The following is a 57,671-nucleotide window of genomic DNA, read 5'->3' on the forward strand; positions in this document are numbered from 1 at the left end:
TGGGGTCCCGCCGGGTCACTCGCTGAGGCTGTGTCGGAGGCGGTCGGACAGGCGGGTGAGGATGCGCAGCTCCTCGGGGTCCAGGCCGGCGCCCATGAGCTCGTGCACGTGGCGGTCGAAGTGCTCCGCGATCCGCTGCTGCAGGTCCTTCCCGTCCTCGGTGAGCCGGATGCGCAGGCCGCGCAGGTCCTGGGGGTCCTGCCAGCGGTGGACGAGGCCCTTGGCCTCGAGCCGCTCGAGCATGCGGGAAAGGCTGGACTGGGTGAGCAGGACGTACTCGTTGAGCTCATTCAGGCGGATGCCGCGGGCGTCGGAGCGGGCCAGGTTGAACAGGACGTCGTATTCGCGCATGGACAGATTCGCGAACTCCTCCTGTCGCTGGAGCTTGCGCATGACGGTGACCTGGGCTCGGTACAGGGCCTCCCAGGCCGTGGTGGAGGTCTCGATGGGGTCGTGGGCAGATTCTCTGGTGGGCACGGACCAGATCATATGTCATCCAAGTCGAATGCATGATTCTTCCGTGTCCACCGAAAGGCGCCTGTGTCCGGAGAAAAGGTGGGGAACGGTTCCGACGGCGGTCTCCGTCGGTGTCTGTGGCCTGCAACGTTGCGGAAGGACGGGCCGGGACGACGACGGCCTCCCATGCATATGCATGGGAGGCCGTCGTTGGGGCGTGCGTCATGAAAGCGCTCGCAGGCTATTTGCTCATCGGATTCCGAGGGTCCTTCCGGTGTGGCCCATGATCTCGTCGGCCAGCGCCGGGTTCTCATCGAGCTGCTGACCCAGCGAGGGGATCAGGTCGGTGAGGCGGGACTTCCAGGCCGCGGAGTGGTTCGGGAAGCAGCGTCCCAGCAGGTCGATCATGATCGGCACCGCGGTCGAGGCGCCCGGGGAAGCCCCCAGCAGGCCGGCGATCGAGCCGTCGTCGGCGGTGATCAGCTCCGTGCCGAACTGCAGGACGCCGCCCTTCTTCTTGTCCTTGCGCATGACCTGCACACGCTGTCCGGCGTGCACGAGCTCCCACTCCTCGGCCCGGGCCTCCGGGTAGAACTCGCGCAGCGCCTCCATGCGCTGGTCCTTGTTCTTGGCCAGCTCGGAGAGCAGGTACTTGACCAGGTCCAGGTTGGCCAGGCCGGCGCGGGCCATGGGGTAGATGTTGTCCGGGCGCACGGACTTGGGCAGGTCCAGCAGAGAGCCCTGCTTGAGGAAGTTCGGCTTGAACCCGCCGTAGGGGCCGAACAGCAGCGACTTCTTCCCGTTCTCGTAGCGGGTGTCCAGATGGGGCACGGACATGGGCGGGGCGCCCACGGCTGCCTGGCCGTAGACCTTGGCATCGTGGCGCTCGGCGGTGCTGGGGTTCGAATTGCGCAGCCACAGTCCGGAGACCGGGAAGCCGCCGAAGCCCTTGATCTCCGAGATCCCGGACTTCTGCAGCAGCGGCAGGGCGCCGCCGCCGGCGCCGACGAACACGAACTTGGCACGGATCTCGCGGGAGTCCTCGCTGTTCAATCGGTTCTCGGTGCGCACGATCCAGGTGCCGTCCGGCTGGCGGTCCAGGTCCTTGACCTGGACGCCCGTGCGGATCTGGGCGCCGTTGGCCTCCATGTGCCCGATCAGTTGGCGGGTCAGCTCGCCGAAGTTGACATCGGTGCCCTCCGGGGCGAAGGAGGCCGCCACGGGGCCGGCGCCGCGGCCCTCCTGGGTCAGCGGAGCCCACTGGGCGATCTGGTCGCGGTCCTCGGAGAGCTCCAGGCGCTCGAAGAGCTTGTGCTGCGTGAAGGACTCGTGGCGGGCCCGAAGGTACTGCACGTGGTCCTGGTTGAAGACCATGGAGATGTGCGGGACCGGGTTGATGAACGAGCCCGGCTGGCCGAGCTTGCCCTCGTTGACGAGCGAGGACCAGAACTGGCGCGAGACCTGGAACTGCTCGTTGATCTTCACGGCCTTGGCGGCGGAGACGGAGCCGTCAGCGGCGCGCGGGGCGTAGTTGAGCTCGCACAGCGCGGAGTGCCCGGTGCCGGCGTTGTTCCACACCGCCGAGCTCTCCTGACCCACGTGGTCGAGGCGCTCGAGCAGGGTGATGCTCCAGCTGGGCTCGAGCTCCGTGAGCATGGCGCCCAGGGTCGCGGACATGATGCCGCCGCCCACCAGGACGACGTCGGTGGATTCCATGGTCTTGGTCACGTGAAGAGGCCTCCGTCTGCTCGGGCGCGGAGATCAGCTGCCCTGGACCCGGGCCTCCGCGCGCGTGGTCGTCTCCTAAGGCTACTCCGTCCTCGGCGGTGCCCGGCGTCACGGCTGGGTGAGCTCGACCTCGCGGAAGGGCTCGAAGCCCGTGGAGGACAGGGGGAACGAGGCCGTGCGCTGGTTCACGGCCACCGCGGTGATGGGGAAGGCCAGGGGCAGCGCCGCGCGATGCTGGGCGACCTGGTCGCCGACCCTGCTGTAGAGCTCTTGGCGCTGCTCGCCGTCCGGCTCCTGGGCCGCCTCCTCGACGAGCTCGTGCAGGGACTCGGAATCCAGGTCGAGCTCCGGTGTCCTCGCGGAGAAGAGCACCGCGGAGAAGAAGTCCTGGTCGCGCAGCCCTCCGCTGAGGCCGCTGAGGAAGAGGTCGTGATCGGCGGAGCGGCTGCGCAGGGTCTGCGCGTAGATGCTCCAGGGGACCGGCACCGGCTCGATCCGGAATCCGCAGCGCACCAGCTGCGCCGAGATGTCGGCGTAGAGCCGTTCCGGCTCCAGCGCCCAGGAGCGCGAGGCTCCGGTGGGGTAGGCGAATCGCAGCGGCGTGCCGTCATAGCCGGAGTCCTCGAGGGCCCGCCGCGCGTCCTGCGGGTTGTAGCCGGGGTAGCCCGCGTCCCCGTCGGGAACGTCGAAGCGGGCGGGCATGAAGTCCTGGGCGACCCCGGTGCCCTCCGGGTAGTGCTCGCGCACCAGCGCCTGCCGGTCGATCGCGGACATCACCGCGCCCCGGACCTCGAGGGAGTCCAGCCACGCGGAGGAGGTGCGGATCCCCAGGTAGGACAGCGTGTAGGGGTCGCGCTGCAGGACCTGGACGCCGTCGCGGGCCAGTCTCGCGAAGTCCGAGAGCCCGACCAGGTCGTAGCCGTCCACTCGCCCTGACTCCAGAGCGATGTAGCGCATGCGCGGGTCGAGGATCGCCACGAAGGTGAGGCGCTCGATGTCCCCGGTGCCGTTCCAATGCTCGGGGAAGGCCTCGAGTTCGATGGGATTCTCCGGCAGCTGCCCGGCTCCGGCCTCCAGCCCGCGCACCACCCGGAAGGGACCAGTGCCCACGGGGGCTGTGCCCACGGTGTCCTCTTCGATCGAGGCCGTGGAGGCGATCCCGAAGGCCGGGTGCGTCAATGAGGTGACCAGGGCGGGGTAGCGTCGGGTCAGCAGCAGGCGGAAGGTGTGCTCATCGACCGCCACGCACCCGTCGTAGAGGCTGCCCTGAGCGGTGCCGCGGCGGAAGATCGCATCGAACAGGCTGTGCCTGCCGGTCGTGGTGTCGCGCACGGAGGCCGAGGCCCAGCGCTCGAAGTTGCGGCACACGGCCTGGGCGGTGAGCTGCTCGCCGTCGTGGAAGACCACATCGCGGCGCAGCTCGAAGTCGAGCGTGAGTCCGTCCTCGGAGGCGGTCCAGCCCACGGCGAGAGAGGGCACCGGCTCGCCGGTCAGGGAGTCCGGAGCCACCAGGCCATCGAGCACCTGGCGGGCCACGCGGTTGGTCTCCACGTTGTCGGTGAGCGTGGGGTCCAGGGTGGGTGCCGTGGCCGCATTGGCGAAGACGTACTCGGAGTCCGCAGGACTGCGCTGCCCGGAAGGGGCCTGGGGCTGCGAGCGCTCGGAGCAGCCGACCAGCGCCAGGGCGGAGGCGCCGAGCAGCAGCGCGCGGCGAGTGGGCTGGGCGCTCACGTCTCCTCCTGGGGGCGGTCTCGGTCGGGAAGGCTGGACAGGGTCCGCGGGCATCAGCGGGCGCGGTCGGCGGGTGCGCGAGGCGGGACTCGAACCCGCACGCCGGAGCACAGGAACCTAAATCCTGCGTGTCTGCCAGTTCCACCACTCGCGCTGGCCCCGCACTGCGGGGGCCGCCCGATCATACCGTCGCCGAAGCCGGCGAGGAGGCCTGTTCGGGACAGGCGCCCGGGTGCGCGCCGGCCTCAGTCCTCCAGGCCCAGGTCCCGGCGCAGCTTGGCCACGTGGCCCTTGGCGCGCACGTTGTACTGGGCGAGCTCGACGCTGCCGTCGGCGGCCACCACGACTGTGGAGCGGATCAGGCCCTCGTAGACCTTGCCGTAGTTCTTCTTCTCGCCCCAAGCGCCCCAGCGCTCGGCCACCTCATGATCGGGGTCCGAGAGCAGGGGGAAGCTCAGCGACTGGTTCTGCGCGAAGCGCTCAAGGGCGGCCGGCGCGTCCGGGGAGATGCCCAGGACCTCGAAGCCGTCGGCCCGGAAGCGCTCCAGCGAGTCCTGGAAGTCGCAGGCCTGGGTGGTGCAGCCCGGGGTCGAGGCCTTCGGATAGAAGTAGACGATCACTCTGGTGCCGCGCAGGTCGGACAGGGTGACCTCCCTGCCCTGGGCATCGGGCAGGGTGAAGTCCGGGGCCTGCTGAGCTGGGCCAGTCGCTGGGACATCTTCTGGGCTCCTTCGTCGTCGCGCGGTGGCTGGCGGCGCACCGCCTGCCGAGGTGCGTGCGGTGCGCTGCTGGGGCCATGGTCGCAGATCTGCGCGGCTCGGCAGGCCGGGGCCGGCCCGCGAGACGGTGGGGTATTGCTTGCCCCGTCATGGTTACAATCGGTCCATGTCCGATAACTCCGAGTGGTCGACCAATCGCCTTCTGTCAACCGCGGCCCGGCTCGTCGAGCACGCGTGGAACGAGCGGCTGGCGGCGCTGGGCGTGACCCATGCCGGATACATGGCCCTGGATGTGCTCCACGACCGCGGCACGCTGAGCCAGGCTCGTCTGGCGCAGGAGATCAGGGTCCAGGCGCAGACCATGGGCAAGACCCTGCATCGGCTCGAGAGCCACGGCCACATCAGCCGCAGCCCCAACCTCCGGGATCGCCGCAGTCATCTGGTCTCGATCACCGAGACCGGGCGCGGCGTCCTGAGCGAGGCCGCTCGGCTGGAGGGCGAGCTGATCGAGGAAGGCACGCTGGATGATGAGCAGCTGCGCCGCAGCCTGGCTCACATCATCTCCACCCTCGGCGCCTCGCGTTGGGAGCTCGAGGTCGACGCGCAGGGTGCGGTCCACGAGGTCTCGCAGACCCAGGCTGCCGCCGCCTCTGGGACAGCTTCATCGCAGGCAGGGGAGCCCGGGGCGGGCTGAAGTCCTCCTGCCGCTTCAGCGGCTGCACCGCCGCGAGGCTGCGTCAGGCCGATCGTTCTTGCGCGCCGTCTGTCATGCAGCAGGGGCCCGGTTCCATGGAACCGGGGCCCCTGCTGCATTCTGTGTGCGCCCCCTCGGACTCGAACCGAGAACCCGCTGATTAAGAGTCAGCTGCTCTGCCAATTGAGCTAGAGGCGCGGGTGCGATCTGGGAATCAGGACGATCTCGATTCCTTCGATCGGCGCCGTAGGACGTTACCACAGGCCGGATCCCGGCTCATCCGGCACCCATGCCGGGTGCGGGGAGTCGGTTCCGCGAAGCGGTGCTCCGCCCAACGACGAAGGAAGAATGTACCCGAGGGTCCGTGTGCTGTCCACTCGAGGCTCCGCGATGTGGGTTGTCTCACGATGCGGGACAGCTGTCCCGCGGATTGACACTCCCATGCCGCTGGGCGGAGCATGGTCGACATGCAGTGGATCACAGCGCGCCGTCACTCGGTCATCGTGACCGGGCTGGTCGTCCCCGTCGGGCGACCGGCCTGACGCGCGCTGAGCATCCCGCGAGCTGAAGGCCCCGTCGCCCATCCGCACCAGGATGGACCGGGGCCTTCGCCCGTTCAGCCCGCCCGCATGATCGCCTTGACACCCGAGGCGTCGGCGAGCGGCCGCATCCGGGGGAGCCGCCCGAACCCGTCCGGCGCCGACGTGCGTCGGGACGGCGGGGGGCTCGCCGGGTCGGGGACAATGTCTGCAACGGCCGCTGGGCCGAGGACCGCAGCGCCGAGGATTCGGCACGAAGGACGATGACATGAGCAGTGGAACAGAGATCAGCCCCGCGCTGATGGCCAGTCGGCGCACGGGTGCAGGGCACCAGAAGGCAGCTTCCGACTCGGGTGTCGTCATGCCGCGGGTCATGGGGCCGAACCGCACGGTCGCCCCGAAGGAGACCACCGGGTCGGGGGCGGTCATCAAGTCCCTGCAGGCGCTGGGCGTCACGGACGTCTTCGGCCTGCCGGGCGGTGCCATCCTGCCCACCTACGACCCCCTGATGGATGCCGAGGGCATCAACCACATCCTGGTCCGCCATGAGCAGGGCGCCGGCCACGCGGCCGAGGGCTACGCCATGGCCTCCGGGCGCGTGGGCGTGTGCATCGCGACCTCCGGGCCCGGTGCCACCAACCTGGTCACCGCCCTGGCCGATGCCAACATGGACTCCATCCCCATGGTCGCGATCACCGGTCAGGTCGCCTCGAGCCTGATCGGCTCGGACGCCTTCCAGGAGGCGGACATCGTGGGCATGACCATGCCGGTGACCAAGCACTCCTACCTGGTCACCGACGCCGATGACATCCCGCGCATCCTGGCCGAGGCCTTCCATCTGGCCTCGACCGGGCGCCCCGGTCCCGTCCTGGTGGATATCGCCAAGGATGCCCAGGTCTCGCCCACCACCTTCTCGTGGCCGCCGACCCTCGACCTGGTGGGCTATCGCCCGATCGCCCGCGGCCATGCCAGGCAGATCCGCGAGGCCGCCCGTCTGATCCGCGAGTCGCGACGACCCGTGATCTACGCCGGCGGCGGGACGATCAAGGCCGAGGCCTCCGAGCACCTGGCCGAGCTGGCCGAGCTGACCGGCGCGCCGGTGGTCACGACCCTCACCGCCCGCGGCGTCTTCCCGGACTCCCACCGCCAGAACCTCGGCATGCCGGGCATGCACGGCACCGTGCCTGCCGTCTACGCCATGCAGCAGGCGGATCTGCTGATCACCCTGGGCGCGCGCTTCGACGACCGCGTGACCGGTGTGCTCTCCTCCTTCGCCCCGGGCGCCAAGGTCATCCACGCCGACGTCGACCCCGCGGAGATCTCCAAGAACCGCACCGCCGACGTCCCGATCGTGGGCGATCTGGCCACAGTGATCCCGGACCTCTCAGAGGCGCTGCGCACCGGCCCGGAGCAGCTGCCGGATCTCTCGGACTGGTGGTCCCTGCTCGATGGCGTGCGCGAGACGTACCCCTTGGGCTGGACGCCCACCGAGGACGGCCACCTCAGCCCGCAGCACGTGATCCAGAAGATCTCCGAGATCAGCGGGCCGGAGGCCGTCTACGCCGCGGGCGTGGGGCAGCACCAGATGTGGTCCTCGCAGTTCATCCGCCACGACCGGCCCCGCCAGTGGCTGAACTCGGCGGGCCTGGGCACCATGGGCTTCGCCGTGCCGGCGGCCATGGGCGCCAAGGTCGCCGAGCCCGAGCGCACGGTGTGGGCCATCGACGGCGACGGCTGCTTCCAGATGACCAATCAGGAGCTGGCCACGTGCACGCTCAACGGGATCAACATCAAGGTCGCGGTCATCAACAACGGCTCGCTGGGCATGGTGCGGCAGTGGCAGACCCTCTTCTACGACGGCCGCTACTCGAACACCCACCTGAACACGGGCCATGACTCCCGGCGGGTCCCGGACTTCCTCAAGCTCGGCGAGGCCTACGGCTGCGCCGTCTTCCGCTGCGAGCGGGAGGAGGACGTCGAGGACACGATCCGCGCGGCCATGGAGGTCGACGACCGCCCGGTCGTGATCGACTTCGTGGTCTCCGCGGACGCCATGGTGTGGCCGATGGTCCCCTCCGGCGTGCCGAACGATCTGATCCAGATCGCCCAGAACATGACGCCAGAATGGAGCCAGGAAGATGTCTGAGCAGTCCCGACACACCCTCTCCGTCCTCGTGGAGGACAAGCCGGGCGTCCTGACCCGTGTGGCCGCCCTGTTCGCTCGCCGTGCGTTCAACATCGACCAGCTCGCCGTGGGCGGCACGGACCAGGAGGGCCTGTCGCGCATCACGGTCGTCGTGAACGCGGACGCGCACTCCCTCGAGCAGGTCACCAAGCAGCTGAACAAGCTCGTGAACGTGATCAAGATCGTGGAGCTGGCCCCGGAGGCCTCGGTCTCCCGCGAGCACGTCATGATCAAGGTCCGGGCAGATGCGGCCACGCGGCTGCAGGTCACCCAGGCCGCCGACCTCTTCCGCGCCTCGATCATCGACGTCTCCCCGGATTCGGTCGTCATCGAGGCCACCGGATCCTCGAACAAGCTCGAAGCGCTGCTCGAGGTCCTCCAGCCCTTCGGAATCCGCGAGATCGCCCGTGCCGGTACGCTGGCGCTCGGGCGCGGATCGAAGTCCATCACCGATCGCGCGCTGCGCCACTGAGACGGCCCGCCCCGGGTCCGTGGAGCACGGAACGGGGCGTCGTCGCAGGCACAGCGCCGGCACCGAAACGCCCGCACCCGCTGCGGGTCACCCACCCAAGGAGATGCACACGAACATGGCAGCAGAGATCTTCTACGAGGACGACGCAGACCTCTCGATCATCCAGGGCCGCAGGGTCGCGGTCATCGGCTACGGCTCCCAGGGCCACGCCCACGCGCTGAATCTGCGCGACTCGGGCGTCGACGTCCGCATCGGCCTGGCCGAGGGCTCCCGCTCGCGCGCCAAGGCCGAGGCCGAGGGCCTCAAGGTCATGACCGTGGCCGAGGCCGCCGCCGAGGCGGACGTCATCATGATCCTGACCCCGGACCAGGTCCAGCGCACCGTGTACGCCGAGTCGATCCAGCCGAACCTCGCCGACGGCGACGCGATCTTCTTCGCGCACGGCTTCAACATCCGCTTCGGCTACATCGAGGCCCCGCAGGGCGTCGACGTCGCCATGGTCGCGCCCAAGGGCCCGGGCCACACCGTGCGCCGCGAGTTCGAGGCCGGGCGCGGCGTGCCGGACCTGGTCGCCGTGGAGGTCGACGCCTCTGGCAAGGCGCTGGAGCTCGCCCTGTCCTACGCGAAGGCCATCGGCGGCGCTCGCGCCGGCGTGATCAAGACGACCTTCACCGAGGAGACCGAGTCGGATCTGTTCGGCGAGCAGGCCGTGCTGTGCGGAGGCATGTCCCAGCTGGTCCAGTACGGCTTCGAGACGCTGACCGAGGCCGGCTACCAGCCGGAGATCGCCTACTTCGAGGTCCTGCACGAGCTCAAGCTCATCGTCGACCTCATGGTCGAGGGCGGCATCTCCAAGCAGCGCTGGTCGATCTCGGACACCGCCGAGTACGGCGACTACGTCTCCGGGCCGCGCGTGATCGATCCGTCGGTCAAGGAGAACATGAAGGCCGTGCTCGCCGACATCCAGGACGGCACTTTCGCCCGCCGGTTCATCGAGGACCAGGACAACGGCGCCCAGGAGTTCCAGCAGCTGCGCGAGAAGGGCCAGGGCCACGAGATCGAGTCCGTCGGTCGCGAGCTGCGCAAGCTGTTCGTCTGGTCGGACTCGGACGCCGACTACAACGAGGGCTCCGCCGCTCGCTGATCCGCACGGCGCCCCAGCACGATGGCGGCCTCCCCTCCACCAGGAGGGGAGGCCGCCATCGTGGGCGGGCAGCCGATCAGCTGCCGGAGGTGATCACCGGAACGCCCTCGGAGGGCTGGACGACCACGAAGCCGGGGCCGTGGAAGGCGAGCTGGAAGGCCTCGCCGGAGCCGCCGCGGAACATGCCCGAGAAGTTGAAGTCGTTCTTGATGGACGGCGCCAGGTTCGTGGACCAGCACACCGCCGCCTGAGGATCCACGAAGGTCGGCTGCGTGGAGGCGTCCAGGACCATGGGCTCGCCGTCGCAGCACACGGCGATGAAGCCGTGGCCGGAGAGCTCGAGGTTGAACAGGCCGCCGGCCATGAAGCCTGCGCCCTGGATGCGCTTGATGTCCCAGTTCAGCGAGCCGTCGAAGGCCAGCAGGGAGTCGGAGTCGACCGTGATGGCCTCGCCCTCGAGCTGGATCAGGAAGATGTTGCGCGCCTGGCGCGCGAAGAAGACCTCGCCCTGGCCGGAGACGCGCATCATGACCCCGCCCTCGCTGGTCATGGCCTTCTTGAGGAACTTGCCCAGGGAGCCCGAGCCCTCGTGGGTGAACGTCATCTGCCCCTGATAGGCCACCATGGCGCCCTTGGTGGCGATGATGTCCTGGGACATGTTGACCCGGAGCATCTTGGTGGACTGCAGGGCCCACTGATCCTGCGTCTCGCGCTCCATGTGATCCGGGGCGAACAGTTCGCTGCGCATCGCGTGCCTTTCGTGCTGGGAGACGCCCGACGGTCGCGGGCAGGATCAGGGTCTCACATGGAATTGCTTAAGTGAATACTTGTCCTGCTCGTGTCGGGACGGGGCCGACGTCGGCGGTGGGGCGGGCGCCGTCGTCGCCGCTACGATGGTCCGCGTGACTTCTGAGCAGACTGCCGACGTGAGCGCCGAGACCTCCGAGCCCGAGACCGTGACCAGCGGGCGTCCCGCGTTCTATCTGACGACCGCCATCTCCTACCCCAACGGGGCGCCGCACATCGGGCACGCCTACGAGGCCATCGCCGCCGACGTCCTGGCCCGGTTCAAGCGCCTGGACGGCTTCGACGTCCGCTTCCTGACCGGCACCGACGAGCACGGCCAGAAGATGCAGCAGACGGCCGACCGCGAGGACATCTCGCCCAAGCAGCTCGCCGATCGCAACGCGGCGGCCTTCCGGTCCATGGACGACATGCTCGGGGTCTCCTACGACCGCTTCATCCGCACCACGGATCCGGATCACTACGAGGCCTCGCAGGAGATCTGGCGGCGGATGGAGGCCAACGGGGACATCTACCTGGACTCGTACTCGGGCTGGTACTCGGTGCGCGATGAGGCCTACTACGCCGAGGACGAGACCGAGGTCGTGGATGGGGTCCGCGTGTCCAAGGGCACCGGTACGGAGCTGACCTGGACCGAGGAGTCCTCCTACTTCTTCCGCCTCTCGGCCTACCAGGACCGCCTGCTGGCCCTGTACGAGGACGGACTCGTGGGGCCGCAGTCGCGCAGCAATGAGGTCGTGGAGTTCGTGCGCGGGGGTCTGCGCGACCTGTCGATCTCTCGGACCACGTTCGACTGGGGGGTCCCCGTACCCGGGGACCCGGATCACGTCATGTACGTGTGGGTGGACGCCCTGACCAACTACCTGACGGGTGTGGGCTACCCGGGTGTCGACGGCGAGCTCTTCCAGAAGTTCTGGCCGGCGGACGTCCACGTCATCGGCAAGGACATCATCCGCTTCCACTCGGTCTACTGGCCGGCCTTCCTGATGTCGGCCGGGCTGGAGATCCCGCGGAAGGTCTTCGGGCACGGCTTCCTGTTCAACCAGGGCGAGAAGATGTCCAAGTCCGTGGGCAACGTGATCGACCCGCAGTCGCTGGTCAGCGCCTACGGCCTCGACGCCCTGCGCTTCTTCCTCATGCGCGAGGTCCCCTTCGGGCAGGACGGCTCGTACTCGCACGAGGCGATCGTCTCGCGCATCGACTCGGACCTGTCGAACGACCTCGGCAACCTGGCCCAGCGCTCGCTGTCCATGGTGGCCAAGAACCTCGAGGGCCTCGCCCCGAGTCCCGGCGAGCTGACGGCCGAGGACCGTCAGATCCTTGACGATGCCCGCGCCCTGCTGCCCCAGGTCCGCGAGGCATTCGACGCCCTGCAGTTCCACCGCGGGCTGGAGCAGATCTGGAAGGTCGTCGCGCAGTGCAACCGCTACTTCAGCGCCCAGGAGCCGTGGGTGCTGCGCAAGACCGATCCGGAGCGCATGGCCACGGTGCTGTGGACCACGCTCGAGGTCGTGCGCAGGGTGGCCGTGCTCGTCCAGCCGGTCATGCCCGGATCGGCCGGTCGCCTGCTCGACGCGCTGGGCCAGGAGGCGCAGGACCGCGAGTTCTCCGCGCTGTCGCGAGAGCTCGTCCCCGGCACGCAGCTGCCCAAGCCCACGCCGGTCTTCCCGCGCTACGAGGAGCCCGCCTTGGGCTGAGCCTCTCGTCTGATCGCAACGTGGACGGGCGTCTCACATCATGAGATGACGGTGCGGGCCGGGGACGTCCGGCCCGCACCGTCGTATCGTGAGGGGCATGACCGCGCAGAACACCGCCATCGCATCCGCCTCCCACCGCATCGCCGTGATCCCCGGGGACGGGATCGGCCCGGAGGTCGTCGCCCAGTCGCAGAAGGTGCTGGCGGCGGTGTGCGCCCCGGCAGGGATCGAGCTGCAGGAGACCAGCTTCCCACTGGGCGCCGAGCACTGGCTGGCCACGGGGGAGACCCTTCCGGATGAGACGCTCGAGCAGCTGCGCGGCTATGACGCCATCCTCTTCGGCGCTGTGGGCGCGGCTCCTGGCGACAAGCGGATACCGTCGGGGATCATCGAGCGCGAGATGCTGCTGAAGATGCGCTTCAGCCTGGACCACTACATCAACCTGCGCCCGTCGGAGCTGTTCCCCGGCGCGGTCTCTCCGCTGAGCGACCCCGGGAACATCGACTTCGTCGTGGTCCGCGAGGGCACCGAGGGCCCGTACACCGGCAACGGCGGTGCGCTGCGCGAGGGCACCGATCAGGAGATCGCCACGGAGGTCTCGATCAACACCGCCCACGGCGTGCAGCGCCTGGTGCGCTACGCCTTCGAGCTGGCGGCCGAGCGGCCCCGGCACAAGCTGACGCTCGTGCACAAGCACAACGTCCTGGTCCACTCCGGACGGCTCTACCAGCGCACGGTGGATGCCATCGCCCAGCAGTTCCCGCAGATCGAGGTCGACTACATGCATATCGACGCCGCGACCATCCACGTGACCGTGGATCCGGCTCGATTCGACGTGATCGTCACAGACAACCTCTTCGGCGACATCATCACCGATCTGGCCGGCGCCGTCTCCGGCGGCATCGGCCTGGCGCCCTGCGGCAACATCAACGCCGCTCGCACCGCGCCGTCCATGTTCGAGCCCGTCCACGGCTCCGCCCCGGACATCGCCGGGCAGGGCATCGCCGACCCCACGGCCTCGATCCTGGCGGGGGCCATGATGCTGGATCACCTGGGCCACCCCCAGCAGGCCCAGCAGATCCGGGACGCGGTGCGCGCCGACCTCGCCGCGGCCGGATCCCAGCGCCGCAGCACCGAGCAGATCGGCGATGCTGTCGTCGCCGCGCTGGCCTGATCAGGCCAGCGCCACCCGAACCACCCGCACACTGTTCTTCCGGCTCCCGCGCCGGGCGCAGGCCGCGCGCGCAGCCGCGGCAGAATCGACGGAACCGACATGAGCATCGACTTCCAGCGCACCCCGAACCCGCATCCGGCCACCGCGCAGCAGCGCGAGCAGATCCTGGCCACCCCGGGCTTCGGGCAGCACTTCACCGATCACATGGTCACGATCGAGTGGACGGGCGATGTCGAATCGGGCGAGGGCTCCTGGGGCACCCCGCACCTGCAGCCCTACGGGCCGCTCCAGCTCGACCCCGCGGCCGCCGTGCTGCACTACGGGCAGGAGATCTTCGAAGGACTGAAGGCCTACCGGCACGACGACGGCTCCGTGTGGACCTTCCGGCCCGAGCGCAATGCGAGCCGACTGCGCGCCTCGGCCCAGCGCCTGGTCATGCCCGAGCTGCCCGAGGAGCTCTTCCTGGCCTCCCTGCGCGAGCTCGTGAGCGCGGATCGGGACTGGGTGCCTTCGGGGGAGGGGCAGTCGCTGTACCTGCGCCCGTTCATGATCGCCACGGAGGCCTACCTGGGTGTGCGGCCTGCGCGGCGCTACCTGTTCTGCGTGATCGCCTCCCCGGCCGGCTCCTACTTCGGCACGGTCGACACCGTCGACATCTGGCTGTCCCAGGACTACGCCCGCGCCGGCGTCGGCGGGACCGGCTCCGCCAAGTGCGGCGGCAACTACGCCGCCTCCCTGATCGCCCAGATGGAGGGCGAGGCCCACGGCTGCGCCCAGGTGCTGTTCACCGACCCGAACCGCGATCACGCGGTCGAGGAGCTCGGCGGCATGAACGTGTTCTTCGTCTTCGACGACGGCCGCCTGGTGACCCCCGAGCTGACCGGCACCATCCTGGAGGGCGTGACCCGCTCCTCGATCATCGAGCTGGCCCAGGCCCGCGGGCTGACGGTAGAGCAGCGTCGCTTCACCCTCGATGAATGGCGCGAGGGAGTGGACAGCGGACACCTCACCGAGGTCTTCGCCTGCGGCACCGCCGCGGTCATCTCCCCGGTGGGCCGACTGATCTCGCCCCAGGAGACGATCGGCCCGGAGGATGCTCAGCCCGGGGAGGTCACCATGGCCCTGCGCGAGCAGCTGCTCGGCATCCAGACCGGCGCCGTGGAAGACACCCGCGGCTGGACCTCTCGGCTGGCTTGAGCCTGCGCCGGTCGCAGCGCCCCGGCGCCCCCGCACGAGCGGGCGGTCCCGGGGCGCTGCGGCGTCGGGGGCGGGGCATAGGCTGGGTGCATGCGCATCAGCCGATTCACTGTCGAGAACGAGATCCACTACGGCGTCGTCCAGGGCGAGGGGGAGGACCAGGTCGTGGTCCCCATTGCCGGTGACCCCTTCTACAACGGCATCCAGCCGATCGAGGGAGCCTCGTGGAAGGTCCAGGACGTCCGCCTGCTGGCACCGGTGATCCCGCGCTCCAAGATCGTGTGCGTGGGGCGCAACTACGCTGATCACGCCGCGGAGATGGGCAATGAGCTGCCCGCCAGCCCCATGCTGTTCTTCAAGCCGAACACCTCCGTGGTGGGCCCCGGCGACCCCGTCACGCTGCCGTCGTGGACCGAGCGGGTGTCCTATGAGGCCGAGCTGGCCGTGGTCATCGGACGGATCTGCAAGGACGTCCCGGCCGAGAAGGCGGATGAGGTGATCTTCGGCTACACCGCCGCCAACGATCTCACTGCCCGCGACGCCCAAGAGACCGATGGCCAGTGGGCCCGTGCCAAGGGTTTCGACGGCTCCTGCCCCCTCGGCCCGTGGATCGAGACTGAGCTGGACCCCTCTGACCTGCATATCGCCTCGCGCGTGGATGGGCAGACCAAGCAGGACTCCTCGACCGCCCAGATGGTCTTCTCGGTCGCGGAGATCATCGCCTACGCCTCGGCGGCGTTCACGCTGCTTCCCGGCGACGTCATCCTCACGGGGACTCCGGCCGGTGTGGGCCAGGTCGATGAGGGCGATCGGATCGAGGTCGAGGTCGAGGGCATCGGCACGCTGGCCACCGTGCTGCGTCGCTGAGCTCGGGCTGATCGGTCCTGCGGGCGTCGTCCAGCAGCGACGCCCGCAGCCGGTCTCGAGCTGTCGCGGCCTCGTGGTCGGCGTCGCGACAGCGGCGTGCCGGCTGCCGTCGTGGGGACGGGTTCGAGCCCACGGGCCACGACGGCGCCTAGACTGGCGTCATCATGACTGACGCATCCACGGACGCCCCCCAGGGCGAAGCACAGATCACCCCCAGCGCACCCGCAACCGGCTCGGACATCCGCGTCCGGTTCTGCCCCTCGCCCACGGGCACACCGCACGTCGGACTGGTGCGCACCGCCCTGTTCAACTGGGCATGGGCCCGGCACACCGGCGGCAAGCTGATCTTCCGCATCGAGGACACCGACGCCAGCCGCGACTCCCAGGAGTCCCTGGATCAGCTCGTCGAGGCCCTGCAGTGGCTGGGCATCGATTGGGACGAGGGCTACGGCGCGGGCGGGCCCCATGAGCCGTACCGCCAGTCGCAGCGCGGACAGCTGTACCAGGACGTGATCGCCAAGCTGAAGGAGGCCGGCGCGATCTACGAGTCCTTCTCCACCCCGGAGGAGGTCGAGGCCCGCCATCGCGAGGCCGGGCGCGATCCCAAGCTCGGCTACGACGGCTTCGACCGCGACCTGTCAGACGAGCAGATCGCCGCCTTCCGTGCCGAGGGCCGCGAGCCCGTGCTGCGGCTGCGCATGCCGGATGAGGACATCACCTTCACCGATCTGGTGCGCGGAGAGATCACGTTCGCTGCCGGCTCCGTGCCGGACTTCGTGGTCGTGCGCGCCAACGGCCAGCCGCTGTACACCCTGGTGAACCCCGTCGACGACGCCCTCATGGGCATCACCCACGTCCTGCGCGGTGAGGATCTGCTCTCCTCCACGCCGCGTCAGATCGCTCTCTACGACGCACTGGTCCGTGCGGGCGTCGCCGAGCGGATCCCCGAGTTCGGCCACCTCCCCTATGTGATGGGGGAGGGCAACAAGAAGCTGTCCAAGCGCGATCCGGAGTCGAATCTCTTCCACCACCGCGACACCGGGTTCATCCCCGAGGGGCTGCTGAATTACCTGGGGCTGCTGGGCTGGTCGCTGTCGGCGGACGAGGACGTCTTCACCACGCAGCAGTTCATCGAGGCCTTCGACATCCACGACGTCCTGGCCAATCCCGCGCGCTTCGACGTCAAGAAGGCCACGGCGATCAACGCCGATCACATCCGCATGCTCGCCCCGCAGGATTTCCGCGACCGTCTGGTGCCCTACCTGCAGGCCGGGGGAGTGCTCGGCGAGCAGCTGACTGCGCGCCAGGAGCAGATCCTGGACGAGGCCGCCCCGCTCGTGCAGACCCGCATGGACCTGCTGGGCGAATCGGTGGCCCTGCTCGGCTTCCTGTTCGCCGAGGACGCCGAGCTCGTCCATGACGAGACCGCCGTGTCCAAGCTCAAGGAGTCGGCGCCGCAGGTGCTGGCCGCTGCGCGCACGGCGCTGGCCGATCTGGAGGACTTCACGGCCGAGCCGATCGAGGCTGCTCTGCGCGAGGCCATCGTGGACGGGCTCGAGATCAAGCCCCGGCTGGCCTTCGGCCCGGTGCGCGTGGCCGTCTCCGGACGCCAGGTCTCCCCGCCGCTGTTCGAGTCGCTGGAGATCCTGGGTCGCGAGTCCGCGCTGACGCGCATCGATGCGCTGGCCGCTCGACTGGGCTGAGATCGCCTGCGGGCCGGCCGCCGGGTGGATTTGCTGAGGCGGTCGGCCTTGGGTATAGTTTCAGCCTGTTGCGCGCAGGAATGCGGCACTGACGACCGGACAGCGTCCGATCGACAAGCCGAGGACTTGCGCTGACAGTGGGGTATGGTGTAATCGGCAACACTACGGTTTCTGGTACCGTCATTCTAGGTTCGAGTCCTGGTACCCCAGCGGCCCCATCGTATAGCGGCCTAGTACTCCGCCCTCTCACGGCGGCAACACCGGTTCGAATCCGGTTGGGGTCACTTCCGCTGACAGCTGCGCTGCACTCACGAGTGCGGCGCAGCTGTTCACGAGAGCACCGGCGCACGTCGCCGGTTGCACAGCCCGATCCACGGATCGGTGAACCGCTCGCACTGCGAGCACCTCGGCCCCATCGTATAGCGGCCTAGTACTCCGCCCTCTCACGGCGGCAACACCGGTTCGAATCCGGTTGGGGTCACACCGAGGCGAAGCCCCGGACCATCTGGTCCGGGGCTTCTTCCATGTGAAGCAGCGCATCGGCATCGAGTGGCCTCGCCGGGTGGGCTCGCCCATCGAGTGGTCCTGTGGTGTGCCTCCAGGGCTCCAGACGCACACCGCCGCGCCACTCGGCGGGGAGCTCGTCGCAATCCACTCCACGGGGCCGCTCGAGGGGTGGCGCGCCGCCTGCATCGCCATATCCTGCGCTGCCGCAGGCCGCTGAGCCTTCCGCGGACCGGTTGGTGACAGGTGCGCACCACGTCAGCGCTGAGTACATGCGCACCTGTCACCGATCCGCTGCGCCCCTGCGCCGAGGCCGGGCTCGCGCGGGGCGCACGCGCTGGCGGGGGAGGGTGCGGCATGATGGACCACCGTGAGCACCGACCCAGATCCCGCCGCGAACGGCCGCACCCCCGCTGAGGCTGTCGATGAGCTGCGCTCGGTCCTGTCCCAGGTCAGCCTGCTGCTGGACACCCCGGAGGCCCAGCCCGGACGCGAGTCAGCCCGACGCAGCCTCGACCAGATCGACGACTACGTCCTGCCCCGCGTGCGCCATCTCGACGCCCCGCTGTTGGCCGTGGTGGGCGGTTCGACCGGTGCCGGGAAGTCGACCATTGTCAACGCCCTGATCGGCCGCCCGGTCACGCGGGCGGGGGTGGTGCGACCGACGACGCGTCAGCCCATGCTGATCCACCACCCCGACGACGCCGCGGTCTTCGAGGGCACGCGGGTTCTCCCTCACCTGGCCAGGGTGCGGGGCCGGCTGGCGGGCGTCGAGGGCACCGGCGGCGAGTTCGGCGCGCCCGAGACCGCCGCTGCCGGCACGAGCCTGGTGCTGCTGGCCGATGACGGCGCGGATCGCGGCATCGCCCTGCTCGACGCCCCGGACATCGACTCGGTCTCCGAAGCGAACCGGAAGCTCGCAGGACAGCTTCTGGCGGCGGCCGACCTCTGGCTGTTCACCACCACCGCGAATCGGTACGCAGATGCAGCGGCCTGGGACCTGCTCGTCGAGGCAGGCCGCCGTCGGATCACCGTCGCCGTCATCCTGGACCGGGTGCCGGCGGGAGCCGCCGAGGAGATCGAGCCGGACCTGCGCCGGATGCTCACCGAGAAGGGCCTGGGCCAGGCCCCGATCTTCGTGATCCCGGAATCCCCGCTCAATGCGGCCCAGATGCTGCCGGCCGCGGCCGTCGACCCGCTGCGGATATGGCTCAGCGATCTGGCCGCCGATGCGCAGGCCCGCTCCGAGGTCGCCCGTCGCACGCTCGGCGGTGCGCTCGGGCAGCTGGCCGAGCGCACGGACGACGTCGCCGCCGCGGCCGCCGCCCAGCGGGAGGTCGCCGATCAGCTGCGCTCGGATGTCGAGGAGGCCCACCGCCGGGCCCTCGAGGCGATCGACGAGGCCACCCGCGACGGCTCCCTGCTGCGCGACGAAGTGCTCTCGCGCTGGCAGGACTACGTGGGCACCGGCGAGTTCTTCCGCTCCCTGGAGACCACGATCGGACGCTGGCGCGATCGTGCCGGTGCGGCCCTGCGCGGGAAGCCTGCGCCGGAGGTCCAGGTCGAGCAGGCTCTGGAGACCGGGCTGCAGGCCGTGATCGTCGAGGAGCTGGCCAAAGCCGGTGAGCAGTCCCAGCGCCGTTGGCGCGCCGATGCCGCCGGGCGCGGACTGCTCGACGGCGATGACCTGGGGCGTCTGCCGGACGACGTCCCCGAGCGCTCGGCCGAGGTGATCCGGTCCTGGCAGAGCGAGATCATGGCGCTGATCCAGCGCGAGGGCGCGGGCAAGCGCACGCAGGCCCGGCTGATGTCGATCGGGCTGAACATCGTGACGGTCGGACTGATGGTCGTCGTGTTCTCCATGTCGGCAGGTCTCACAGGCGCGGAGGTCGGCATCGCCGGTGCCTCGGGAGTGGTCGGCACCAAGCTGCTGGAGGCGGTGTTCGGCGAGGACGCCGTGCGCCGGATGGCTCAGCAGGCCCGCGAGGACCTGGAGCACAGGATGGAGGAGTTCGTGGAGCAGCTGAAGCAGCCATGGCTGCAGCGCCTCGAGACGGTGGCAGACCCCGAACCCGCGCGGCTGCGGGAAGCAGCCGCCGCCGTGCGCACGGCCGGGGAGGCGCTGTGAGGCTCCCGGGGCGGCGCCCCCGCCGCGATCCGCACGCCGATCTGGATCAGCGCCTGCATGGACTGCGCGAGGCCGTCGACCTCGGCCGGGGGCGCCTGGACGAGTCGGCCCTGCAGCTCGGCGAGGACGTGCTGACCCGGGCGGCAGGCCGCAGAGCCCTGTCGGCCGAGCACACCGTGGTGGGCTTCTTCGGAGCCACGGGCTCGGGGAAGTCGTCGCTGCTGAACACCCTGCTCGGCCGCCAGGTGGCCCGGGCAGCACTCCAGCGGCCCACGACCTCCGAGCCGCTGGCCGTGCTGGACGGCCTGCCCGGTGCCGATCCGCTGCTGGACTGGCTCGAGGTCCGCGATCGCCGCGTCCTCGAGGACCTGGCCGCCGAGCCGTGGTCCCAGGGGCCGGCCGGACTGTGGACTCCTGTGCCAGAAGGGCTGATCCTGCTCGATCTGCCGGATGTGGACTCGGTGGCTCGTGAGCACCGGCAGATCGCCTCGCGCCTGGCGGGGATGGTCGACGTCGTCGTGTGGGTCGTGGATCCGCAGAAGTACGCGGACGCGGTGCTGCACGACCACTTCATCGCCCCGCTGTCGCGCCATGCCTCCTCCACGCTCGTGGTGCTCAATCAGGCCGATCGCCTGCCCACGGGCGAGGTGCCCCGTGTGCTGGAGTCGCTGCGCCAGGTGCTGGCCGATGACGGTCTGCGCACCGACGGACGCTCGGCGCCCATCGCGGCCTCCGCGGCGCGGGGCACGGGCATCGGGCAGCTGCGGGAGGCGATCACCGAGGTCGTCGAGGCCAAGGCCGCGTCCTCGCAGCGCCTGTCGGGCGATGTCGACGCCGCTGTCGAGGCTCTGCAGGCCTCCCAGGGAACGGGCCGGCCCGAGGGGGTCTCGCCGTTCGCCCGCGAGTCCCTCATCGACGGACTGGCGGCCGCGGCGCAGGCTGACGGGATCGCCGAGGCGGCCTCGCGCAGCTACGTCCTGCACGCCTCCCGACGCACCGGATGGATGCCGGTGCGGTGGCTCGGGGCCTTCCGCAGGGACCCGCTCAAGCGGCTGCATCTGCAGGGCGCGCAGGAGGACGGCGCCTCCGATCCGTCGCTGCACCGCAGCTCCCTGCCGCCCATGGGTCCCGCTCAGCGCGCCGCGGGGGACACGGCGGTGCGCCGCTTCGCTCAGGAGGCGTCCCAGGGTGCTTCGCCCGCCTGGGAGCATTCCATCCGCGAGGCCGCCCGCTCGCGCGGCGAGCAGCTGCCCGATGCCCTGGATCAGGCCCTGGCGCGCAAGGATCTGCGCCGCGGCTCCCGGTCCTGGTGGTGGGTCCCCATGGACATCGTGCAGTGGCTGCTGATGCTGATGGCCGTGGCGGGGCTGCTGTGGCTCACGGGGCTGTTCGCCCTGGACTACCTGCAGATCCCGGTCCCGCCGACCCCTCAGGTGCAGGACACCGGTATCCCGATGCCCACGCTGCTGGTGGTCACGGGCCTGGTGGCCGGGCTGGTCTTCGGGGTGCTCTCGGCCGCCCTGGCGCGGTTGTCCGCCTCCCGACGACGCTCCCGCGTGCGCCGCCGCCTGCGCGAGCAGATCGCCGGGGCGGCTCAGACCCACGTGATCGATCCGGTCGAAGCGGAGCTGTCGCGGCAGGAGAGCCTGAGCGAAGCACTGGTGCGCGCCCGGGGCTGAGCACGCCGCCTCTGGGCTCGCCGCGGCTGTCGGGGCTCGCAGCCCGGGCGCCGAGTGCCGCCGGGCGCTCAGAGTCCCGGGCGGATGGCCTGGGTGAGCTGCCGCGCAGCCGCCACGACCGTCTCGGCGTGCAGACGCCCCGGCTGACGGGTCAGCCGCTCGATCGGACCCGAGATCGACACGGCGGCGATGACGCGCCCGGACGGGCCGCGCACCGGGGCGGAGACCGAGGCGATGCCCGCCTCGCGCTCGCCGATGGACTGCGACCAGCCGCGGCGTCGGACCCCGGAGAGCATGGTGGCCGTGAAGCGGGCGCCCTGCAGCCCCTCGAGCAGTCGGCCGTGGTCCTCCCACGCGGTGAGCACCTGGGCGGCGGAGCCTGCCTTCATGGATAGCTGGGTCCCGACGGGGATCGTGTCGCGCAGGCCGATCGGGCGCTCGGAGGAGGCCACGCAGACGCGCCACTCGCCCTGGCGCCGGAAGATCTGCGCTGACTCGCCGGTGGCATCGCGCAGCTGCACGAGCGTGGGCCCGGCTGCCGCGATCAGCCGGTCCTCGCCGGCGGCCGAGGAGAGCTCGACCAGGCGCGGTCCCAGCACGAACCGGCCCTGGATGTCCTTGCCGAGCAGCCGGTGATGCGCCAGCGCGGAGGCAAGCCGGTGGACCGTGGGCCGCGAGTAGCCGGTGGCCGATACCAGCTGGGCCAGGGAGGCGGGGCCGGCCTCGAGGGCATCGAGGATGCCGGAGGCCTTGTCGATCACGCCGACGCCGCTGGGGGAGAAGGAGGACTCCGCCTCGACGGAGGCGCTGTCGAGGGAAGCGGGGGGCCGCGAAGTGTCCATGTTGCGATACTACGTCTCAGGATTCGAGATGTCTGCACGGCGTGTGGCGGAATCCGCGCGGTCGACCGATCCTGGGAGCATGACTCCGGCGGCCTCGTGGCCGCCCTCTTCCGCCTCGCCCCGATCGGGCGGAGGCGGAGCTCTTCAGCGGAAGGATCACCATGTCGACTGAGACCCAGTCAGCGCCCCTCACCCTGGCCGAGAAGGTCTGGCAGCAGCACCTCGTGCGCCGCGGCGAGGACGGGCAGCCGGACCTGCTCTACATCGACCTCCACCTGATCCACGAGGTCACCTCGCCCCAGGCCTTCGAGGGCCTGCGCCTGGCGGATCGGCCGCTGCGGCGCACGGACCTCACCATCGGCACCGAGGATCACAACACGCCCACCGAGGACATCTTCTCGACGATCGCCGATCAGACCTCCCGCAAGCAGATCGAGGCCCTGCGCTCGAACACCGAGGAGTTCGGCGTCCGGCTGCACCCCCTGGGCGATGACGAGCAGGGCATCGTCCACGTGGTGGGCCCCCAGCTGGGACTGACCATGCCGGGCATGACGGTCGTGTGCGGCGACTCCCACACCTCGACCCACGGGGCCTTCGGCTCGCTGGCCATGGGCATCGGCACCTCCGAGGTCGAGCACGTCATGGCCACCCAGACCCTGCCGCTGGCGCCGTTCAAGACCATGTCCATCCGGGTCGACGGCCACCTGCGCCCGGGCGTCTCGTCCAAGGACATCATCCTGGCGGTCATCGCGCAGATCGGCACCGGCGGGGGCCAGGGATACGTCCTGGAGTACCGCGGCACGGCCATCGAGGAGCTGTCGATGGAGGCGCGCATGACGATCTGCAACATGTCGATCGAGGCGGGCGCGCGCGCCGGGATGATCGCCCCGGACGAGACCACGTTCGACTACGTCAAGGGCCGCCCGCATGCCCCCGAGGGCGAGCTGTGGGATCAGGCGGTGGAGCACTGGCGCAGCCTGCGCACCGACGACGACGCCGTCTTCGACGCCGAGGTCGTGATCGATGCCGACACCCTCGAGCCGTTCGTGACCTGGGGGACCAACCCGGGCCAGGGCGTCTCGCTGTCGGGGGAGGTCCCGGATCCCGAGGACTTCGCCGACGACAGCGCCAAGGCCGCAGCCCAGCGCGCCCTGACCTACATGGACCTCACCCCGGGCACCCCGCTCAAGGAGGTCCCGGTGGATGTGGTGTTCCTGGGCTCGTGCACGAACTCGCGCATCGAGGACCTGCGCCTGGCCGCCGAGATCGTCAGGGGCCGCACCAAGGCCCCGAATCTCGAGATGATGGTCGTCCCCGGCTCCCAGAAGGTCCGCCTGCAGGCCCAGGACGAAGGCCTCGACCAGATCTTCAAGGACTTCGGCGCGGACTGGCGCTTCGCCGGCTGCTCCATGTGCCTGGGCATGAACCCGGACCAGCTGGCGCCGGGTCAGCGCTGCGCCTCCACCTCCAACCGCAACTTCGAGGGGCGTCAGGGCAAGGGCGGTCGCACGCACCTGGTCTCGCCCGTCGTCGCCGCCGCCACGGCAGTGCGCGGCACGCTCTCGGCGCCGTCGGACCTCGAGCCCGTCTCGGTCTGAGCGGGCCCAGCGCCCGCCCCGCACCCGTCCAGCACCCGCCCGGGCCGAGCCCGGCAGCACTCCAGGAGGATCCCGTGGAGAAGTTCAGCACCCACACCGGCATCGCAGCGCCGCTGCGCCAGTCGAATGTCGACACCGACCAGATCATTCCCGCCGTCTATCTCAAGCGGATCACCAAGACGGGCTTCGAGGACGCCCTGTTCGCCCAGTGGCGCACCCAGGACGACTTCGTGCTCAACCAGGACGCCTATCGCGAGGCGAGCATCCTGGTGACAGGACCGGACTTCGGCACCGGCTCCTCCCGCGAGCACGCCGTGTGGGCGCTGCGCGACTACGGCTTCAAGGTCGTGATCTCACCGCGCTTCGCCGATATCTTCCGCGGCAATTCGGGCAAGCAGGGTCTGCTGGCCGCCCAGGTCGAGCAGTCGGACGTGGAGCTGCTGTGGAAGCAGATCGAGGCCGAGCCCGAGGTTCCCACCACGGTGGATCTCACCGCGCGCACCGTCTCGGTGGGCAACGTCACCGTGCCGTTCCAGATCGACAACTACACCGCGTGGCGGCTGGCCGAGGGGCTCGACGACATCGGGCTGACGCTGCAGCACGAGGACAGGATCCGAGAGTTCGAGGCAAAGCGCCCCGCCTGGCTGCCCACGACCCTTCCGGCGCGCACCTGAGGCGGCTGCGCGCCGGACGGAGGAACTTCCCACGACGCCAGTGCGGCCATGAGCCGCCGTCCTCTCGTAAGATGGTCTCTCGCAGCAGCGCGATCGCTGCTCGCATCGAGCAATTGCCGTGATCCCACGGCAGATCGGGAGACCATGTCCAGCGCACTGACCATCACGGGCGGGGTTCCGCTCCAGGGTACGATCAAGGTCCGGGGGGCCAAGAACCTCGTACCCAAGGCCATGGTGGCCGCGCTCCTGGGAGCCACCCCCTCGACCCTGCGCAACGTCCCGCACATCAAGGACGTCCAGGTCGTCACCGATCTGCTGTCCCTGCACGGCGTGGCGGTCGACAACGACGGCCAGGGCACCCTGCAGCTCGACCCGTCGAACGTCGTCCGAGCCCAGCACGCGGACATCGACGCCCACGCCGGCGACTCCCGCATCCCGATCCTGCTGTGCGGGCCTCTGCTGCACACCCTGGGCGAGGCCTTCATCCCCGACCTCGGCGGCTGCAAGATCGGCGATCGCCCCATCAACTACCACCTGGACGTCCTGCGCCACTTCGGCGCCAAGGTCGAGAAGCTCGGCTCCGGCATCCGCATGTCCGCCCCCAAGGGGCTGCACGGCGCCAAGGTCGAGCTTCCCTATCCGTCGGTGGGCGCCACCGAGCAGGTGCTGCTCTCGGCCACCCGAGCCCGCGGGCGCACTGAGCTGCGCGGTGCCGCCACCGAACCCGAGATCATGGATCTGATCGCGATCCTGCAGAAGATGGGCGCGATCATCACGGTGCAGACCGACCGGGTGATCCACATCGAGGGCGTCGAGTCGCTGTCCGGCTACAGCCATCAGGCCATGTCCGATCGCATCGAGGCGGCCTCCTGGGGCTCGGCGGCGCTGGCCACCGGCGGCGACATCTTCGTCGAGGGCGCCACGCAGTCGGACATGATGACCTTCCTGAACACCTTCCGGAAGGTCGGCGGCGATCTCGATATCCGCGAGGACGGCATCCGCTTCTCCCACCCGGGCACCGCGCTCAAGCCGATCGTTGTGGAGACCGACGTCCACCCGGGCTTCATGACCGACTGGCAGCAGCCGCTGGTCGTGGCCCTGACCCAGGCCGAGGGCGTGTCGATCGTGCACGAGACGGTCTACGAGAACCGCTTCGGCTTCACCCATGCGCTGCAGCGCATGGGCGCCAACATCCAGCTGCACCGCGACTGCCTGGGCTCCACGCCCTGCCGCTTCGGGCAGTCCAACTTCGTGCACTCGGCGATCATCTCGGGGCGCACCGAGCTGAGGGCCCAGGACATCCACGTCCCGGACCTGCGCGGGGGCTTCTCGCACCTGATCGCCGCCCTGTCCGCCGAGGGCGTCTCGAATGTGACCGGCGTCGAGCTGATCGAGCGCGGCTACGAGCACTTCACCCAGAAGCTCGAGGCACTGGGCGCCACGTTCGACGTCGCGAACTCCTGATCCGCCCGACCCGCAGGGAGCCGCACATGGCCCGCACCCGTCTGCCTGACCGCACGTCCGAGCTGAACCTCGAGCAGCAGCTGCTCCAGGGACTGGTACGACTGCCGTACACCCTGCTGGCCCGCCGCCGCGTCGAGCATCTGGAGCGGATCCCGGCCACGGGTCCATGCGTGATCGTGTCCAACCACGTCACCGAGATCGACCCGATCACGGTGGGGCTGAGCATCGTCGATGGCGGGCGCACCCCGCGGTTCCTGGCCAAGGAGTCGCTGTTCCGCATCCCGGTGCTCGGCTTCCTGCTGCACCGGATCGGACAGGTGCCCGTGCACCGGGGCACCCGCGACACCGCCCAGGCCCTCAGGGACGCGCAGGACCGTCTGGCCCGCGGCGGGGCCGTGGGGATCTATCCGGAGGGCACGCTGACCCGCGACCCGCTGCGCTGGCCCATGCATGCCTACCCCGGCGCGGCCCAGCTGGCGCTGGGCCTCGACGTCCCCGTGATCCCGATCGCGCACTGGGGCGATCAGGAGATCCTGGGCCGCGACAGCAGCTGGCGGCTGCGCGTGAGCCTGCGCCCGCGGCGTCCGGTGCGCGTGCGCGTGGGCGAGCCCGTGGACCTCACGCCCTTCCGCAGCGAAGCTGCGCCCGGGCAGACTGGACTCACGGATGCCGAGAGGGTCGCCGCCGTGCCGCGCGCCGCGGCTGCGGCTGCCACCGAGGCGATCCTGGACGCGATCGCCGCCGAGCTGTCCGTCCTGCGCGATGAACCCGTTCCGCCCACTCGCTGGGACCGGCGCCTCAAGGGACGACGATGACGCAGCACGTCGAGCACTCTGAGCACGAGCAGTCCGGGCCGCAGCCCGGCGGTGCCGAGGTCGCCCAGGACCTGGGCGTCCCGGAGGTCCGGTGGAGCCCGGGGCGGGCAGCCGTGCTGGGCGCCGGATCCTGGGGCACCACCTTCGCGAAGATCCTCACCGACGCCGGTCTCAGCGGGGAGGCCCCCGCTCCCGAGGTCGTGCTGTGGGGCAGGGATGCCCAGGCGATGTCGCGCATCGCCCGCACCCGGGTCAACGAGCGCTACGTCCCCGGCACGCACCTGCCCGATCCGCTGCAGGTCACCTCCGATCTCGCCGAGGCGCTGGACGGGGCGGATCTGGTCGTGCTGGCCGTTCCGGCCCAGGCCCTGCGCGCTCAGCTGGCGGTCGTGGCGCAGCACCTCGAGCAGGACGCCGTGCTGGTCTCGCTGGCCAAGGGCCTCGAGCGGGGGACCGGACTGCGCATGAGCGAGGTCGCCGCCGAGGTCCTGGCCGAGCATCGCCCGGAGGGTCACCGGCTGGGCGGGCGCGACCGCGACGGCTGGGCGCGGCGGCTGTGCGTCGTCTCGGGCCCGAACCTGGCCATGGAGATCGCCGACGAGCAGCCCACCGCCTCGGTGGTGGCAGCCGCCGATCCCCAACTGGCCGCCGATGTGGCCCGCGCGGTGGCGGCGCCGTACTTCCGGCCCTACACGAACACGGATGCGGTGGGCACCGAGATCGCCGGTCTGACCAAGAACGTGATCGCGGTGTCCGTGGGGATCTGCGACGGCCGCCACTACGGTGACAACTCCAAGGCCTCCGTGATCACCCGGGGGCTGGCCGAGTCCACCCGGCTGGCCCTGGCCCTCGGGGCCCGCAGCGAGACCATGGCCGGGCTGGCCGGCATCGGCGATCTGGTGGCGACCTGCTCGTCGCCGCTGTCGCGCAACCGCACCGCCGGGCGGCTGCTGGGACAGGGCCGGACGCTCGAGCAGATCGAGCGCGAGATGACGCAGACGGCCGAGGGCCTGAAGTCGGCCTCGGCTGTGCTGCAGCTCGCGCGAGCGCACGGCGTCGACATGCCGATCACCGAGGCGGTGGTGGCTATCCTGGACGGTCGCATCACCGTCGAACACCTCGCCCCGCTGCTGCTGGGCCGCGAACTGAAAGCGGAGGCAACCACCGCATGAGCACCATCGATCCCGCCGCCACCGACTCTCAGACCGCTGCCCCGTCGTCCCGCCCGCGCGTGGCGATCCTGTTCGGCGGGCGCTCCTCCGAGCACAGCATCTCCCTGGTCACCGCCCGCGGGGTGCTCGGGGCGATCGATCGCGAGCACTGGGACGTGGTGACCGTGGGGATCGCGCGCACGGGCGAGTGGTTCCTGTTCTCGCCGGAGCAGCTCGAGGCGCTGCTCGAGCAGAACCCCATCACCGAGCTGCCGGTGGGCCATGAGATGGTCTCGCTGCCCATGGGCTCCGGGGACACCGAGCTGCTGATCCGCGACATCTCCGGCGAGGGCCCGGCCCAGGAGCGCCGCGAGCACATCGATGTGGTGCTGCCGCTGCTGCACGGTCCCTACGGCGAGGACGGCACCCTGCAGGGGATGCTCGAGCTCGCCGACATGCGCTACGTCGGCTGCGGGGTGACGTCCTCGGCCGTGGGCATGGATAAGCACTTCATGAAGGTCGCCTTCGAATCGGCCGGGCTGGAGGTGGGTCCGTACGTCGTGGCCAAGGACCGGCGCTGGCTGCGGGAGCCGGAGGAGGTCCTGGACGAGATCGCCCAGCTGTCCGCCCCCGTGTTCGTGAAGCCGGCGCGCGCGGGCTCGTCGTTCGGCATCACGCGGGTGGACGACCCGAGCGATCGTTCGGCTGTCACCGCCGCGGTGGAGGAGGCCCGGAGCTTCGATCGCAAGGTCGTCGTGGAGGCCGGGATCTCCGGGCGGGAGATCGAGTGCGCCGTGCTGCAGGGACGCGGGCAGGATGCCCCGCGCGTCTCCCTGCTCGGGGAGATCGTCGTGGTGGACGAGCATTCGTTCTACGACTTCGAGGCCAAGTACGTCCAGCAGGATTCCGCCCGGCTCAGCTGCCCGGCCGAGGTCCCGGAGCAGACCGCCGAGCGCATCCGCGCGGATGCGGCACGCGCCTTCGAAGCCGTGGACGGTGAGGGCCTCTCGCGCGCCGACTTCTTCCTGACCGACGACGGCCGGGCCATCATCAACGAGGTCAACACCATGCCGGGGTTCACCTCGATCTCGATGTACCCGCGGCTGTGGGAGGCCTCCGGGCTGCCCTACGACGCCCTGCTCGACGAGCTGCTGCGCCTGGCCCTGGAGCGGCCCATCGGACTGCGCTGAGCCCGGATCAGACCTGCGGGGCCTCGTCCACGGAGAGGCACTCGGATTCCTGCGGCACCGTCGAGATCGCGCTGCCCAGGTCGACGAGGGCGGTCGAGGACGGCACGACCGTGGTGTCGAAGGTGATCTCGAAGGCCGGGTCGCGCCCGTAGGTCGTGGCCTGCCACTGGTTGTCGGTCTCGAGGTCGCGGATCAGCCAGTCCACCCCGTCCACGCGCGTGCACAGATCGGTGGTGGGCTCCGGGGGCGTCACCCCGCAGCGCACCACGGCGGCCGAGGGATCCCCGTAGGCCGTGGTGCCCTGGCTCGAGGTCTGGCGCTGGGCCTGCCCGCTGATCTGCTCGGGCATGGCCAGCATGGCCGCCGCGCATTCTGGATTCGAGGCGTCCTCGGCAGCATCGACCTGTGCGGTGCTGGAGCCGCAGCCCGTGAGCAGGACCAGGCCAGTGGCCGCCAGGGCCGCAGCGCGGAGGGGGTGCAGTGGACTTGGACCGGGGCGCATGGCCCGGATCCTATCGCCCGGCTCCGGCGGGCCTCGAATCGCGCAGGCTCGCGGGCCCGGCAGACACGCACGCCGGTGCCGCGGCGCAGGGGGCTGTGCTGTCCGCCCCGCTCATTACCCTAAGGCTCGATGGCCCCGCTCACCGGCGTGAGGCCCGATCGACCGAAGAGGCGGGGCAGATGACCAGGCAGGACAGCACCGGCGGCGCGAGGCCGTGCAGCCAGGGCCCTGGGACTGCTCGCGGGGCTGCCCCGATGGGTTCGGGGGACTGCTGCGCCGAGCCGCCCCAGGCCGCGGGGGCGATCGCCGGGCTGAGCGTGGGGGAGGCCTCGGAGTCCGAGCTGCTGGCGGCCTTCCTGCCGCTGCTGCGCGGCGGCGATTCCACCTATCTCCAGCTGGGTCCCGGCGATGACTGCGCGGTGATCGCCGCTCCGGATGGGCGCTATGTGATCACCACGGACACCCAGGTCGAGGGCCAGGACTTCCTGCCGGTGTGGCCCAGCGGTGCACTCACCGGCGGCGCGGACACCGGCGCCAAGGCCGCCGCGCAGAACCTGGGGGATGCCGCGGCCATGGGGGCGGTGCCGTCGTCCGCGGTCGTCTCGCTAACCCTTCCCCCGCAGACTCCATGCCAATGGGTCCTGGACTTCGCCCGCGGGCTGCGCGGCGGCATCGAGGCCTGCGGGGCCCCGCAGCTCGCCGTGGCCGGAGGGGATCTGGGCGGCGGCGAGCAGCTCTCCGTGACCGTGACGGTGACCGGGGATCTGCAGGGCCGCGAGCCCGTGCGCCGCAGCGGGGCAGCTGCCGGGCAGCGGCTGGTGCTGGCCGGGACCGTGGGGCGCGCGGCAGCGGGTCTGGCGCTGCTGCTCTCGAGCGCCTATCGCCCCGGGGAGGACCCCGTCCTGGACGAGATCGCAGGCTGGCAGCTGCGGCCCGTGAGCCCTGTGCCGGCCGGCGCACTGCTGGCACGCGCCGGAGCCACCGCCATGATCGATGTCTCGGACGGCCTCGTGCGCGACTGCGGGCGGATCGCGGAGGCCTCGGGTGTTCACCTGGAGCTGGATCCCCGAGCCCTGCAGGAGCTGGCCGAGCCCCTGCGCCCGGCCGCCGAGCTGCTGGGCGCGGATCCCCTGGACTGGGTGCTCACCGGCGGGGAGGACCACGGCCTGCTGGCAAGTCTCCCGGAAGATGCTCAGGTGCCTGAGGGAGTCCGTGCGATAGGCTCTGTGCGCCTGCCGGGAGCCCCCTCCGGCGGACCAGCAGCCGGTCCTGCCGGGCGCGCGCAGCCCCAGGAGCCCGTCGGCGGCTGGGATGTGAGCGTGGCAGGCGATGATGCGAACCAGCTGATCGGCAGGAGCCGCAGCGGAGGATGGGACCACTTTGAACGTCCGCAGCACAGCGAGCACGGAGGCCGTTCGGCGATGGCTCGACCTCGCCGTCCGTGAGCTGCGCGCCAGCGCGGACATCCTGGATGCGATCAACGTCTTCCCGGTGGCCGACTCGGACACCGGCGCCAACCTGGTGACCACAGTGGGCACCGCCGCTCAGGCGGTCCAGGTGCTCGAGACCCCGGATGTCGGCGAGCTCATCATGCTCGCCGGTCAGGCCGCGCTGGACGACGCCCGCGGCAACTCCGGGTCCCTGTTCGCCGTGTGGCTGTGCGCCGTGGGCGCCTCGCTCGAGGGCCGCGGGCTCACCGCCGAGGCCTTCGCCCAGGCCCTGACCTCGGGCGAGCTGCGCTCCTGGTCGGCTCTGACAGATCCCGTGCCCGGCACCATGCTCTCGGTCATCAGGGACATCGCCGCCGTGCAGGTCCCGGAGAACGAGGAGCCCGGCTCCAAACGCACGCTGCTGCATCATCTGGAGCGCGTGGTCGCCGCGGCCCGGGAGGCCGTGCTCGGTTCCACGGATGAGCTCGAAGTCCTGCAGGGCTCGGGGCGTGTGGACGCCGGAGCCCTGGGGATGCTCATCATCCTGGACGCCCTGCGTCGCTCCGCCGCCGGCGAGGGATCCGGTCGGCCCGTGCTGTGGACCGGCGCCCCGGACGACAGCGCAGAGCCCACCGGCCAGGAGACCGGCGTGCAGGTCCAGCAGCTGCTCGAGAGCATGCGAGAGGCCTCGGCGGCCGGCGCAGCCGGGGAGGCCGGCGCGGCGGGCGGCGAGGCCGAGACCGGCGTGGAAGTCGTGGCCACCGTCGAGCTGACCGCCCTGGAGGCTGCCTCCGTGCGCTTCGAGCTCACCGAGATCGGCCGTTCCGTGATCACCTCGCCGATCTCCCAGATCGAGGGCGAGCTGTGGCGCTGGCGGGTCCACGTCCACGTGGATGATCAGCAGGTCGCCCTGGACGTCCTGCGCGCCCACGGCACGCCGCGCAATGTGGCGGTCACCGGGCTGGACCCGGAGGGCTCGGGGCGTCAGAACCGCGTCAACACCTCGGATCTGGACTGATGAGCCCGCGGAAGGGCAGCCGGGGCTCGGCATCCGGACCGGAGGCCCCAGCGTCGTCCGTGGACCGCGGGGATCTGGATCGCCCGCTGGCCGAGGTCCTCGGGGCCAGTTCGGCGAAGACCTTCGAGAAGCACCTGGGCCTCGTCACGATCGGCCAGCTGCTCGAGCACTTCCCGCGCCGCCTGGTTCCTCGAGGGGAGCTGACCTCGTTCAGCGAGCTGCGCCTGGATGAGCACGCCACGCTCGTGGCCGAGGTGCTGCGCGTGTCCACCCGGCGGATGCGCTCGCGCAGCGGCTCGATCACCGAGGTCGTGATCACCGACCGCTCCTCGGACTCCGGGACGGACCTGCTGGCGGAGTCCACCGGGGCCACCATGACGCTGAGCTTCTTCAACGCCTGGACGGCCTCCCGCGACCTCACCAGCGGGACCCACGCGCTGTTCTCGGGCAAGGTCTCGCAGTATCGCGGCGAGCTGACGATGGCGAACCCGCACTATGCGCCGCTGGATCCCGACGACGACGTCGACGCCGCCGATGCCCTCGACAGCGCCGGGCGCCCCGTGCCGGTGTATCCGGCCGTCGCCAAGCTCACGAGCGACCGGATCGCCCAGGCCGTGCAGCTGTGCCTGGCCGCCGTGGACTGGTCGACCGTCCCGGATCCGCTGCCGCTCGAGGTGGCACGGGAGCACCGGTACTCGGATCTGGCCAGCGCGTATCAGTCCATGCACCGCCCGGCCGATGAGCAGGACTGGCACCGCGCCAAGGCCAGGTTCCGCCACACCGAGGCGCTTGTGCTGCAGGCAGCGCTGCTGCGCCGCCGCCAGGCGGTCGCCCAGCGCCGCGCGCCGGAGCTCACCGGCCGCGACGGCGTGGTGCTGAAGGGATTCGAGCAGCGGCTGGGCTTCGAGCTGACCGCCTCGCAGCAGGAGGTCGGACGGCAGATCGCCGCGGATCTGGGGCAGGTCCACCCCATGAACCGGCTGCTGCAGGGCGATGTGGGCTCCGGCAAGACCGTCGTGGCGCTGCGGGCCATGCTGCAGGCCGTTGACTCCGGGGCGCAGGCCGCGCTGCTGGCGCCCACCGAGGTCCTGGCCGCCCAGCACCACGCCTCGATCGTGCGCGCACTGGGGCCGTTGGGGGCGGCCGGGACGCTGGAGGGCGATCCGCAGGGAACCCGCGTGGTGCTGCTGACCGGGTCCATGCCCACGGCCGCGCGCAGGCAGGCGCTGCTCGAGATCGTCACCGGCGAGGCCGGGATCGTGATCGGCACCCACGCGCTGCTGGCGGAGACGGTGCAGTTCCTGCGCCTGGGCCTGGTGGTGGTCGATGAGCAGCATCGCTTCGGCGTGCAGCAGCGCGACCGCCTGCGCGAGACCGGCGCCGAGGAGGTCCCGCACCTTCTCGTCATGACGGCCACGCCCATCCCGCGCACCGTGGCCATGACCGTCTTCGGCGATCTCGACGTCTCGGTGCTCGAAGGGCTGCCCGCGGGACGCCAGCCGATCGACACGCACGTGGTCGGGCTGCTCGAGCACCCGGCCTGGGAGCGGCGGATCATGGCCCGGGCCGCAGAGGAGATCGCCGCAGGACGGCAGGTCTACATGGTCGCGCCCAAGATCGGGGCGGACGACGAGGTCCCGCCGTTCTCCTTGGCAGGCTCGGCCGCCGATGAGAAGGCCGCCGAGGCCATGGTCTCGACCACCTGGCTCAAGCTGCTCGTGCAGCGGGCCCCGGAGTTGGAGCGGACGCGGATCGCGGTGCTGCACGGACGCCTGGACGCCGCGCAGAAGGCCGAGACCATGGACGCCTTCGCCGCCGGGGAGATCGATCTGCTGATCTGCACCACCGTGGTCGAGGTCGGCGTCGACGTCCCCAATGCCACGCTCATGGTCATCGTGGACGCCGATCGCTTCGGCATCTCCCAGCTGCACCAGCTGCGCGGGCGGATCGGTCGCGGGGCGCACCGCTCCACCTGCCTGCTGGTCACCCGCCGCGATCCCGAGCACCCCTCGCGCGAGCGGATCGCGGCTGTGGCGGCCACGACCGACGGCTTCGAGCTCGCCCAGGCCGATCTGGCCCAGCGCCGCGAGGGCGACATCCTGGGCGATGCCCAGTCCGGCGGGCGCTCCACGCTGCGGCTGCTGCGCGCCGTCGACGACGCCGGCGTCATCGAGCGCGCCCGTCGTGAGGCCCAGGCGGTGCTGAGCGCCGATCCCGGGCTCGAGCAGCACCCGCAGCTGCTCGCGGCCATCCGCGCCGCGCTCGACGAGGACACCGAGAAGTACCTGGAGAGGGGCTGATCCGCTCGTGACCCGCATCATCGCCGGAGCGGCCGGCGGCACTCGTCTGGCCTCCGTGCCCGGCACCGGTACCCGGCCCACGACCGATCGCGTCAAGGAGTCGCTGTTCTCCCGCCTGGACGCCTGGGGCATGATCGACGAGGCCCGCGTCCTGGACCTCTTCGCCGGCTCCGGGGCCCTGGGTTGCGAGTGCGCCAGCCGCGGCGCACGCGAGGTCGTGCTCGTGGAGAAGCATCCGCGGGCTGTCTCGGTGTGCAGGGCCAATGCCGAGACGGTCAATCGTGCCCTCGGCTCGCAGCGGGTGCGCTGCGAGCGCGGCTCCGTGCACGGCTACGCCTCGACCCACGAGGGTCCCTGGGATCTCGTGCTCGCCGATCCGCCCTACCCGCTGGGGGAGACCGAGCTGAGCGAGGTGCTGTCCCTGCTGAGCGGCAAGCTCGGTCCCGGCGGCGTCGTGGTGATCGAACGGTCCTCGCGCAGTCCGGAGCCCGCCTGGCCCCAGGGCCTGCGTCGGCTCGAGAGCAGCAGGCACGGCGAGACCATGCTCTGGTTCGCTGAGGCCGACGATCCCTCCTGACTCGCTCGTCGCCCGAGCGGATCCGGGGTGGGGACGGGGACGTCGACGCCGGCATCATCTGAAGTTCACCTGGCACGCCGCGGCCCCTCGCTCCGGGGGAGGAAGCGGATCGTTAGTCTGCTGATACGGGTCGCCGTTCGTGCGGCCCGCACTGCGGACCGGCGTGCGTCGGGCACGCGGACGAGACCGAGGAGTATGCACCGGATGCGCATCACTGTTCTGGGGACCGGCTATCTGGGCGCCACGCACGCGGCATCGCTGGCGGAGATGGGCTACGAGGTGCTGGGGGTGGACATCGACCCGGCCAAGCTCGAGTCGCTGTCGGCCGGCGTCCTGCCCTTCCACGAGCCGGAGCTGCCGCAGCTGCTGCGCAAGCACGTCGAGTCCGGACGCCTGCGCTTCACCTCCGACTACGAGGAGGCCGGGGCCTTCGGGGACGTGCACTTCATCGGAGTGGGCACGCCGCAGCGCCCCGGTGCGTTCGCCGCGGACATGAGCTTCGTGGACGCCGCCGTGGAGCAGATCTCCCGGCACCTGACCCGCGATGCCGTGATCGCCGGCAAGTCGACCGTCCCGGTGGGCACCGCCCGGCGGCTGCGCGAGCTGGCGCGCGAGAACGCTCCGGAGGGGATCGAGGTGGACCTGGTGTGGAACCCCGAGTTCCTGCGCGAGGGCCACTCCGTCGAGGACACGCTGCACCCCGACCGCATGGTCATCGGCCTGCCCGGGCACGGCTCCGCGGATCCGCAGGAGCACGAGCAGGCCCGGCGCCTCGAGCAGCTCATGCGCGAGGTCTACTCCCCGCAGCTGGCCGAGGGCATCCCGCTGATCGTCACCGACTACGAGACCTCGGAGCTCGTGAAGGTCGCGGCGAACTCGTTCCTGGCCACCAAGATCAGCTTCATCAACTCGCTGTCCGAGCTCACCGAGGCCGTGGGCGGAGATATCCGCACGCTGGCCGATGCGATCGGGATGGACGAGCGGATCGGGCGCAAGTTCCTCAACGCCGGCGTGGGATTCGGCGGCGGATGCCTCCCCAAGGACATCCGCGCCCTGCGCGCCCGGGCCTCGGAGCTCGGGCTGGACCAGTCCGTGCGCTTCCTGGCCGAGGTCGACGACATCAACACCCGACGCCGCGAGCACACGGTCGGGGTCATCACCGACATGCTCGACGGCTCCGTCATGGGCCGGGAGATCGCCGTGCTCGGCGCCGCCTTCAAGCCCGAGTCCGACGACGTCCGCGACTCGCCCGCCCTGGACATCGCCGCCCGTCTGCACTCGATCGGCGCCGACGTCCACGTCTACGACCCCAAGGCCAATGAGAACGCCGCCAAGCGCTACCCGCGTGTGGACTACGCGAGCTCGCTGATCCAGGCGGTGGCCCGTGCCGAGGTGGTCGTGCTGCTCACCGAGTGGGACGAGTTCCGGCGGATGACGCCCGAGGAGCTGGCCCCGCTGGTGCGTCGTCGTCAGATCCTCGATGGGCGCAACGTGCTCGATCCGCGGCAGTGGTCCGATGCCGGCTGGACCTACCGCGCCCTGGGCCGCAGGGGCTGAGCCGGGCCCCGTGACCTGAGACCCGCCCCGGTGATCGGGCGCTCGATGGCCTCAGCGCAGGGCGGCTGCCAGGCGGTCCATGCCCTCCTGGAGGGTCTCGACGGACTTGCAGGCGGCGACCCGCATCCACCCGGAGTAGAGCGCCTGGTTCTCGGGTGCCGCGAAGGCCGACAGCGGCAGCAGCGCGAGCCCGGCCTGCTCGATCAGCGCACGGGAGAGCTCGGCCGACGTCGTCGCGCCGAAGCGGTCGAACAGCGGCGAGAGATCGGCCACCACGTAGTACGACCCCGACGGCTGGGCCACCGCGAAGCCCATGGCCCGCAGGGCGTCGACCACCAGGGCGCTGCGGCGCTGCTGCTCGGCGGTCATCGACGGCCCCCAGGACGGCAGGGCGGAAAGACCAGCGGCCACGCCCTGCTGCAGCGGGGCCGCCGCCGAGTGGCTGAGATAGGTCTTCACCGCGACGACCCCGCTGAGCAGCTCGGCCGGCCCGCTCACCCAGCCCACGCGCCAGCCGGTGGCCTGCAGTGATTTGGAGGCCGAGGACACCACGAGCGTGCGCTCGCGGACCTGCTGGGCCAGCGGCTCCTCGAGCAGGGACGAGCGGGGGCCGGCGGCCAGGCTCACGTGATCGCCGTCGTAGCGCAGGTGCTCGTAGACCTCGTCGGTGAGGATCACGGCGTCGTGCTCGAGCGCCAGGCGTCCGATCTCGGCGGCGGTCTGCGGGCTGAACACCGTGCCGGTGGGGTTGTGGGGGTCGTTGACGAGCACGACGGTGGTGCGCTCGCTGAAGGCCGCGCGCAGCTCGTCGGGATCCACCGTGAAGTGCGGGGGCCGCAGCGCCACCGGGTGCAGGACGCCTCCGGCGTGGGCGACGATCGCGGCGTAGAGGTCGTAGTGCGGCTCGAGCACGACGACCTCGTCGCCGGGGCGCAGCAGCGACAGCAGCGCGGCGGTCAGGGCCTCGGCGGCCCCGGCGGTGACGACCACCTCGGTCTGCGGGTCGAGCTCGCGGTCCTGCGTGGCCAGCTGCTGAGCGGCGATCGCCTGGCGCAGCTCGAGCAGCCCGCGCTCGGGGGAGTACTGGTTCTGACCGTTGCGCATGGCCTCCACGGCGGCTTCGATCATGACGTCGGGGCCGTCGGCGTCGGGGAAGCCCTGCCCGAGGTTCACGGCGCCGTGTGCGCGGGCCCGGGTGGAGGTCTCGTCGAAGATCGTGGAGCGCAGTGGCCCGGCCTCCTGCATCAGGCCGGCCCCGCGGGCCAGGGCGTGCCAAGGGAGGTCGTGTCCATCGGTGCGCGCAGTGCTCATGGCCACAGAGTCTAGGGATCGCCCGGGGTGGTGCGGGCGCCCGCGATAGCGTGTTCCGCATGAGCGAGAACCCTTCCGAGACAGCGGCGACGGCCGAGTCCCGCCTGCGCCGCGCGGTGTGCGTCGGCTCCTTCGATCCGATCCACCTGGGTCACGTGGGCATCATCGAGCGTGCGGCTCGGCTGTTCGACGAGGTGATCGTGGCCGTGGCGGACAACCCGAGCAAGAAGCACCGCTTCCCGATCGATCGGCGCGTGGAGCTCGTCGAGCAGTCGCTGGGCTCGTCGTCGGAGCGGGTGAGGATCGAGCCGCTGGGCGGGGGACTGCTGGCGCAGTACGTCACCGGTCGCGGTGCCGTGGCGGTCGTGAAGGGCCTGCGCTCGGGACAGGACTTCGACTACGAGCTGCCGATGGCCGGGATGAACCGCAGCCTCACGGGCATGGAGACGGTCTTCCTGGCTGCCGCCCCGGAGCTCGGGCACGTGTCGTCCTCGCTCGTGAAGGAGGTCCACGGCTTCGGAGGGGACATCTCCGCGTTCGTGACGCCGGCGGTGCTGGCCGCGCTCGATGAGACCCGCGACGCCATCGGTTGAGCATCCTCGTCGGGCCGTCTAGAATGGCGTGCTGGCATTGAACCCACAGGAGATCATCATCAGTCGAGACAACGTTTCGCCGCTGGCGCTGGACGTCAAGGACCTGGAACAGCGTCCCGGGACGATGCGTCTCTTCCAGGAGACCGTGCCTGCGCCGAAGGATTTCGGCAATGCGATCATCGGGGCCCCTGAGGGCTCCGACATGGCAGCCGACCTGAGGCTGGAATCCGTCGTGGACGGTATCCTGGTCTCCGGCACGGTGACAGCTCGCCTTCACGGCGAGTGCAGTCGGTGCCTCGATCCGGTCGAGGAGGACATGACCGTAGAGGTGCAGGAGCTCTTCCTGTTCGACGCCCCTTCCGAGACTCCGGAAGAGGACGACGACGCCGACGAGATGTACACCGTCCAGGACGATCACATCGATCTGGAGCCGATGCTCCGGGACGCAGCGATCACCAAGCTGCCGTTCCAGCCAGTGTGTCGGGAGGACTGCCCCGGTCTGTGCGCCCAGTGCGGCGCGCGGCTGGAGGACGACCCCGATCATGTACATGAAGTGCTCGACCCCCGCTGGAGCGCCCTCGCAGGCCTGCTCGAGCAGGGGGACGAGTCCCCGAGAGAAGAGAGATAGCAGTGGCTGTTCCGAAGAGGAAGCTCTCGCGAGCCAACACGCACGCCCGTCGTTCGCAGTGGAAGGCGAAGGCCCCCAAGCTGGTCCGCACCGTGGAGAACGGCAAGACCGTGTACTCCCTGCCGCACCAGGCCAAGCTGGTCACCGACTCCGCCGGCACCGCCCTGTACTACGAGTACAAGGGCCGCAAGGTGGCGGACGCCTGAGTTGGCGTCTGATCATCAGGATCTTCTACAGCGTCTCGGCGTCGATATCGATGCCGAGACGCTGCTCATTGCGCTGACGCATCGCTCGTACGCCTACGAGCATGCCGGTCAGAAGCACAACGAGCGCCTCGAGTTCCTGGGCGACTCCGTGCTGGGGCTGACGGTCACCGACGAGATCTTCACGCGCTACCCCGATCGCACCGAGGGCGAGCTCGCCAAGATCCGCGCCTCCGTGGTCTCCACGCGCACCCTGGCGCAGCTGGCGCGCGAGCGCGGGCTGGGGGAGTTCATCCGCCTGGGCCGCGGCGAGATCCGCACCGACGGGCACGACAAGTCCTCGATTCTGGCCGACACCATGGAGGCCGTGATCGGTGCGCTGTACCTGTCGCAGGGCCTGGATGCCGCGCGGGCCTTCGTGCTGCGGATGATCGTGCCGCTGCTCGAGGACGACTTCGTGATCCGCGAGGGCCGCGACTGGAAGACCGAGATCCAGGAACTCGCGGCCATGCGGGGGATGGGCGCGGTGACCTACGAGGTCGAGGGCACGGGCCCGGACCACAACCGCTCCTTCACGGCCTCCTGCCTGCTGGGCGGAACCGTGCACGGCACCGGCCCCGGCACCTCCAAGAAGGAGGCCGAGCGCCGGGCGGCGGAGTCCGCCTACTCGGCGATCACCGGCACCACTCGCACCGACGGCCACGGCCGGCCGCTGGCCGACGGGCGCTGAGATGCCCGAGCTGCCCGAGGCCGAGGTCGTGCGCCGCGGCCTCGAGCGCTGGACGGTCGGACGCCGGGTCGAGGCCGTCGAGGTCCTGGATCCCCGTTCACTGCGCCGTCATGCGGATGGGCCGGGCGACTTCGTCGAGCGGCTGCAGGGCGCGTCCATCCTGGATGCGGTGCGCCGCGGCAAGTTCCTCTGGCTGCCCGTGGCTCTGAGCTCCGGCGACGAGCTCGGGCTGATGATGCACCTGGGGATGTCCGGCCAGGCGCTGATCCAGGGCGATGACCAGCCCGACGAGCGCCACCTCAAGGTCCGCCTGGGGCTCTCCGAGACTCCCAACGGGCTGCCCGGGCAGCTGCGCTTCGTGGACCAGCGCATCTTCGGGGGCATGTTCCTGGATCCTCTGGTCCCCACCGCCGACGGCCATCCCGGCGGTCGAGGTGCTCTGGGCCAGCCGCTGATCCCGGTCCACGCCGCGCACATCGCCCGCGATCCGCTGGACCCGCACTTCGACCCCGGCGCCTTCCACGCCGCCCTGCGCCGCCGCAGGACAGGCATCAAGCGCGCTCTGCTGGATCAGGGCCTCATCTCCGGGATCGGCAACATCTACGCCGACGAAGCCCTGTGGTCCGCCCGGCTGCACTACGCCCGCCCCACCGAGACCCTGACGCGCCCGGAGACCCAGCGGGTGGTCGAGGCGGTGCAGGACGTCATGGCCCGGGCCCTGGAGGCCGGCGGGACGAGCTTCGACTCCCTGTACGTGAACATCAACGGGGAGTCGGGATACTTCTCCCGCTCGCTGAACGCCTATGGCCGTGCCGGTCAGCCCTGCCTGAGGTGCGAGTCCGAGGGGCGCGATGGCGTGATCGTGCGCGAGCAGTTCATGAACCGGTCGTCGTACCGCTGCTCCGTCTGCCAGCGCCGCCCCCGCCGCGCGCGGTACTGACCTGCCGCCTGCCCGCCCCGCTGAGGCCGCACGTGCGCATGCCATCAGCTCCGATGGGCTGAACAGGTGCGGCGTCGCCGCGGGGGTGAGCCCAACTCTGCCGCTGAGGCCGCATAACTGCAGGCCATCAGATCCGATGGATGGGTGTCATGCGGCGTCAGCATCCGGGGCCAGAGCTCGTCGTCCGATCCAGCAGCTGCGCGGCCGTGGTCTTCCCGACGAGTGAGCGGCAGGCCTGCTGTGAAGGCGATTCCTACCGGGAGGCCCGACGTGAGCACAGCTGTCACCAGCCGCGACTTCGACTGCGACGTCGGCGCAGCCATGCGAGCCGCCGAGCAGGGCCCGGTCATGGTCATCGATCACGGTTGGGCAACGCATGTGCTGCTCACCGTCGAGGAATTCGAGCGGCTCTCCGGCACGCCGGAGCTGATGGGAGACCGTCTCCGAACGGGCCAGGATCACGGTGTCGAGTTCGACCTGCCCGTACGCCGTGTCGAACCGCCGCGGCCCCTCGACCTGTGAAGTGCTGTCTCTGCGCGGGAATCACGGGATCTTCGGGTTGGCCGACCTGGGCTCGGCGCGGGAGAGGGACTCCGGAACGGCGCCGGCCCCGCCTCGCGAGAGGAGGCGGGGCCGACGCGGACGTTGCGCAGGTCTGCCGCTCAGTGACGCTGAAGGCCAGCGGACCTGCAGATCATCAGATCAGTCCATGCAACCAGCAGACTCAGCTGCCGGCCTTGAACGTCGTGTTCTCGACGCGCCTCTCGCGCTTCTCGCGCTGCTCGACCACGACCGGCAGCGGATGGTGGTCGTAGTGCTGCTTGAGCCGGCGCATGCCCTCCTCGATGGAGATCGACGGCTCCCAGCCCAGGACCTCGTGGGTGCGCTTCTGCGAGAACCAGTGCGCGGTCGAGAGCTGCTCGGCCAGGAACTCGGTCATGGGGGGCTCATCCTTGCCGGGGAACCGGGCCCAGACCTTCTCGATCGTGCGGCCTGCGAAGCGCGCCACCCCGGCGGGGATCTTCCGCTTGGGGGCGGGCACGGAGCCGGCGCGGCACATCATGCCGATCAGCTCGCCGACGGGACGCGGCTGGCCGTTGGTGACCACGAAGGCCTCGCCGTGGGCGACCTCGATGCGCTCGAGCGCCCGGACGATGGCCTCGGAGGCGTTGTCCACGTAGGTGGTGTCGATCAGTGCGGCGCCGTCATCGAGCAGCGGCATGCGCCCGCGCGCGGCCCGGTCCACGATGCGCTCGACGAGCTGGGTGTCGCCGGGGCCCCACACGATATGCGGACGCACCGCGGTGACGCGCAGGGCAGCGGAATCGGCCTCCAGGGCCAGCAGCTCGGCCGCCGCCTTGGAGCGGGCGTAGTTCCCGCGGGCCTTGTACGGATTGGCCGGTCCGGCGCCGTCGCCGGCGATGGACACGCCCGTGTGCGCCACCGACGGGCTGGAGACGAACACAAAGTTGCGGGCACCGGCCTTGCGCGCCGACTCCAGCAGGATGCGCGTTCCGGTGATGTTGGTGAAGACGAAGTCCTCCCAGTCGCCGGCGAAGGACACCTTGGCCGCCAGGTGGATGACGTCGTCCACGCCGTCGAGTGCGCGCTGCACGGTCTCCATGTCCGTGATGGAGCCGAGGACCTGCTCCACGCCGTCCTCGAGCGCGATGGGAGCCTGCCCGCGCTGCAGCACGCGCACCGTCCAGCCCTGTCTGAGCAGCCTGCGGGCCACGGACTCGCCGAGCATCCCGGAGGCGCCGGTCACCAGGACGGTGCGGCCCTTCCCCTGCAGCTCCTGCACGTCCTGCAGCTCTTCCGGCGTGGCACGATGCGCTTTCCGGGGTGCTCCGGCGGCGCGGGGAATGCCTGGCGTGGTGCTCACGGGTTCCTGATCCTTCCCCCGCTCAGGGCATCATCGGCCCAGGCGGCGAGGCGCGTGCGGTCGACCTTGGAGTTGTGGCGGATGTCTGTGGGGTGCCGGGGCACCACCAGGACGGCCGCGACATCCAGGCCGGTGGCGTCGTGGACTGCACTGCGCACGCGCCCGGCCAGACCCGCTCGCGCGGGGCCGGATCGGCGTGCCGGAGGCTCAGTCTCGCACACGATGACGGGCACCTGAGCACCCTTCGGCCCGACGCCCACGAGCGCGGCGCGACCGACTTCCGAGACCGTCTGCGCGGCGTGCTCGCCGGCCACCGGAGCGACCGGGCCGTCGGCCGTGAGCAGCAGGTGATGGAGGCGTCCGGAGACCCACAGGCGGCCCTTGTCGTCGAGCTGCCCGACGTCTCCGGTGGCGTGCCAGCCCGGGATGCGGGTGGACTCGTCCTCGGTGATCCACAGGGCGTCGTAGCGGTCCTTGGCGTGCGGGGCCTGCAGCACGATCTCGCCCAGCACATCCGGCAGATCCACGAGGCGGTCCGAGGGGACGCCGTCATGATCCACGGGGGCGATCCGCACGGTCGCCCCGGGGACCGGGGTGCCCACGCACACGCCCTCGCCGGCCCCGCGCACGCGGGCCTGCGAGCGGAAGCCCTGCTCGGGGTGCAGCGGCTGGGAGTCGACGGCGGCCTCGCGGATGGTCTCCAGGCGGACATCGGTCATGGGCAGGGCCTCGGTCATGCCGTACGGCGTGTGCAGCTCGGCGGCCGGCAGCAGCTTCTGCAACTGATCCAGCAGCGGCGGCGGCAGCGGGGCGCCGGCCGAGAGCATGAGCCGCACTCGCCCCAGCGCCTGGCGCTGATGCGGTGCCAGGTCCTTCTGGGTGGCCAGCACGTTGACGATCGCAGCGGGCGAGGCGAACACGGTGGTGGCCTCGATCGCCGCAGCCGCATCGGCCAGTGCCCGGGCCGTGAGCGTGCGCGGCTTGGTGACGTCCATGTCCGGGGTCACCGAGGCGGCGCCCATGGCCGGGGCCAGCAGCGCGAAGGGCGCGAAGGCGGCGACCAGCCCGGTGCCGGGGCGCAGGTCGCACACGGCGGCCACGGCATCGCGCATGGCGGCCATCTGCCGCTGGGTGTAGACGACGCCCTTGGCCGGGCCGGTGGAGCCCGAGGTGAACAGCACGGCGGCATCCGCATCGGGGTCGATCTGCGGCAGCGGGCCCGGCGCGGTGCGCTCGAGCTCGGCCATTGAGGACTCAATGCCCAGCAGCCGACGGCGCACCGGATCCAGGGTCTCGACGCTGATGCGCCGCCCCGGCCAGCCCAGCGTGCGGGCGGCGGTCAGAGCCGCGGGGATGCCGATGAGCCACTGCGGGGAGGCTCCCTTGAGCGCGCGGCGCAGCCCCGGCAGGCCCAGTCCGGTGTCCGCCACGACGATCACGGCTCCCACACGCAGTGAGGCGTAGATCAGCGTGGTGAGATCGGCCCCCGGGGGCACCATGAGGTTGATGCGGTCTCCGGGCTTCACCCCGAGCCCGGTCAGCCCGGCGGCTATGCGCTCCACGCGCTCGTCGAGCTGCGCCCAGGTGAGGCTGCGCTCGACGGCCGGGGCGCTGTCGTTCTCGGCCTTGCCCATGTCCACGGTGGCGACCGCGGTCGTGGCCTCATCCAAGCTAGCCCGGTGGGACAGCCCGGCCGTGAAGGGCACGAACGGCTCCTCGGCCTGCGGACGGGCCTCGAGGTGCTGGAAGCGGCGGGGGTGTGGATCGACGAGGTTCTGCTGCAGCCACTGCATGACCGGCGTGGCGATGTCCCGGTCCTCGGGCAGCAGGTGGTTGGCGCCTTCGAAGCGGTGGACGTCCGCCTGCGGCATGCGCTTGCGAAGGTCCTGGAGGTAGCGCTCCAAGAACACCGGGTCCTTGGGGCCCCACAGGAACAGCGCCGGAACGGTGGAGGTGGCCATCCACGACGCCGTGCGCTCGTAGCGGTGGTTCGACGGATGCCCCTCGAACGCCGGGATGTCCGCCACGAAGCCCTTGATGCCGGCCCGGTGCTCCGCGGTGTCGTAGGGCGCCTTGAACGCCGCCTTGATCTCGGGAGCCAGCGAGGGGGAGACCAGCGACAGCGTGATGTCCAGGAACGCGGTGGTCCGGGAGGTGACGGTTCCGTGGACCTTCGGCGCCAGCGCTAGACGCAGCGGATCCGGGATGGGACCGGACTCGGGATCGTGGTAGATCGCCGTGTTGGTCATGATCGTGGCCGCATGCGCCTTCGGGTGCAGCTCGGCCCAGCCCATGGACACGAGACCGCCCCAGTCGTGGGCCAGGGTGACCACGCGCTCGTCGTTCAGCCCGATCGCGGCGGTGAGGTCGCTGAGGTCCTGGATGCGGTCGTCGTAGCGGCGGAACAGGCCCGTGCGTTCGGAGAAGCCCATGTCGAGCTGATCCACGGCCACCACGCGCCAGGGGGTCTCGGCCTCGGTCGCGGCCTTCAGGACCGAGCGCCAGAGGTAGGACCAGGTGGGGTTGCCGTGCACGGCCAGGATGGTGCCGGCGGGGGTCTTGTCCTGCTCCTGCAGCACCGCCAGGTTGTCGAGCAGGTGCCAGCGCCGGACGGTGCCCTCGACGGGCTCGCACGCAGCGTGCGAGGCGACCTCCACGGTGCGCGACCAGCGGGGGTCCACGCCCGGGAAGGCCTCCCAGCTGCTGGGGGGCGTGACGGTCTCGGCGGTCTCGGGGGTGCTCACCAGTCGATCTCCATGAAGGTCGCGTTCAGTCCGGAGCCCACGCCCATGGCCAGCACGCGATGGCCCTTCTGGAACGAGCCGTTCTCGGACTGCAGGGCGAGAGTCATCGGCAGGGCGGCCGAGGCCACGTTGCCCCAGAACGGGAAGGTGCGCGGCAGCTTGTGCGCCGGGATCCCGATGTCCGCCTCGGTCTTGTCCGTGTGGGAGGTGGAGACCTGGTGGGCCACCACCCAGTCGAAGTCGTCCCACTCGAAGCCCTGGGTGCGGGCCTCCTCCCAGGTGTCCGTGAGCAGCCCCACGCCGTGCTTGAGCAGACCGCCGGCATCCGTGTACATGCCGTCGAATGAGCCGATGCACAGCTCGTGGTGCTCGGTGGCCGAGCGGGTCACGGAGGTGCGGATCCGGTGGCCCTCGGGGTGGTTGTCCGCCCGGCCCACGACCGCAGCGGCCGCGCCGCAGCCCAGCGTGAGCGTGGCGAACTCGCGGATGACCTCGGCGCGGGTGACGTCCGGCTCGCTGAGGCGGCGGAAGGCCTCGCGGTGCCAGCGGGTGGGATCCTCGCCGGCCACGATCAGGGCGTAGTCGATGGCCCCGGAGTCGATCATGGACGAGGCCACGGTCATTCCGTTGATGAAGCCCAGGCAGGCGTTGGTGATGTCGAAGCTCAGCGCCGAGCTGGGCAGGCCCAGCCGGGCGTGCTCCCCGGAGGCCAGGGCCGGCTCGTAGCCGTCGCGGGTCACCGAGCAGTTGATCAGCAGGCCCACTTGGTCCGGGCTGATGCCGGCCTGATCCATGGCGGCCTGAGCCGCCTCGATCGCGCCGTCGGTGTAGTGGCGGCCTTCGGACCACTCGCGGTGCTCCTTGACGCCGGCCAAGCGCTCCAGCAGGCCCTTGGGCAGCTTGAGGCGCTCGAACGTCTCCTGCAGCTGCTCGTCTGCGCGCTCGGAGGAGACGACGACGTCGGCTTCGACCTTCTGGATCGACAGCAGCGAAGCGCTGCTGTGGCGGATGATGGAGTTCCCTGGCAAGGCACTGCTTTCGACGAAGGTGTGAGGAGTCTGTCCTGAAGTGTATCGACGCGCCTGGACATCACCTGACGGCAGCGCGTCCATGTCCGCCGCTTCGTCGTCGCGGGGCCGATGCGAGACGATGGGCGCATGAACAATCGCTTCCTCATGGCCGGGGCCGTCGTCACCCTGGCCCTCGTCCTCCTCGTCGCCTATCTCGTGGGCATGTGGGCCTGGATCTTCCTGGGCGTGGTGGCCCTGCTGCTGGTGGGGCTGGGCATCTGGGACCTGGTCCAGCCGCGCCATGCGATCCTGCGCAACTTCCCCGTGCTCGGGCACGCCCGCTACCTGCTGGAGTCCATCCGCCCCGAGATCCAGCAGTACTTCATCGAGAAGAACACCGAGGGCAAGCCGTTCAGCCGGGATCAGCGCTCGATCGTCTACGCCCGCGCCAAGGGCCAGGACGACCACAAGGCCTTCGGCACGGAGAAGGCCACCGACGCGATCGGCTACGAGTTCCTGCTGCACACCACCGCCCCGGTAGCCCCGGCCGCGGAGCCGCCGACGGTGCGCGTGGGCGGACCGGACTGCACTCAGCCCTACGAGATGCCCCTGATGAGCATCTCCTCGATGTCCTTCGGCTCGCTGTCCAAGAACGCCGTGCTGGCCATGAACAAGGGCGCGGCCATGGGCGGGTTCGTGCACGAGACCGGCGAGGGCGGGCTGACCAAGTACCACCTCGGCAGCGGCGCCGACCTGTTCTGGGAGATCGGCTCCGGGTACTTCGGCTGCCGCTACGCCGACGGGCGCTTCAACCCCGAGCGCTTCACCGAGAAGGCCCGCTACGACGAGGTCAAGGGCATCACGATCAAGCTGTCCCAGGGCGCCAAGCCCGGCCTGGGCGGCGTGCTGCCGGGCTCCAAGGTCACCGCCGAGATCGCTGAGGCCCGCGAGGTCCCCGAGGGCGTGGATTGCATCTCCCCGGCCTCGCACTCCGCGTTCACGACCCCGCGCGAGATGGTCCGGTTCATCGGGCAGCTGCGCGAGCTCTCGGGCGGCAAGCCGATCGGCATCAAGTTCTGCGTGGGTTCGCGCACGGACGTGCTGGCCATGTGCAAGGCCATGTGGGAGGAGCGGATCGCGCCGGACTACATCATCGTGGACGGCTCCGAGGGCGGAACCGGCGCCGCCCCGCTCGAGTACTCCGATCACGTGGGCACCCCGCTGACCGAGGGGCTCATGCTCGTGCACAACGCCCTGGTGGGCACCGGGCTGCGGCACATGATCCGCATCGGCGCCGCCGGCAAGGTGGTCTCCGGCTCGGACATCGTCAAGCGCCTGATCCAGGGCGCGGACTTCACCATGTCCGCCCGCGGGATGATGATGGCCACCGGCTGCATCCAGGCGCAGAAGTGCCACACGAACCACTGCCCCGTGGGCGTGGCCACCCAGGACGCCCGCCTCATGCGCGCACTGGACGTGGAGGACAAGGCCAAGCGGGTGCACAACTACCAGAAGCTCACCGTCCGCGAGGCCGTGCAGATCATGGCCTCCATGGGCGTGGAGGCCCCGTCGCAGCTCAACGCTCGCATGCTGCGTCGTCGGGTGGATCACCTCAACACCCGCTCCTACGCCTCGATCTACAACTGGCTGCGGGAGGGCGAGCTGCTCGAGCAGCCCCCGCGCGGCTGGGCCGCGGACTGGGCCGAGGCCGACGCCGATCACTTCGGCGAGCACGCCCCGCTCGGCTTCCTGGACGACGACGGGCCCCATTGGAACGACGAGATGGCCACGCAGACCGGGATGATGGCCACTGTCGGCGCCGGCAGCTCGCTGGCCTCCTCGGGCGGCAGCCATGCTCCGGGCGGGCCGTCGGGGGAGCGGCACTCGGAGGCGCACACCGCCTCGGGCACTCGCTCAGGTGAGCAGGAGCAGGGCCAGCAGCCGGTGCGCAGCGACGGCGACGAGCCGATCGGCCGACCGGAGGCAAGCCGCACGCCGACCACCGGTTCCACGCCGGTCGTCGGCGACAGCACCCGACCGGAGGGGCGCCCAGCCGAGTGAGGCAGGCTCAGAGGGTGTTCTCGGTCGGCTCCTGACCGGCGATCTCAGTGCCGACCTCACCCGGTGGCGGGCTGACGGCGTCGTCGGTCGCCTGCCGGTAGGCTCGCCGGGTGCATCTCAAGACTCTCTCCGTGCGCGGCTTCAAGTCGTTCGCCTCGGCCACGAGCTTCGAGTTCGAGCCCGGGGTGACCTGCGTCGTCGGCCCGAACGGGTCGGGCAAGTCGAACGTGGTCGATGCCCTGTCCTGGGTCATGGGCGAGCAGGGCGCCAAGTCGCTGCGCGGCGGGAAGATGGAGGACGTGATCTTCGCCGGCACCTCGGGCCGGGCGGCCTTGGGCCGGGCGCACGTGGCGCTGACGATCGACAACACCGACGGCGCTCTGCCGATCGAGTACACCGAGGTCACCATCTCGCGCACGCTCTTCCGCACCGGCGGCTCCGAGTACGCGATCAACGGCCAGTCCTGCCGCCTGCTGGACATCCAGGAGCTGCTCTCGGACTCGGGTCTGGGCCGGGAGATGCACGTGGTCGTCGGGCAGGGCCAGCTCGATCGCATCCTGCACGCCACGCCGGAGGAGCGCCGCGGCTTCATCGAGGAGGCCTCCGGGATCCTCAAGCACCGGCGGCGCAAGGAGCGCACGATCCGCAAGCTCGAGGGCATGCAGGCCAACCTGGACCGCCTGGACGACCTGCTCTCCGAGATCCGGCGTCAGCTCACGCCGCTGGGCCGTCAGGCCAAGGTCGCCCGCCGCGCCCAGCGCATCCAGTTCGACGTCCGCGACGCCCGCTCGCGCCTGCTCGCCGATGACCTGGTGCAGGCGCAGTCCGCGCTGGCCGTCGACGTCGAGACCGAGCAGCGGCTGCGCGAGGAGAAGGAGGACGCCGAGCGGCGTCTGGGGGCGGGCCGCACCCGCCAGAACGAGCTGGAGACCCGCGCCGCCCAGGCCACCCCTGCGGTGACCGCGGCGCGCGAGACCTGGTACGAGCTGACCTCGGTGCGCGAGCGGCACCGCTCGCTCGAGCAGCTGGCCGGGGAGCGGCGGAGACTGCTCGGAGCCACGGAGGAGCAGCCCTCCTCGGACCGCGACCCGGACCGGCTGGCCGAGCAGGCCGCGCGCACCCGCGAGGAGGAGAAGGCGGCGCTGGAGCAGGTCGAAGAAGCCGTGGACACCCTGGCCGAGGCCATCCAGGACCGCGAGGACAGCGAGGCGCAGGCCCGCGAGGCGGACAGGGCCGTGACGGCGATCCTGCAGGCGGCCGCCGATCGCCGCGAGGGCGTGGCCAAGCTCTCCGGCGGCGTGGGTGCTGCGCGCTCGCGGGTCGAGGCCGCCGAGAACGAGCTCGAGCGGCTGCGCGGCACCGAGCAGCAGGCGGCGCAGCGCCGGATGGGTGCGCTGAGCCAGGTGGAGACGCTGCGCGCAGCCGCCGAGGACGCCGCCGAGGTCTCGCGCCGGGCGGCCTCCGAGCGCGACGAGGCTGTGGAGGCCTTTGAGACCGCCCGCGAGCTGCACCGCCAGGCCGAGGCTGCGCGCACGGAAGCGGTGCGCGCCCATGATGCCCAGGCCGCTCGCGCCGAGACGCTGCGGGCCTCGGTGCGTCAGCCCGACGGCACCGAGGCCGTCAAGGCGCAGTCCGCCGATGCTGTGGTGGCTGCAGTGGCCGAGGTCCTGACGATCTCCGTCGGCTGGGAGCGTGCGCTGACGGCGGCCCTAGGTCCGCTGGCCGAGGCGCTCGCGGTGCGCTCGCACGCGGCGGCGGCGGGCATCTTCGAATCTCTGCGCCAGGCGGATGCCGGGCGCGTGCACATGCTCGTGGCCGGCGGATCTGCGGCGCCCGTCTCAGAGCTGCCGGACGAGATCCGGGGCTACGCGGGCGTCGTGCCGGCGGCCGAGGCCGTCGAGGCGGCGTCGGGAACGGGGGATGCTGCGGAGGCCGTCGTGCAGCGCGTGCGCGCGGAGCTGGCCGGGACCGTGCTGGTCTCGGACGCGGCCACCGCGGTGCGCCTGACCGGCGATCATCCGCAGGTGCGCGCCGTGACCCGCGACGGCGACGTCTTCGCCCCGCACAGCGCCCGGGGCGGAGCGCGGGAGGCGGCCGGCTCCCTGGAGATCCGCGCGCAGGCCGAGGCCGCGGAGGCCGAGCTGGCTCAACTGCGGCAGACGCTGGATCAGGCGACGGAGGCCACCCAGTCGGCTGCTGCGGAGCGGGACCGCCTGCGCCCTCAGGCCGAAGCTGCGCGCAAGGCGGCGCAGGAGGCCGAGAAGGCCGAGCGGGATGCCGCCGGAGCGTCCTCGCGGACCGAAGCCGTGCTGGACTCCGCTCAGGCTGAGTCGGATCGCTTCCAGCGCCAGGTCGCCGAGACCCAGGACCAGGTGGCCGCGCATCAGCGCGCTCTGGACGAGGCGCTTTCGCGCCTGGAGGCCGCCCAGGAGGACCACGACGACGACGAGTCCGAGCGCGCCCACCTGGAGGCCGTGGCCCGCCGCGACTCCTCGCAGCGCGAGGCGACCCAGGCACGGCAGGCAGAGACGGAAGCCCGGCTGGCGCTGCGGTCGCTCGAGGAGCAGGCCCGAGCACTGGGCAACCGCGCGCATTCGCAGGAGCGGGCCGCCGCCGCCGAGCGCCGCGCCCGGGAAGAGGCGGCCCGCCGTGCCGAGAGGCGGCGGCAGCAGGCGCGCAGCGCCGAGGCCGTGCTGGCCGCGGTGCGCCAGATCCTGGTGCGCATCGACGCCTCCGTGGAGCGGGCCGAGGCCGAGCGGCAGCAGGCCGAGCAGGTCCGCCAGGCCCTGGACGCCGAGCTGCAGGAGGTGCGCACCGCCAACGACGGCCTAGCCTCTCGGCTGGCCCAGCTCACCGACGAGGTCCACCGCGACGAGATCGCCCGCACCCAGAAGCGCGCCCGCATCGAGACCCTCGAGCAGCGCTCGCTGGACGAGCTCGGGCTGACCCCCGACGCCCTGATCGACAACTACGGCCCGCACCTGCCCATCCCTGATGCCGACGCCATCCTGGAGGCCTCGCAGCGCCGCGATGAGCGCGCCGCCGCCGCAGCTGCGCGTCGCGAGCTCGAGGCCGAGCAGCACGGGATCACCCCGGAGGAGCTGGCAGAGAAGCAGGGGGAGTCGGTGCCGTCGTCGGGAACCCCGGACACTTCGGACGGGGAGGAGCCGGAGGAGGATCTCTACGACGAGCCGGTGGGCATCCCGTTCGTGCGCGAGCAGCAGGAGAAGCGGCTGGCGTCGGCGGAGCGCGATCTGGCCAAGCTCGGCAAGGTCAATCCGCTGGCCCTCGAGGAGTTCGCGGCCCTGGAGGAGCGCCACGCGTTCCTCTCCGAGCAGCTCGAGGACCTGCACCGCTCCCGGGCCGATCTGCGGCAGATCATCCGCGACGTCGACGAGCACGTGGAGCAGGTCTTCACCGAGGCCTGGCACGACGTCGAGCGCGAGTTCATCACCGTGTTCGGGACGCTGTTCCCCGGCGGTGAGGGGCGGCTGAGGCTGACCGATCCGGCGGACATGCTCAACACGGGCATCGACGTGGAGGCGCGCCCGGCGGGCAAGAAGATCAAGAGGCTGTCGCTGCTGTCCGGCGGCGAGCGGTCGCTGACGGCGATCGCGATGCTCGTGGCGATCTTCCGCGCCCGGCCCTCGCCGTTCTACATCATGGACGAGGTCGAGGCCGCCCTGGATGACCGCAACCTGGGCCGGCTGCTGACGATCTTCCAGCAGCTGCAGGAGACCTCGCAGCTGATCGTGATCACCCACCAGAAGCGCACCATGGAGATCGCCGACGCCGTCTACGGCGTGACCATGCGCGACGGCGTCACCACCGTGCTGGGTCAGCGCCTCAAGGAGATGCGCTAGGCGATCTGATCTGAAGGGGTGCTCACCAGCGGTGGCGACTTGCGCCGACCAGAGCAAGCTGGGCGGTGGCCTTCCGGCTCATCGAGTGGCCGAATCCCCACGCCACCCCCATCGACTGGCCGATCCCTCACCGTTCCAGCGAGGAACCGGTGACGACTCGGCCTGCCGATGACGGATCAGCCCGGATTCGGCCGCTCGATGGCGGGACGGGCCGGAATCGGCTGGCAGCGGTTCTCAGGAGTCCTCGCGCTCCTCGTCGGACACGCGAGGGACGGAGCCGGTGGGGACGGCGTCGACGTCGGGGCGCCTGAGGGTGTCCATCACGGGGGTCCAGGCCAGCGCGGCCACACCCATCAGCACGCCGGAGACCAGGAAGGCCGGGCCGAAGCCGGCGGCATCCACGAGGGCCCCGGCCAGGATCGGGCCCAGGATCTGCCCGGCGTCCTGGCTCATCTGGAATCGCGAGAGCACGGTGCCGCCGGAGCGCTGCGGGCCGATGACATCGGCCACGGCCGCCTGCTGCCCCGGATTGAGGGTTCCGGAGCCCACTCCGGAGAGGAAGGAGGCCACCGCGAAGATCCACACGCTGTCCGTGAACCCGATGACCGCCGTCATCACGCCGGCCAGCACCAGTCCGCTGATCACCAGCGGCTTGCGGCCCACGGAGTCGGAGATCCGGCCCGAGAACGACAGCGCCACGGCGGAGCCGGCGGCGAACACCGTCAGCGCGAGGCCGGACAGGGCAGGTCCGGCGCCGAAGGCGGCGGAGGCGATCAGCGGGATCAGCGCCACGCGGATGCCCATGGAGGTCCATCCGTTGGCGAAGCCCGAGACCAGCGAAGCCCGATACGCGCCGAACTGCCAGGCCTCGCGGAAGCTCATGCGCACCTGGGCCTTGGAGGCCGCGCGATCCTGCAGCGACTGCGGGGGGATCTGCCAGAAGACCACACCGGCGGCCAGCAGGATCGCGGCCCCGTAGATGAGGAACGGCGCCTGCATGCCGAATCCCGCCAGCAGCCCGCCGATCACCGGCCCCAGGATCCCGCCGATGAGGAACGTGGAGGCGTACATGCCCGAGATCCGCCCGCGCGAATCCGGCGGCGCCAGGCGCACGATCAGGCCCATGGCGGAGACGGTGAACATGGTGGAGCCGAGTCCGCCCAGGCCGCGGAAGACCAGCAGCTGCCAGTAGGAGCCGGCGAACGCCGTGGCGAACGACGACAGCGCCACGATCACCAGGCCGATGAGATAGGTCCGGCGCTCGCCGATCCGATCCAGGATGCGACCGCCGGCCGGGGCGAAGATCAGCCGGCAGAACGCGAAGGCCGAGACCACCGCTGAGGCGGCGGCCACCCCCACGCCGAAGCTGGAGGCGTACTGGGGCAGGACCGGAGCCACCAGGCCGTAGCCGACGGCGATCGCGAAGGCGGCGGCGATCAGCACCAGGATCTCCCGGGGCACCGGGGTCCGGGCAGGAGACTTCGATCGCGACGACCGGTCGGAGGACCTGCGCGCAGCGGGGTCCGGGGACGAAGAGGAGGAGGCCATCACCAGCGCAGTCTAGGAGAAGGCGCTGACGCCGCAGGCGCGTGCGGGCACCGGCCCTCGGCGGCCCCCGCCGAATCGTGGTGCAATGGGGGACGTGGACCAGATACTCGCTCAGATCCCTGTCTTCGTGTACGTGCTGATCGCCGTGGTGGTGCTGGCGCTGCTGGGCTTCGTGCTGCTGCGCGGGCCCAAGGCGCCTCCCGGCGGCTACGACTCGACCCGAGACGCCGATGACCCGGCGCCGGGCGCTGCCGGCGACGGCTCGGGTGAGCATGCCCGGGCCGGAGGGGCAACCGCGACCGAGGCCAAGGCGCCGACGCTGGACACCCCCGAATCCGCCGGCTCCCGCATGGCGCGCCTGCGCGGGCGCCTGGCCAAGTCCAACAACGTGTTCGGCCGCGGTCTGCTGGCGCTGCTGTCCCGCGATCACATCGACCAGGACGTCTGGGACGAGATCGAGGAGACGCTGCTTATGGCGGACCTCGGCACCGACGCCTCAATGGAGCTCGTCGAGAACCTCCAGGTGCGGGTCAAGGCCGAGGGCACGCAGGATCCGAACCACGTGCGGGCCATGCTGCGCGAGGAGCTGCTCAAGCTCGTCGACCCGTCCATGGACCGCTCCCTGGCCGTGACCCGCAAGGGCGACACCCCGGCCGTGATGCTCGTGGTGGGCGTCAACGGTGTGGGCAAGACCACGACCGTGGGCAAGCTGGCGCGCGTGCTCGTGGCCGAGGACAAGGACGTCATGCTCGGTGCGGCCGACACGTTCCGCGCCGCGGCCGCGGATCAGCTGCAGACCTGGGGCAACCGCGTGGGCGTGCCGACCGTGCGCTCTGACGTGGAGGGCGCCGATCCCGCCTCCGTGGCCTTCGATGCCGTGAAGACCGGCATCGACTCGGAGGTCGACGTCGTCATGATCGACACGGCCGGGCGCCTGCAGAACAAGGCGGGGCTCATGGACCAGCTCGGCAAGATCAAGCGCGTGGTGCAGAAGGCCGCCGAGGTCGACGAGGTCCTGCTGGTCATCGACGCTACGACCGGGCAGAACGGCATGACGCAGGCCAAGGTCTTCTCCGAGGCCGTGAACGTGACCGGCATCGTGCTCACCAAGCTCGACGGCACCGCCAAGGGCGGCATCGTCGTGGCGATCCAGCGCGCGCTGGGCGCTCCGGTCAAGCTCATCGGCCTGGGCGAGGGCGCCGATGACCTCGCCCCGTTCGACGCCGAGCAGTTCGTGGACGCCCTGCTCGAGTAGGCCCCTGGTGTGATCCCACAGATCGAGTGGCCTCGCAGTGTCCGTCCAGCTCAGACGCACACTGCGGGGCCACTCGTCTTGTCTCCGCCGTAGTCAGGCCACGCGGACGCTGCTCGATGACCGCAGCCCCGTTCACATGCCCGACACGAACGAGCGCGTGTTGTCACACGCCGGAAACGACGGTGCGACGCCGGTGACTCATGACCTCGCTTGACTCGTGTGCAGCGCCCGAGAGGGCCCGAGAAGCGAGGAGAGACTGACGATGGATGAGACGACGCTGAGCGCGGTCGATGTGTGGACCGTGGTCGCCAGCGCCATGGTGCTGCTGATGACACCGGGACTGGCCCTGTTCTATGGGGGCATGACCCGTGCCAAGGGCGTGCTGAACATGATGATGATGTCCTTCGCCGCCCTGGGTCTGGTGATCCCGGTGTGGATCCTGTGGGGGTGGTCGATCTCCGGCGGCGAGCCCATCCTGGGAGGCCTGGCGGGCAGCCCTCTGCAGGCGCCGGGGCTGGAGGACCTGATCGGCACGAGCGACCTGCTGGGCGTCGCGTTCTCCTGCACGTTCGCGATCATCTCGGTCGCGCTGATCTCCGGTGCGGTCGCGGATCGCATGCGCTTCAGCGCCTGGCTGCTGTTCGTGCCGGTGTGGACCACCTTGGTCTACGCGCCGCTGGCGTTCATGGTCTGGGGCGGCGGCCTGCTGGGTGCCGACGGCGCGATCGGTGCGCGCTTCGGCGAGGCGATCGACTTCGCCGGAGGCCTGGTGGTGCACATCAACGCCGGCGTGGCGGCGCTGATCCTGATCCTGCTGATCGGCCCGCGACAGGGATTCGGGAAGGACTCGGGCCAGCGCCCGCACAACCTCCCCCTGGTCATGCTCGGCGCGGCCCTGCTGTGGTTCGGCTGGTTCGGCTTCAACGTCGGTGCTGCGGCCACCCCCGAGCAGGCAGGGCTGATCCTGATCAACACCATGGGTGCTCCGGCCACGGCCATGCTGGGCTGGCTGCTGGTCGAGCGGGTCCGCGACGGCCACCCGACCTCCCTGGGCGCGGCCTCCGGCGCGGTGGCCGGGCTGGTCGCCATCACGCCCGCCTGCGCCGACGTCTCCCCGTTCTGGGCCATGGTCCTGGGACTCGTCGCCGGCATGTGCTCGGCGGTGGCCGTGGCGCTGAAGTACCGCATGGGCATGGACGACTCGCTGGATGTCATCGGCGTCCACCTGGTCTCCGGCATCGTGGGGACCGTGGCCCTGGGCTTCATCGCGATCCCGTCCGCGGAGTCGGCAGGCGGGCTGTTCTACGGCGGCGGGCTGGCGCTGCTGGGCACGCAGGTGATCGCCACGGTCGTCTCGGTCATCTACTGCTCCGTCGTGACTCTCGTCATCGCCCTGGTGATCCGCGCGTTCGTCGGCCTGCGGATCACGGCGGAGGCGGAGATCGAGGGCATCGACATCACCGAGCACGCGGAGTCCGGCTACAACCTCGCGGGCGATGCCTCCGGCTCGTTCCGCCCCCGTCGCCCGGTCCCGGGCAGCCTCGAGGACGTCATCGAGCGTCAGAAGAAGGAGCAGCGCGCATGAAGCTCGTCGTCGCCGTCATCCGGCAGGAGAAGTTCGCCGACGTCAAGGACGCGCTGGCCGCGTTCGGGATCCAGGGCATGACCGTCACCAACGTCCACGGCTACGGCCGCCAGCGAGGGCACTCCGAGGTCTACCGCGGTGCGGAGTACTCGGTGGACCTCATCGAGAAGACCCGCCTGGAGCTGGTCGTCACGGACCAGCAGGCCCACGAGGTCGTCGACGCGATCGCCGCTGCCGCCACCACGGGCCGGGCGGGCGACGGCAAGGTCTGGGTCACCCCCGTGGAGGAGGTCGTGCGGCTGCGCACGGGGGAGGGCGGCGAGTCAGCTGTCTGAACACGTCCCGCAGGCGCTTCAGCGCACGGCGTCAGGAGCCGAGCATGTGCGGACAGCGGGCATTGCTACCCTGGAGCACTGATCCGGTGCGCACTGCGCACCCCCAGGGGCGACGACGGCGCGGCCACCTGGTCGCGCCGTCGACGCGCGTCCAGGCCCGCCCGCCGCCCCAGACCATCGAAGATCCACAGCGAGGACCACGTGTTCAACTCCCTCTCCGACCGCTTGACCGCGACGTTCAAGAACCTGCGCGGGAAGGGCAAGCTCTCCGAGGCGGATGTCGATGCCACCGTGCGCGAGATCCGCCGCGCGCTGCTCGACGCCGACGTCGCCGTGCCCGTGGTCCGCGAGTTCACCGCCGCCGTCAAGGAGCGCGCGCTGTCGGCCGAGGTCAACGAGGCGCTGAACCCGGGCCAGCAGGTCGTGAAGATCGTCAACGAC

At 70.8% G+C, this 57,671-nt stretch carries 46 protein-coding genes and 5 tRNA genes (1 of these 51 running past the window's edge); 37 read left to right on the forward strand and 14 right to left on the reverse strand.

Annotated elements, in window-relative coordinates; genetic code table 11:
• Positions 1–15: 15 nt before the first annotated feature.
• The 5 genes from M3E84_RS02000 to bcp form a co-directional block, all read right to left on the reverse strand.
• Positions 16–477 carry a MarR family winged helix-turn-helix transcriptional regulator gene (locus M3E84_RS02000; protein WP_396415537.1) on the reverse strand — a complete coding sequence of 154 codons (462 nt, stop codon included), beginning with the start codon at positions 475–477 and terminating at the stop codon, positions 16–18.
• 228 nt (positions 478–705) lie between these two features.
• Entirely contained in the window at positions 706–2,184 is a 1,479-nt protein-coding gene (locus M3E84_RS02005) for a malate:quinone oxidoreductase (RefSeq protein WP_396415538.1), read from the reverse strand.
• Positions 2,185–2,292: 108 nt separating this feature from the next.
• Entirely contained in the window at positions 2,293–3,915 is a 1,623-nt protein-coding gene (locus M3E84_RS02010; RefSeq protein ID WP_259894341.1) for an ABC transporter substrate-binding protein, read from the reverse strand.
• A gap of 74 nt (positions 3,916–3,989) precedes the next feature.
• Positions 3,990–4,069 (reverse strand) — tRNA-Leu (locus M3E84_RS02015).
• Positions 4,070–4,160: 91 nt separating this feature from the next.
• On the reverse strand, positions 4,161–4,589 hold the full coding sequence (gene bcp, locus M3E84_RS02020) for a thioredoxin-dependent thiol peroxidase (RefSeq protein WP_259894408.1): 429 nt from the start codon (positions 4,587–4,589) through the stop codon (positions 4,161–4,163).
• A 211-nt stretch (positions 4,590–4,800) separates the two neighbouring features.
• On the opposite strand from bcp, the gene M3E84_RS02025 reads away from it, so the two are divergent.
• Complete coding sequence (locus M3E84_RS02025; protein ID WP_259894342.1) at positions 4,801–5,328, forward strand: MarR family winged helix-turn-helix transcriptional regulator; 528 nt, start codon at positions 4,801–4,803, stop codon at positions 5,326–5,328.
• A gap of 125 nt (positions 5,329–5,453) precedes the next feature.
• Here the strand turns inward: M3E84_RS02025 and M3E84_RS02030 are convergent.
• Positions 5,454–5,526: transfer RNA gene (locus M3E84_RS02030), tRNA-Lys, on the reverse strand.
• A gap of 609 nt (positions 5,527–6,135) precedes the next feature.
• Between M3E84_RS02030 and M3E84_RS02035 the strand changes: the two genes are divergently transcribed.
• The 3 genes from M3E84_RS02035 to ilvC all read left to right on the forward strand — a co-directional run bounded on the left by M3E84_RS02035 (position 6,136) and on the right by ilvC (position 9,668).
• Positions 6,136–8,013, forward strand: coding sequence for an acetolactate synthase large subunit (locus M3E84_RS02035; RefSeq protein ID WP_259894343.1), 1,878 nt, complete (start codon positions 6,136–6,138; stop codon positions 8,011–8,013).
• A complete protein-coding gene (ilvN, locus tag M3E84_RS02040; RefSeq protein ID WP_259894344.1) occupies positions 8,006–8,524 on the forward strand; it encodes an acetolactate synthase small subunit in 519 nt (172 codons plus the stop codon). Before M3E84_RS02035 ends, ilvN begins: the two co-directional genes overlap by 8 nt.
• 115 nt (positions 8,525–8,639) lie before the next feature.
• Positions 8,640–9,668 (forward strand): ketol-acid reductoisomerase, encoded by a 1,029-nt coding sequence (ilvC, locus tag M3E84_RS02045; protein WP_259894345.1) that lies wholly within the window; start codon positions 8,640–8,642, stop codon positions 9,666–9,668.
• A 76-nt stretch (positions 9,669–9,744) separates the two neighbouring features.
• Here the strand turns inward: ilvC and M3E84_RS02050 are convergent, their stop codons facing one another.
• Positions 9,745–10,416, reverse strand: a complete 672-nt coding sequence (locus tag M3E84_RS02050; RefSeq protein WP_259894346.1) for an AIM24 family protein — start codon at positions 10,414–10,416, stop codon at positions 9,745–9,747.
• 208 nt (positions 10,417–10,624) lie between these two features.
• Here M3E84_RS02050 and metG point away from each other — a divergent pair, with 208 nt between their 5' ends.
• The 10 genes from metG (at position 10,625) to M3E84_RS02100 (ending at position 21,421) form a co-directional block, all read left to right on the forward strand.
• On the forward strand, positions 10,625–12,169 hold the full coding sequence (metG, locus tag M3E84_RS02055; RefSeq protein WP_259894409.1) for a methionine--tRNA ligase: 1,545 nt from the start codon (positions 10,625–10,627) through the stop codon (positions 12,167–12,169).
• Between the two features lie 97 nt (positions 12,170–12,266).
• Positions 12,267–13,343, forward strand: coding sequence for a 3-isopropylmalate dehydrogenase (locus tag M3E84_RS02060; protein ID WP_259894347.1), 1,077 nt, complete (start codon positions 12,267–12,269; stop codon positions 13,341–13,343).
• A gap of 99 nt (positions 13,344–13,442) precedes the next feature.
• Entirely contained in the window at positions 13,443–14,540 is a 1,098-nt protein-coding gene (locus M3E84_RS02065) for a branched-chain amino acid aminotransferase (protein WP_259894348.1), read from the forward strand.
• 90 nt (positions 14,541–14,630) lie between these two features.
• Positions 14,631–15,407, forward strand: a complete 777-nt coding sequence (locus tag M3E84_RS02070) for a fumarylacetoacetate hydrolase family protein (RefSeq protein ID WP_259894349.1) — start codon at positions 14,631–14,633, stop codon at positions 15,405–15,407.
• Between the two features lie 164 nt (positions 15,408–15,571).
• Positions 15,572–17,110: a glutamate--tRNA ligase gene (gene gltX, locus M3E84_RS02075; protein WP_259894350.1), complete on the forward strand. Its 1,539-nt coding sequence runs from the start codon at positions 15,572–15,574 to the stop codon at positions 17,108–17,110.
• A gap of 138 nt (positions 17,111–17,248) precedes the next feature.
• Positions 17,249–17,320, forward strand: a tRNA-Gln gene (locus tag M3E84_RS02080).
• 1 nt (position 17,321) lies between these two features.
• Positions 17,322–17,394: transfer RNA gene (locus M3E84_RS02085), tRNA-Glu, on the forward strand.
• A gap of 124 nt (positions 17,395–17,518) precedes the next feature.
• Positions 17,519–17,591: transfer RNA gene (locus M3E84_RS02090), tRNA-Glu, on the forward strand.
• A gap of 393 nt (positions 17,592–17,984) precedes the next feature.
• A complete protein-coding gene (locus M3E84_RS02095) occupies positions 17,985–19,742 on the forward strand; it encodes a dynamin family protein (RefSeq protein ID WP_259894351.1) in 1,758 nt (585 codons plus the stop codon).
• Entirely contained in the window at positions 19,739–21,421 is a 1,683-nt protein-coding gene (locus M3E84_RS02100; protein WP_259894352.1) for a GTPase, read from the forward strand. The genes M3E84_RS02095 and M3E84_RS02100 overlap by 4 nt, the downstream gene beginning before the upstream one ends.
• A gap of 68 nt (positions 21,422–21,489) precedes the next feature.
• Here the strand turns inward: M3E84_RS02100 and M3E84_RS02105 are convergent, their stop codons facing one another.
• Positions 21,490–22,263 (reverse strand): IclR family transcriptional regulator, encoded by a 774-nt coding sequence (locus tag M3E84_RS02105; RefSeq protein ID WP_259894353.1) that lies wholly within the window; start codon positions 22,261–22,263, stop codon positions 21,490–21,492.
• Between the two features lie 161 nt (positions 22,264–22,424).
• Here M3E84_RS02105 and leuC point away from each other — a divergent pair, with 161 nt between their 5' ends.
• From leuC to M3E84_RS02135, 6 genes are all read left to right on the forward strand, one after another.
• On the forward strand, positions 22,425–23,861 hold the full coding sequence (gene leuC / locus M3E84_RS02110) for a 3-isopropylmalate dehydratase large subunit (RefSeq protein ID WP_259894354.1): 1,437 nt from the start codon (positions 22,425–22,427) through the stop codon (positions 23,859–23,861).
• Between the two features lie 74 nt (positions 23,862–23,935).
• The gene (gene leuD, locus M3E84_RS02115; protein ID WP_259894355.1) at positions 23,936–24,535 is read left to right on the forward strand and encodes a 3-isopropylmalate dehydratase small subunit; all 600 of its coding nucleotides are present in this window, start codon (positions 23,936–23,938) and stop codon (positions 24,533–24,535) included.
• Between the two features lie 144 nt (positions 24,536–24,679).
• Positions 24,680–25,999 carry a UDP-N-acetylglucosamine 1-carboxyvinyltransferase gene (gene murA / locus M3E84_RS02120; RefSeq protein WP_259894356.1) on the forward strand — a complete coding sequence of 440 codons (1,320 nt, stop codon included), beginning with the start codon at positions 24,680–24,682 and terminating at the stop codon, positions 25,997–25,999.
• 26 nt (positions 26,000–26,025) lie between these two features.
• Positions 26,026–26,814, forward strand: a complete 789-nt coding sequence (locus tag M3E84_RS02125; protein WP_259894357.1) for a 1-acyl-sn-glycerol-3-phosphate acyltransferase — start codon at positions 26,026–26,028, stop codon at positions 26,812–26,814.
• On the forward strand, positions 26,811–27,986 hold the full coding sequence (locus M3E84_RS02130) for an NAD(P)H-dependent glycerol-3-phosphate dehydrogenase (RefSeq protein ID WP_259894358.1): 1,176 nt from the start codon (positions 26,811–26,813) through the stop codon (positions 27,984–27,986). The genes M3E84_RS02125 and M3E84_RS02130 overlap by 4 nt, the downstream gene beginning before the upstream one ends.
• Positions 27,983–29,155 carry a D-alanine--D-alanine ligase family protein gene (locus tag M3E84_RS02135; RefSeq protein WP_259894359.1) on the forward strand — a complete coding sequence of 391 codons (1,173 nt, stop codon included), beginning with the start codon at positions 27,983–27,985 and terminating at the stop codon, positions 29,153–29,155. Before M3E84_RS02130 ends, M3E84_RS02135 begins: the two co-directional genes overlap by 4 nt.
• A 7-nt stretch (positions 29,156–29,162) precedes the next feature.
• On the opposite strand, the gene M3E84_RS02140 is transcribed toward M3E84_RS02135, so the two are convergent.
• Positions 29,163–29,657, reverse strand: coding sequence for a DUF3515 domain-containing protein (locus tag M3E84_RS02140; protein WP_259894360.1), 495 nt, complete (start codon positions 29,655–29,657; stop codon positions 29,163–29,165).
• 254 nt (positions 29,658–29,911) lie between these two features.
• On the opposite strand from M3E84_RS02140, the gene thiL reads away from it, so the two are divergent.
• From thiL to M3E84_RS02165, 5 genes are all read left to right on the forward strand, one after another.
• Positions 29,912–31,102 (forward strand): thiamine-phosphate kinase, encoded by a 1,191-nt coding sequence (gene thiL / locus M3E84_RS02145; protein ID WP_259894361.1) that lies wholly within the window; start codon positions 29,912–29,914, stop codon positions 31,100–31,102.
• Positions 31,038–32,105: a DAK2 domain-containing protein gene (locus M3E84_RS02150; protein ID WP_259894362.1), complete on the forward strand. Its 1,068-nt coding sequence runs from the start codon at positions 31,038–31,040 to the stop codon at positions 32,103–32,105. Before thiL ends, M3E84_RS02150 begins: the two co-directional genes overlap by 65 nt.
• Entirely contained in the window at positions 32,105–34,405 is a 2,301-nt protein-coding gene (locus M3E84_RS02155; RefSeq protein ID WP_259894363.1) for an ATP-dependent DNA helicase RecG, read from the forward strand. Before M3E84_RS02150 ends, M3E84_RS02155 begins: the two co-directional genes overlap by 1 nt.
• A 7-nt stretch (positions 34,406–34,412) precedes the next feature.
• The gene (gene rsmD, locus M3E84_RS02160) at positions 34,413–34,982 is read left to right on the forward strand and encodes a 16S rRNA (guanine(966)-N(2))-methyltransferase RsmD (RefSeq protein WP_259894364.1); all 570 of its coding nucleotides are present in this window, start codon (positions 34,413–34,415) and stop codon (positions 34,980–34,982) included.
• A 204-nt stretch (positions 34,983–35,186) separates the two neighbouring features.
• A complete protein-coding gene (locus M3E84_RS02165; RefSeq protein ID WP_259894365.1) occupies positions 35,187–36,539 on the forward strand; it encodes a UDP-glucose/GDP-mannose dehydrogenase family protein in 1,353 nt (450 codons plus the stop codon).
• 51 nt (positions 36,540–36,590) lie between these two features.
• Here the strand turns inward: M3E84_RS02165 and M3E84_RS02170 are convergent, their stop codons facing one another.
• A complete protein-coding gene (locus M3E84_RS02170) occupies positions 36,591–37,850 on the reverse strand; it encodes an aminotransferase class I/II-fold pyridoxal phosphate-dependent enzyme (protein WP_259894366.1) in 1,260 nt (419 codons plus the stop codon).
• A 104-nt stretch (positions 37,851–37,954) separates the two neighbouring features.
• Between M3E84_RS02170 and coaD the strand changes: the two genes are divergently transcribed.
• The 6 genes from coaD (at position 37,955) to M3E84_RS02200 (ending at position 41,466) form a co-directional block, all read left to right on the forward strand.
• Positions 37,955–38,443, forward strand: coding sequence for a pantetheine-phosphate adenylyltransferase (gene coaD, locus M3E84_RS02175; RefSeq protein WP_259894410.1), 489 nt, complete (start codon positions 37,955–37,957; stop codon positions 38,441–38,443).
• Positions 38,444–38,471: 28 nt separating this feature from the next.
• Positions 38,472–39,071 carry a DUF177 domain-containing protein gene (locus tag M3E84_RS02180; RefSeq protein WP_259894367.1) on the forward strand — a complete coding sequence of 200 codons (600 nt, stop codon included), beginning with the start codon at positions 38,472–38,474 and terminating at the stop codon, positions 39,069–39,071.
• 2 nt (positions 39,072–39,073) lie between these two features.
• The gene (gene rpmF, locus M3E84_RS02185; RefSeq protein WP_006215062.1) at positions 39,074–39,277 is read left to right on the forward strand and encodes a 50S ribosomal protein L32; all 204 of its coding nucleotides are present in this window, start codon (positions 39,074–39,076) and stop codon (positions 39,275–39,277) included.
• Position 39,278: 1 nt separating this feature from the next.
• The gene (gene rnc / locus M3E84_RS02190; RefSeq protein WP_259894368.1) at positions 39,279–40,004 is read left to right on the forward strand and encodes a ribonuclease III; all 726 of its coding nucleotides are present in this window, start codon (positions 39,279–39,281) and stop codon (positions 40,002–40,004) included.
• 1 nt (position 40,005) lies between these two features.
• Entirely contained in the window at positions 40,006–40,944 is a 939-nt protein-coding gene (gene mutM / locus M3E84_RS02195) for a bifunctional DNA-formamidopyrimidine glycosylase/DNA-(apurinic or apyrimidinic site) lyase (protein WP_259894369.1), read from the forward strand.
• 270 nt (positions 40,945–41,214) lie between these two features.
• Positions 41,215–41,466 (forward strand): type II toxin-antitoxin system Phd/YefM family antitoxin, encoded by a 252-nt coding sequence (locus M3E84_RS02200; protein WP_259894370.1) that lies wholly within the window; start codon positions 41,215–41,217, stop codon positions 41,464–41,466.
• A 202-nt stretch (positions 41,467–41,668) separates the two neighbouring features.
• Here the strand turns inward: M3E84_RS02200 and M3E84_RS02205 are convergent, their stop codons facing one another.
• From M3E84_RS02205 to M3E84_RS02215, 3 genes are read right to left on the reverse strand one after another with little or no spacing between them, the layout of a single operon-like run.
• On the reverse strand, positions 41,669–42,829 hold the full coding sequence (locus M3E84_RS02205) for an NAD(P)-dependent oxidoreductase (RefSeq protein ID WP_259894371.1): 1,161 nt from the start codon (positions 42,827–42,829) through the stop codon (positions 41,669–41,671).
• Positions 42,826–45,573 carry an alpha/beta fold hydrolase gene (locus M3E84_RS02210; protein ID WP_259894372.1) on the reverse strand — a complete coding sequence of 916 codons (2,748 nt, stop codon included), beginning with the start codon at positions 45,571–45,573 and terminating at the stop codon, positions 42,826–42,828. Before M3E84_RS02210 ends, M3E84_RS02205 begins: the two co-directional genes overlap by 4 nt.
• Entirely contained in the window at positions 45,570–46,601 is a 1,032-nt protein-coding gene (locus M3E84_RS02215) for a 3-oxoacyl-ACP synthase III (protein ID WP_259894373.1), read from the reverse strand. Before M3E84_RS02215 ends, M3E84_RS02210 begins: the two co-directional genes overlap by 4 nt.
• A 129-nt stretch (positions 46,602–46,730) precedes the next feature.
• On the opposite strand from M3E84_RS02215, the gene M3E84_RS02220 reads away from it, so the two are divergent.
• Positions 46,731–48,644: an FMN-binding glutamate synthase family protein gene (locus M3E84_RS02220; protein WP_259894374.1), complete on the forward strand. Its 1,914-nt coding sequence runs from the start codon at positions 46,731–46,733 to the stop codon at positions 48,642–48,644.
• A 110-nt stretch (positions 48,645–48,754) separates the two neighbouring features.
• A complete protein-coding gene (gene smc, locus M3E84_RS02225; RefSeq protein ID WP_259894375.1) occupies positions 48,755–52,507 on the forward strand; it encodes a chromosome segregation protein SMC in 3,753 nt (1,250 codons plus the stop codon).
• A 234-nt stretch (positions 52,508–52,741) separates the two neighbouring features.
• Here the strand turns inward: smc and M3E84_RS02230 are convergent, their stop codons facing one another.
• Positions 52,742–53,968, reverse strand: coding sequence for an MFS transporter (locus tag M3E84_RS02230; RefSeq protein ID WP_396415540.1), 1,227 nt, complete (start codon positions 53,966–53,968; stop codon positions 52,742–52,744).
• 172 nt (positions 53,969–54,140) lie between these two features.
• On the opposite strand from M3E84_RS02230, the gene ftsY reads away from it, so the two are divergent.
• The 4 genes from ftsY to ffh all read left to right on the forward strand — a co-directional run.
• A complete protein-coding gene (ftsY, locus tag M3E84_RS02235) occupies positions 54,141–55,310 on the forward strand; it encodes a signal recognition particle-docking protein FtsY (protein WP_259894377.1) in 1,170 nt (389 codons plus the stop codon).
• 262 nt (positions 55,311–55,572) lie between these two features.
• Entirely contained in the window at positions 55,573–56,895 is a 1,323-nt protein-coding gene (locus M3E84_RS02240) for an ammonium transporter (RefSeq protein WP_259894378.1), read from the forward strand.
• Positions 56,892–57,230 (forward strand): P-II family nitrogen regulator, encoded by a 339-nt coding sequence (locus M3E84_RS02245; protein ID WP_024290723.1) that lies wholly within the window; start codon positions 56,892–56,894, stop codon positions 57,228–57,230. Before M3E84_RS02240 ends, M3E84_RS02245 begins: the two co-directional genes overlap by 4 nt.
• Positions 57,231–57,431: 201 nt before the next feature.
• Positions 57,432–57,671: the start of a signal recognition particle protein gene (gene ffh, locus M3E84_RS02250; protein WP_259894379.1), read on the forward strand. The gene runs 1,392 nt beyond the window's last position; the window shows 240 of its 1,632 coding nt (coding positions 1–240); the start codon lies at positions 57,432–57,434; its stop codon lies beyond the right edge, outside the window.

The organism is Kocuria sp. p3-SID1428 (assembly GCF_025149945.1).
Lineage (GTDB): Bacteria > Actinomycetota > Actinomycetes > Actinomycetales > Micrococcaceae > Kocuria.

What these genes read in the sequence shown, in the direction of transcription:
- M3E84_RS02105 (WP_259894353.1), bottom strand. Translation starts at nt 22,263, where the DNA reads ATGGACACTTCGCGGCCCCCCGCTTCCCTCGACAGCGCCTCCGTCGAG.
- mutM (WP_259894369.1), top strand. Translation starts at nt 40,006, where the DNA reads ATGCCCGAGCTGCCCGAGGCCGAGGTCGTGCGCCGCGGCCTCGAGCGC.
- M3E84_RS02245 (WP_024290723.1), top strand. Translation starts at nt 56,892, where the DNA reads ATGAAGCTCGTCGTCGCCGTCATCCGGCAGGAGAAGTTCGCCGACGTC.
- M3E84_RS02240 (WP_259894378.1), top strand. Translation starts at nt 55,573, where the DNA reads ATGGATGAGACGACGCTGAGCGCGGTCGATGTGTGGACCGTGGTCGCC.
- M3E84_RS02060 (WP_259894347.1), top strand. Translation starts at nt 12,267, where the DNA reads ATGACCGCGCAGAACACCGCCATCGCATCCGCCTCCCACCGCATCGCC.
- ilvC (WP_259894345.1), top strand. Translation starts at nt 8,640, where the DNA reads ATGGCAGCAGAGATCTTCTACGAGGACGACGCAGACCTCTCGATCATC.
- ftsY (WP_259894377.1), top strand. Translation starts at nt 54,141, where the DNA reads ATGGGGGACGTGGACCAGATACTCGCTCAGATCCCTGTCTTCGTGTAC.
- M3E84_RS02155 (WP_259894363.1), top strand. Translation starts at nt 32,105, where the DNA reads ATGAGCCCGCGGAAGGGCAGCCGGGGCTCGGCATCCGGACCGGAGGCC.
- M3E84_RS02140 (WP_259894360.1), bottom strand. Translation starts at nt 29,657, where the DNA reads ATGCGCCCCGGTCCAAGTCCACTGCACCCCCTCCGCGCTGCGGCCCTG.
- M3E84_RS02165 (WP_259894365.1), top strand. Translation starts at nt 35,187, where the DNA reads ATGCGCATCACTGTTCTGGGGACCGGCTATCTGGGCGCCACGCACGCG.
- M3E84_RS02050 (WP_259894346.1), bottom strand. Translation starts at nt 10,416, where the DNA reads ATGCGCAGCGAACTGTTCGCCCCGGATCACATGGAGCGCGAGACGCAG.
- M3E84_RS02130 (WP_259894358.1), top strand. Translation starts at nt 26,811, where the DNA reads ATGACGCAGCACGTCGAGCACTCTGAGCACGAGCAGTCCGGGCCGCAG.
- ilvN (WP_259894344.1), top strand. Translation starts at nt 8,006, where the DNA reads ATGTCTGAGCAGTCCCGACACACCCTCTCCGTCCTCGTGGAGGACAAG.
- M3E84_RS02125 (WP_259894357.1), top strand. Translation starts at nt 26,026, where the DNA reads ATGGCCCGCACCCGTCTGCCTGACCGCACGTCCGAGCTGAACCTCGAG.
- M3E84_RS02025 (WP_259894342.1), top strand. Translation starts at nt 4,801, where the DNA reads ATGTCCGATAACTCCGAGTGGTCGACCAATCGCCTTCTGTCAACCGCG.
- M3E84_RS02035 (WP_259894343.1), top strand. Translation starts at nt 6,136, where the DNA reads ATGAGCAGTGGAACAGAGATCAGCCCCGCGCTGATGGCCAGTCGGCGC.
- M3E84_RS02070 (WP_259894349.1), top strand. Translation starts at nt 14,631, where the DNA reads ATGCGCATCAGCCGATTCACTGTCGAGAACGAGATCCACTACGGCGTC.
- leuC (WP_259894354.1), top strand. Translation starts at nt 22,425, where the DNA reads ATGTCGACTGAGACCCAGTCAGCGCCCCTCACCCTGGCCGAGAAGGTC.
- M3E84_RS02135 (WP_259894359.1), top strand. Translation starts at nt 27,983, where the DNA reads ATGAGCACCATCGATCCCGCCGCCACCGACTCTCAGACCGCTGCCCCG.
- M3E84_RS02065 (WP_259894348.1), top strand. Translation starts at nt 13,443, where the DNA reads ATGAGCATCGACTTCCAGCGCACCCCGAACCCGCATCCGGCCACCGCG.
- M3E84_RS02170 (WP_259894366.1), bottom strand. Translation starts at nt 37,850, where the DNA reads ATGAGCACTGCGCGCACCGATGGACACGACCTCCCTTGGCACGCCCTG.
- murA (WP_259894356.1), top strand. Translation starts at nt 24,680, where the DNA reads ATGTCCAGCGCACTGACCATCACGGGCGGGGTTCCGCTCCAGGGTACG.
- gltX (WP_259894350.1), top strand. Translation starts at nt 15,572, where the DNA reads ATGACTGACGCATCCACGGACGCCCCCCAGGGCGAAGCACAGATCACC.
- thiL (WP_259894361.1), top strand. Translation starts at nt 29,912, where the DNA reads ATGGGTTCGGGGGACTGCTGCGCCGAGCCGCCCCAGGCCGCGGGGGCG.
- M3E84_RS02220 (WP_259894374.1), top strand. Translation starts at nt 46,731, where the DNA reads ATGAACAATCGCTTCCTCATGGCCGGGGCCGTCGTCACCCTGGCCCTC.